This window comes from Halorubrum halophilum, from assembly GCF_000739595.1.
Classification (GTDB): Archaea; Halobacteriota; Halobacteria; order Halobacteriales; family Haloferacaceae; genus Halorubrum; species Halorubrum halophilum.
This window is the reverse complement of record NZ_BBJP01000057.1, coordinates 1-50,529: the sequence shown is the minus strand read 5'-3', so window position 1 is coordinate 50,529 and position 50,529 is coordinate 1. Positions and strand designations below refer to the sequence as shown.

Genomic DNA, 50,529 nt, shown 5'->3' with positions numbered 1-50,529 from the left:
GCGGATCGAGTTCGTAGCTCATCGTTAAATCACCTGTCAGTAACATGGCTCGGAAACCTGTTAAAGATAATGAGTCATGCGGTACCACGCGTCACCGGACGTGAGGAACCTCGAACGAGAGGGGTCGAGAGCGCTTGGCTCGCGGTTCAGGCCGGCACGGGAGCTTGACGACGATCCGATCGCTCTCGGCATCGAGCCCAGATGTGGCTGAAAGCGGTTTCCCAGCGTATACGAGACGCGCGCTGACGGTGGGACTGGGATTCGAACCGATGCGAGACGGTCGCCCTCGCGATGCTCGGGCGCTGCGACTCGCAGGCTTCGAATCCCTGCACGAGACGCGCGCGGCGCGGAGTGCGCCGCGCGCTGACGGTGGGACTGGGATTCGAACCCAGGAAGCCGTGAGGCTACCGGTTTTCAAGACCGGCGCAATGGGCCACTCTGCCATCCCACCGCACCCCGACTGTCGGGAGCGTCCGACTAAGGGGTGTCGGTGTCGGGCGGGTCGGTCGCGTTGGTCGTCTCGCTCCCCCGAAGCCGGTAGTGGATCGCGAAGACGACGAGGGCGGCGAGGATCGGGGGCGCGATGCCGGCGATCTGCGGGAGCCCGTAGAGGGCGCCGACGACGGCGGACTCGGTCGGCTCGCGGAGTTCCGCCGGTGCAGAGATGATTAGCCCGACGTACAGCGAGACGAGGAACAGGAACCCGCCGTACGCGAGGTTTCGGTCGTACCCCGGCTTCACGGGGTCGCCACGACGGTGCCGCCGTGCGACGAACAGCAGGGGCGCGAGCAGCGGCGCGACCGCAGCGAATCCGGCGATCACGTACAGCGACCGCGAGAACAGGAACGTCCCGCCCTGCACCTCCGCGGTCTCGGCCATCCAGACGACGAGCGCGAGGGCGACCACGGTCGAGATCAGCCCGGCCGCGAGCGCGCCGATCACGCCGTACACGCGCATGGTCCACGACTCCGTCTCGCGGATCGCGTAGGGGATCGCACCGAACACCCCGCGGTAGCTGTCTGCCATCGACCGTGCTAGGGCAGAGGGCGAATTAAACCCCTCGTCGACGGGCGCGACCGGCCGGAGTACTGCGGTCGGCGCTGCTTCTCTCAGGGTCATGACGTTCCGGGTGACGTGAACTTTTATACCACGCGCCGGGACCTTCCCACGTGGGCCTGTACGACACGTATCTCGCCGTCCGCCACCGCTTCCACGACGGCGACCCGCCCGAACACGTCGCGATCGTCATCACCGAGCGCGACCTCCTCGCCGACGGCGCGTTCGACACGCTGTCGGCAGCGCTCGGGTGGGCCTTCGAGTACGGCGCGGCGCGCGTCACCGTCTCGGTGTCCGTGCTCGACGAGGCCGTCGTCCCGACGCTCGTCCGCGAGCTCCGTCAGATCGACGCCCCCCGACGGTTCGTCGTTCGTGGGCCGGAGGACGCGACGCTGGGCGGGGACGCGATCGACTCCGGAGACGGCTCGGAAGGGCGACACCGAGACGGGCGACCGGGCGACGCCCCGATCCGAATCACGGTCGGGCTCGGCGGGAAAGCCGAGTTCGCGGCCGCGGTCCGAGAGATCGCGGTCGACGTGGACGACGGTGACCTCGATCCGGAGTCGATCGACGCCGACGACGTCTCGGACCGGCTGGTGTTCCCCGAAGAGCCGGACCTCGTGATCAAGACCGGCGCCGAGCGGCTCTCGGACTTCGCCATTTGGCAGTCGGTGTACGCGGAGCTCTACTTCACCGACGTGAACTGGCGGGACTTCAGGAAGCGGGATTACCTCAGGGCGGTCCTCGACTTCCAGGACCGCCAGCGCCGGTTCGGTCGGTAGGCGGGCGGGTGAGAGGAAGGCGTTCGCGCCTCACCAGACGAACCGGAACAGGAGCGTGAACGTGACGAGCGCCCCGACCGTCGAGAGGATCGGGACGACGTTCTGCATCAGCACGACGCGCGCGCTCGTGCTCGGATTGAACAGGTCCGACGCCGAGGGGATGTCCGACGGGTCGCCCTCGCCGATCGGTCCCGTCTCGTCGGCCTTCAGCGCGCCGACGGAGACTTTCGGCTCCTTCTCGCCGCTGATCCCCTGTTTGACCGTCACGGTCCGCGTCGCGCGTCCCCACCCGAGACCGACGATGGACATCGTCGCGATGATGACGAACGACGCCGGGATCCCCACCGCCGAGAGGCTGATGACGATCCCGGAGGAGACGCAGGCGACGACGATCGCCGCGGTCAGCGGGAGGTCGGTGATGTCGTTGCCGAGCGTGTCGAGCGTCCGGCGCGCGATCGTGAACGCCCCGACCGCGACGGCGGCGCTCCCGAGGAGGATCATCGGTGTCATCTCGACGTTGTCGAGCGCGACGAGCGGGGCGATCGCGTTCGCGATGTTCGACGTGCCCGAGGAGAAGGCCATCAGACACCCGATCGCGATGACGACGAACCCGCCGACCATCTCGCGGCGCGTCGTGTTCGGGCCCGGGACCGGCTTCGGGACGATCCCCGACCGGTCGAACTCGAACAGCGCGCCGTCGGTGCTCTCGATCGCCACCCAGCTGTCGATCGCGGGGTAGAAGTACCGGCCGACGACGCCGGAGACCCAGAACCCGATGATCGGCGCGACGATCCACCAGATGGCGATCTCGCCCATCACGGCCCGGTCGAGGGTGCCGGTCGCCAGCCCGAGCCCCGCGATGGCCCCCACTGCCGTCATCGACGTCGACGCCGGCACGCCCGCGAAGTTGCCGACGAACAGCGCGCCGCCGATGAAAAAGAGGACGACGATGCTCGTCTCCAGCGTGAACACGTTGCCGCCGGTGACGAGGTCCTCGCCGAGCGTCGTCACGACGCGCTGTCCCAGGGTCCCCGCGCCGATGAAAAAGAAGATCGACATCAGCGCCGCGGCGCCCGACTTCGAGATCACGTCCGCGCCGACCGCCGGTCCGAACGCCGGCCCCGTCGTCGCGCCGCCGATGTTGTATCCGACGAACGCCGCGACCACGAATCCGACGAGAAGTAAGACCTCAACCATATACAGACCACAACGACACACGACGGGTTAAACGAACAGGTTTGCGCATCCCGAAAGAACCGGGCGGGTGGTCGTTCGGAGAGTCACACCCGAGCGCGTCGCCGGCGAGTCGGATACCGGGAGTATTTGTCTCGCGGTGGCCTCCGATCGGCCATGCGAACGCTCGTCTTCGACGGCCGGACCGGCGCCGCCGGCGATATGATCTGCGCCGCGCTGATCGCGGCCGGCGCCGACCCCGGAGTCCTCTCCCCCGTGACCGATCGGCTCCCGGTCCGGTATGAGGTCGGCGAGACGACCAAAAACGGGATCCGGGCGACGACCGTCGACGTGCTCCTCGACGATGACGACGGAAGCGGTGGCAGCGATGGAAACGGTGACGGCAGCGATGGCGACGACGACGGCCACTCGCACGAGCACGACCACACCCACGAACGTTCCCACGACGGCTCCGAGCACACCCACACTCACGACGGCCTCGAACACGCCGAGGGGGCCGGTGTCCACCGGAGCTACCCCGAAGTCGTCGCGCTCGTCGAGTCGATGGACCTCCCCGATTCCGTCGAGTCGGTCGCGCTTGACGCCTTCGAGCGCCTCGGACGCGCCGAGGCCTCGATGCACGGAACCGACCTCGACGAGACCCACTTCCACGAAGTCGGCGCCGACGACGCGATCGCCGACGTGGTCGGCGCGGCGCTGTTGCTCGACGACCTCGATCCCGAGCGGGTCGTGACGACACCGGTGGCGACCGGCGGCGGCGAGGTCGAGATGAGCCACGGCGTCTACCCGGTCCCGGCGCCGGCGACGACCGAGATCGCGGCCGGCGCCGACTTCTCGGTGGTCGGCGGGCCGATCGACCGCGAACTGCTCACGCCCACTGGCGCCGCGATTCTCGCCGCGGTCGCCGAGGGAGCCGATTCGCTTCCCGACTTCGATGTCGACGCCGCCGGCTACGGGGCTGGCGACGCGACTTTCGAGAGCCATCCGAACGTGCTCCGGGTGCTGGTCGGCGAGGGGGGCGAGCTGGACGCCGAGGATCGCGCTCACCCTCACGACCACGCCCTCGTCCGCGACGACATCGCCGTCCTCGAAACGAACCTCGACGACGCCGACCCCGAGGTGCTCGGCGGGCTCCAAGAGACACTCAAGCGCGCCGGCGCCCGCGACGTGACGGTCGTGCCGACCACGATGAAGAAGTCGCGTCCGGGCCACCTGGTGAAGGTGATCTGCAAGCCCGACGACGCCGAGGCGGTCGCGGAGCGGCTCGCCCGCGAGACGGGGACGCTGGGGGTCCGCCAGTCCGGCGCGAGCCACCGGTGGATCGCCGAGCGCGACTTCGAGACGGCGGTTCTCTCGATCGACGGCGACGACTACGAGGTGGCGGTGAAGGTCGCGTCGACCGCCGAGGGAGACGCCTACGACGTGAGCGCCGAGTACGACGACGCGGCCGCGGTCGCCGAGGCGACCGGCCTCCCGATCCGGGACGTGCTCCGTCGGGCGGAGCGCGCGGTTCGCGATCGGATCGGAGAGGAGTAGACGCTAACTGGTGCGACCCCCGGTCACCCCGGCGGTTCGACCCGCTCGACCCGCTCCGGCTCGACGCCGAACCCGTCGGCCAGCCGGTCGGCAACGCGCTCGGTGACCCGCTCGGAAGGCCGGTCCGCGTCCGGGACCGAGAGGGTCGCGACCGCCTCGACCGTGGTGTCGTTGAGCCCGGGCTGGAGGCCGGCGATCGACAGATTCTGGACGTCGACGCCGTCGACTTGCTCCAGTTGCGCGCGGGCGCCGGCGGCGAGGTCGCCGGCGGCGGCCTGCGAGACGCGCACCGTCACGGTCGCTTCTACGGTCTGCGAGTGGATGGCTGCTGCCATATCCCCTCGCCGCGAGTCGAACGCGGCACGGACCGGTCCGCGGCCTCGAGGGCGAGTCCACCTTCGACGGCGGACCCGACGCTCGCGAGGGGTACGGTCGCGCCCGGTGGTCGGTAGTCGGCGGCCGACGAGCGACACAGCGACGGCTGGAGAAGTCGGGATGCGGCCCGTCCCGCGGGGAACTCCCCAGCCGACGCGCGTCACGCGGTCGGGCGGACGGACCGTGTCTCCGGAGTCCCGTAGCCGTTCCAGCCGAGGAGCGCGCCGCTGACGAGGGCGGCGGACGCCGAGGCGGTGGAACGGAAGCGGGTCATACGTGGACTCCGGCGGCGCAGAGCGCCGTTACCGCTTCGGTATGTCGGGTGGTTATTAAATCTATGGCGACCGTGTGAAATGCTACCGAACATTTTACAGATGGGAGGCGACTCGACAGGCGGCAACCGCGAATCCCGCGCAGATGACCCATATCGGCCGGTTCCGGCGAGGGTGAGACGACAGGCCTATGACGAACGCCCGACCAGTTGCGCGTAAGCAACCCCCGTCATGATCGATCGAATCCACACGTCGGACGTCGAACCGGACGCGGACGAGGTCGCCATCGCCGGCCACGTCCACGAAATCCGCGACCTGGGAGGCCTCGTCTTCCTCATCGTGCGCGACCGCGAGGGACTCATCCAGATCGTCTTCAAGGAGGAGCGCGAGCCGGAACTGTTCGAGGCCGTCCAAGACGTCGGCGCCGAGGACGTGGTCCGGGTCGTGGGGGAACCGCTGGAGAGCGATCAGGCGCCCGGCGGCGTCGAGATCGCGCCCACCGAGTACGAAGTCATCGACGAGGCCGGCTCCCCGCTCCCGCTGGAGATCTCGAAGGACATCGAGGTCGACCTCTCGACCCGGCTCGACAACCGCGCGCTCGACCTCCGCAAGCCGGAGACGCTCGCGGTGTTCACCCTGCGCTCGAAGCTGATGACGGCGATGGAGGAGTGGTTCGACGACGAGGGGTTCGTCGACATCAAGACGCCGCTCATCTCGAAGGGCGGCGCGGAGGGCGGCGCCGAGCTGTTCCCGATTCTCTACTACAACAAGGACGCGTTCCTGTCGCAGAGCCCCCAGCTGTACAAGCAGATGCTGATGGCGTCGGGCTACGAGGCCGTCTACGAGACGGGGACCGCGTTCCGCGCCGAGGACTTCGCGACCTCCCGCCACGTCTCCGAGATCTCGATGTTCGACGTGGAGCTCGCGTACATCGACGACCACGACGACGTGATGGACGTTCAGGAGGAGTCGCTGCGCCACGCGCTCCGCGAGGTCGCCGAGAACGCCGAGCGCGAGCTCGACCTGCTCGACGTCGACCTCGACGTACCCGAGGACGACTTCCCGCGGATCACCTTCGACGAGGCGCTCGACATCCTCGAGACCGAGTTCGGCCACTTCCCGGACGACCCGACCGATCTCGACACGAAGGGCGAGAAGCTGCTCGGCGAGCACTTCGAGGAGCAGGGACACCCCGCGTTCTTCGTCGTCGGCTACCCCGACGAGAAGTTCTACTACATGCAGGACGTCGAGGGCGACGACATCGCCTCGCGGAAGTTCGACCTCATTTATAAGGGTCAGGAGCTCTCCTCGGGCGGCCAGCGCGAACACGACGCCGACCGCATGGTCGAGGTCATGGAGGAGGAGGGCGTCGAAACGGCCAACTTCGAGTTCTACATCGAGGCGCTCAGCTTCGGCACGCCGCCCCACGGCGGCTACGGGCTCGGCATCGACCGGCTCGTCCAGAAGGTCGCCGACCTCGACAACATCAAGGAGGCGATCATGTTCCCGCGCGACCCGAACCGGCTGGAGCCCTGAGCGAGCGAGAACCCTAGCGAGATCGATCCCTTCGGAATCGATCCGGTCTGCCGCGCGCGCCGAAGCTCGTTGCTGGCGCGGTCTGCGCCAGCGATGTCGACCGCGACCGATCGGCTGCTTCTTTTATAAATAACCGCTCGTTTTGCCGGAACAGTCTCGTCAGGTCGCCTTCCGGCGATTAAACCGAGTTAAATCGGGCGTAATTCGGGTGAACGGCTTGGGGTATTAAAGGTGACAGCGGCCCGAGCCGGAGTCGTCATGAACGCGATCCGAACGACACTGATCGTGGCGCTCGCCACGGTGGTACTGATCGGGACCGGCGCGGCCGCCGGTGCCGTCGCGGCGACGCCCGGGCCGGACGGCGCGCCGGGTGACGCGGGGCCGCCGAGCGACCTGCCGGACCAGGTGCCGGACTTCGTCGGCGGCATCCTCGATAGCGTGAACGACTTCCTCTCCGGCGGCGTCGACGACCTCGGTGAGAACGTGAGCGACGTGGCCGGCGACGGTGCCGGTGAGGGCGACGGGGCCGACACGGACGAGGGGGAGGCATAACGTGACGGACCGCACGCCCGACCTCGATGCGCTCGACCGGCGGACGTACCTGCAGGCGACCGGCGCCGCCGCGCTCGGCGTGTCCGGGCTCGCCGGCTGCGTCGGTCGCGCGACCGGGACGCTCGCGACCGCCGTCACCGACCAGCCCGCCGACATCGGGGACTTCGAGTCGCTCGTGGTCACCGTCGAGGGGATCTGGCTCGGCCCCGAGGGCGCCGAGAGCGGCGCGGACGGGAACGAGACGGACGACGAGAACGCGACCGACGGCCAGAACGCGACCGACGGCGACACCAGTAGCACCGACGGCAACGAGACCGACGACGGAAGCGACGAGGAGGACGACGATGACGACGGCGAACCCGCCGGCCGCGAGTATCTCGAGTTCGACGAGCCCCAGGAGGCCGACCTCGTCCAGCTGCAGAACGGGGAGACGAAGCTGATCGACGAGCGAGAGCTGTCGGTCGGTACGTACCGGTTCCTCCAGTTGAACATCTCGAACGTCGAGGGTACCCTGGAGGGCGGCGACGACGCCGAGGTCGACCGTCCGGGGAACGCGCCGCTGACGTTCAACGCGGAGTTCGACATTCAGGAGAACACCCGGACGGTGTTCACCGCCGACTTCGCTCCGGTCCGGCGCGGGAACGGGCGGTACCTCCTGCGTCCGGTTCCGAGCGGGATCGAGGTCGACTACGAGGAGACAGGTGGCGACGACAGCGACGAGAGCGGCAACGAGACGGAGTAGCCGGCGGCGCGTCGCGTTCCCCTCGGTCCCCCGTTGAAGCCACGGTCCGAACGACCGCGCGCTTCGGGGTCAGGGCTGGGAGCGGTCCCGGGATTCGGGGACCAGGGGAATGCACGCTCGCATCGGTCCCCCTGTCAGAGGCACACGACCCGTTCGATCGTCCCGACGCGGTAAACCGCGACGGGACGGTCGGGTTTCGTTCAACGCGAGGGCGCGAGACGACCTGCGCCGTGGCCACACCGGTCACGCGGTCGACGACGCGCGATCTCTTATAAACGTGCGATACAGCGGTCCGGCGAGCAACAGCGCCCCGAAACCGGCCATCGCGACCAGTGTGGTCGGATCGATCGTGGCGGCACCGCCGTCGGCGAGCCGGGTGACTGAGACCCCGACCGCGACGCCGATAACCGCCCACGGGAGTTCTCCGAGGGCGGTACCGAGGAGCAGCGATCGGAGCCGGATCCCGGACCCGCCGGCGGCGACCGAGACGGCGTCCGAGGGGACCGGCAGCAGACGCGTCGCGGTGACGGCTCGAACGCCGCCAGTTGCCTCGGTCAGTCGCTCGCCGGCGCCGCAGAGCCGGTCGGCGACCCGGGAGCCCTCGCGGGCTCGAACGCGCCCGGCGCGTGCGAGCCAGTACGGCGGAAGTGCGGTCACCACCATCGCGACGACGCCGAGGGGGAGCCCGGCCCACCCGTATCCGAAGCCGGCGACGACGGCGAGCAGGGTGGTCGGCCACGCGAGGAGGGGCCTGATCGCCGTCAGCGCGACCAGCGCGGCGCCGAACCGGACCGGGTCGTCGGCGAGCCACGTCAGCGGCCCGAGCACGGCGTCGGGAGAGATGACCCACGCGAGCGCCGCGAACGCGGCTACCGCGACTCCCGCGAGCACGTATCCGACGACGCCGGTTCGGCGGTTCACGGACGGTCGTGCTCTCTCGGGCGATAAACGCTTTGTGGAGCGTCTCGTCTTTTTAACCAGATTACTCCTCGATGAACTCCCGGCGAAACTCCGCCGAGAGGTGCTCGCGCTGCCACGTCTCGATCGCGGACTCGTCGAGGCGGGTTGCCCAGATCGAGAGCAGGACGGCCGCGAGGGCGACGCCGGGGAGGACCAGCGCGGCGGCGTCGACGAACAGTCCCGGCCGGAAGAGGAAGAGAGCGATCCGGTCTCGGAACGCGTCCCACGCCGGCTCGAACGCCACCCACCTGAACGCGGTCGGGACGAGCGCCACGGTCGCGACCGGGTAGACGAACGCGTCCGTCACCGGTCCGCCCCTGCCGCGGACGAACGCGGCGGCGTAGAACCCCCAGCAGGCCATCGACGCGACCGCGGAGGCGACCCGTCGGGGGCCGTCCGGCGTCCCGTGATCGAGGGCGCCGAGTTCGAACAAGAGCGCGGCGGCGCCGACGTAGGCGAGCAGGCAGGCGACCGCGCCGCCGACGAGGACGCCGGCATGGGCGGCCCGCGACTGGTTCGCGAACGGGGCCAACCCGATCGGAAGCGACATGGACGGGAGATGTGGCCGACTGGCGGTTGAAGCTTGCGAGTCGGTCGAGGAGATCAAAGGCGGGACGCCGGGCGGCTTCGCGTCGACCCGCTCACGACAGCTTCCCGAGCGCCTCGAAGAAGTCGGAGGGCGGGCCGGCGATCCGCATCGGGGGAGTCGATCGCTCGACGGTCACCTCGGCCGGGGCGGGGAGGGTCGTCACGTTTCGCCCGTCGCTGGCGACGACGAGCTCGTCGACGCCTTCGACCGCCACGGTCACGGTCGCGTCGGCGTCGACCACGAGCGGTGGCATCCCCTCGTCGGCGGCCATCTCGTTGACGACGAGCCCGCTCACCGTCGGGTGGACGAGCGGTCCTCGCTCCGAGAGGTTGTACGCGGTCGAGCCGGTGGGCGTCGCGACGAGGACTCCGTCGGCGTGCCCGCCGCCGTACCGGCTCCCGTCCACGCGGACCTCGTAGTCGATCCCCGCGCCGGGGCCGCGTCGGTCGCCTTGGATCACGATCTCGTTGGCCGCGGGGACGGAGGTCCAGTCGCCGGTCCGGGCGGCGAGCCGGGGCGCCTCCCGCACGTCCATCTCCCCGCGGTCGAACGCCTCGACCTCCGAGACGACGGCCTCCGCGGCCGCCTCCGGGGGGACGGCGTTGAGGAAGCCGACCTCTCCGAGGTTGATGCCGACGATCGGGGTGTCGCCGGCGTTGCGCGCGACGAAGAGGAACGTTCCGTCGCCGCCGACCGCGACCGCGAGGTCGCAGTCGGCGAGCGCGGCGACCTCGCGCCCGACCGCCGGTTCGCCAAGCGCGTCGGCGGTCTCCGCGTCGAGCCAGACGGACGCCCCGGCGTCGGCGACCGCGTCGCGCAGCTCGTCGGCGACGGCGACCGCGCGCTCGCTCCCCTTCCGCGCCACGATTCCGACCTCCATGCGCCACCGATTCTCGCCGCCGGACAAAAGGATGCGGACATCGGACCGCGGTTCCGGAAAGTTTCAAGCCGCCCGCCCGCCTTGCGGGAACCATGTCGACTCCCCACGGCCGACTGGAACCATGAGCGAGGAGGACGACTGGTTCGAGCGCGCGTTGCGGGACGCCGACGCGGACAGCGACGCGGTCGACGACGGGGAGAACGGCGGGTCCGGCGGCGACCAAGCCGGAGCGGACGACGAGGCGGGTGGCGAGAACGCGGACGGTGAGGCGTCCGAACCCGAGGGAGGAGGCGAGCCCGACGACGAGCGCGGGAGCGACCCGTTCGGCGGGATCCGCGAGGGGGAGCGCGACCCGTCTCGAGACGTCGTTGGCAGCCTCGATGAGGGTGACCTCAGCGATGGTGACCTCGGCGACGACGGTCCCGGAGGCGGCGAGTCCGGGGACGGCGACCCGTTCGGAGACGGCGAGTTCGGAGACGATTCGTCCACCGACGACCCGTCGCAGTCCGCCGACGAGAACGGCGACGAGGCCGAGTCCGATCCGTTCGGCGGCGGCTCGTTCGGCGAGGACGATCCCTTCGGCGGTGGATCCGCGGGAAGCGACACTGCGGACCCGACCGACTCCGGAGGTGGGTTCGGCGGCGGCTCGTTCGGCGAGGACGATCCCTTCGGAGGCGGCGGGGGCGGCGAGGGTGGCGGGCCGACCGGCGGCGGACAGACCGGAAGTGGGCCGACCGGCGAGTCGACGGACCCCTTCGGCGGGTACCGGGGGAACGCCGCGGGCGACTCGGGAGGCTCGAACGATGTCGGATTCGGCGAGTTCGACGGGGCAGAGAGCGGCGAGGCGTCGCCGGGGTTCGACGTCGACCCCGACGAGTTCGAGTCGTCGATCGAGCGCACCGACATCGGAATCGAAGGGCTCGACGAGATGATCCTCGGCGGCGTCCCGCGTCGCTCGCTGCTGTCGGTCATCGGCGGCGCCGGGACCGGGAAGACGACGTTCGCGCTCCAGTTCCTCAACGAGGCGCTCGAGTCCGATCGGAAGGGGATCTACATCACCCTCGAACAGACCCGCGAGTCGATCCTCGCGACGGCCGAGGAGAAGGGGTGGTCGTTCCGCGAGCACGCCGACGAGGACCGGCTCGCGGTGGTCGCCATCGACCCGATCGAGATGGCGAACTCGCTGGCGTCGATCCGGAACGACCTCGTCCGGCTCATCGCCGAGTTCGACGCCGACCGGCTGGTGCTCGACTCCGTCTCCCTCCTCGAGATGATGTACGACCACCCGGCGAAGCGCCGCTCCGAGGTGTTCGGGTTCACCCGGTCGCTGAAGGAGGCGGGTGTCACGACCCTGCTCACCTCGGAGGCGAGCGAGAGGAACCCCTACGCCTCCCGCCACGGGATCGTCGAGTACCTCACCGACGCGGTGTTCGTGCTCCAGTACATCCGCGGCACCGACTTCCGCGAGACGCGCCTCGCCGTCGAGATCCAGAAGATCCGCGACGCGAACCACTCGCGGCAGTCGAAGCCGTACGAGATCACCGACACCGGCATCTCGGTGTACGGGCAGGCGAACATCTTCTGACGGGCATCCTCGCGCGCGGTGGGTTTTACAATCGGTATCGCGCAACGGATCGCCATGTCTCCCGCGAACGTCGCCCTCGCCCCCTCCCGTCGAGCGCTTGGAATCGGCTTGTTCGCCGGCCTCGCACACCTGATCGTCGGCGGAGCGCTCTCCGTGTGGTTCGGTTTCTCGTGGGCCGCGAATCCGTTTCTCGCGTACGTCGCCCTCGGCGGCCTCCTGCTCGGAGCCGTTCCGGTGGTGCTTCTGGTCGAGAACCGACTCGTCGCCCCGTCAATCGTCGTTGCCGTCGCGTTCGTCGCGTCGGCGTACGGGACGTGGTCCGTGTACGTCGCACCGGAGGTGATCCCCGCACCGGTCGGCCCGACGCCGTTCGGCTGGTACCTGATCGGGTGGGTCGTCGTCCTCGGGGCAGCACTGGTCACTGGCGGCGTCGAGTACGGTCTGCGCCGGGTGGTGAGCACGTAGCGCGAGTGAGCGGGTCCAATTCGCTCACGGATAACCCGACGGCTCGCGGTGTTGCTCGCCACAGAAATGCACCGTCCGGGACCCCCGCGAGCTTGCGAGCGGGGGTACGGACGGTGCACGAACGAAGTGAAGTGCACCGTCCGGGAATTGAACCCGGGCTATTAGCTTGGGAAGCTAATGTCCTACCACTGGACCAACGGTGCTCACTCGAATGTTCCGAACCTTCACACTTGAACGTAGCGTTTCCGGTGCCGCGAGCCACACCCTTAACCCGCCACCGGCGGACTCGTCCCCATGCACTCACAGCCGAACGCGACGGACGCGACGCCTGATCCGGCGGCCGTCGAGCGGGTCCTCGAGCGACGCGCCGAACTCGCGCCGGCGCTCGGCCGGGCATGGACCGACGGCGAACCGCGGCGCTTCCTCACCGACCTCACCGCGATCGGGAGCCGGATGGCCGGCAGCGAGGGCGAGCGCCGGGCCGCGGAAATCGTCGCCGACGCGTTCGAGCGCGCGGGGCTCTCCGAGGTCGAGACGAGGGCGTTCGAGATGGACGCGTGGGAGCGCGGGGACGCGACGCTCCGGGTGACTGCGCCCGGACGCGACGGCGCGGCGGCGACCCGCGAGTTCGAGGCGCTCGCGCTCCCCTACTCGCCCGAGGGGGGTGTTTCCGGGGAACTCGTGGACGTGGGATACGGCACGCCCGCCGAGATCGACGAGCGGGAGGTCGAGGGGCGGATCGCGGTCGCGTCGACGACGACCCCGGAGGGCGGGCGATTCGTCCACCGGATGGAGAAGTTCGGCTACGCGCTCGACGCGGGCGCGGTCGGCTTCGTCTTCGTCAACCACCTCGACGGCCAGCTACCCCCCACGGGAGCGCTGACCTTCGGCGAGGAGGCCGACGCGGTCGCCGTCGGCGTCTCGAAGGAGACGGGCGCGTGGCTCCGGGAGTACGCGGTCGGCGGGGGTAACGGGGGCGGCAGGGCCGTCGGGGGCGGCGGGGTCCCGAGCGAATCCGACCCCGCGGCGACCGCCGAGCTGTCAGTCGAGGCGTCGACGCTGCCGGGCGAGAGCCGGAACGTGGTCGGTCGCGCGGGTCCGGACACCGACGAGCGGCTGCTCCTGCTCGCGCACTACGACGCCCACGACATCGCGGAGGGCGCGCTCGACAACGGCTGCGGGATCGCGACCGTCGCGACCGCCGCGGAGATCCTGACGGAGGCGGCCCTCCCGATCGGCGTCGACGTGGTCGCGGTCGGCGCGGAGGAGGTCGGGTTACTCGGCGCGGAGCAGTTGGCCGAGCGGGTCGACCTCGACCGGGTCAAGGGCGTGGTCAACGTCGACGGCGCGGGGCGGTTCCGCGACCTCGTGGCGCTGGCGCATGCCTCCGAGACCGCGGCGTCGGTCGCCGAGGCGGTGTCGACCGGAACCGACCAGCCGATCGCGGTGGACGCGGAGCCGCACCCGTTCTCCGACCAGTGGCCCTTCGTCCGACGCGGGGTGCCGGCGCTCCAGCTCCACAGCGACTCCGGCGACCGGGGACGCGGCTGGGGACACACCCACGCGGACACCCGCGACAAGGTCGACGACCGGAACGTCCGGGAGCACGCGATACTCACCGCGCTGCTCGTCGCCGAGTTCGCGGCTCCCGAGCGCGACGCGCCGCGACTCGATCGCGACGACCTGATTGCGGCGCTCAGGGAGGCCGACTTCGAGACGGGGATGCGCGCGGCCGACCTCTGGCCGGCCGGCTGGGAGTGAATCAGTTCCCCCGTCCCGTCGGCATCGGCGGACTCGTGCGCTTGTGCGCTGAGGCGCGGTGACGCGCGAGTAGGTCCGCGACCGTCTCCTCGTCGGCGTCGTCGCCCAGCCGTTCCGCGATCGCCTCGGCGTCGAGTTCGCGGTCGACCCCGAGCCGCAACACCGCGTCGATCACGTCGTAGGGGGCGCCGAGGTCGTCAGCATCGCGCTGTCCGGGGAGAAAGCCTGCGGTGGGCGGCTTCTCGACGACGAACTCGGGCACGTCGAGCTCGTCGGCGAGCGCGCGAACGTCGGTCTTGTACAGGTGCCCGAGCGGCAGCAGGTCGGCGGCGCCGTCGCCGTGTTTCGTGACGTACCCGAGCAAGTGTTCGCTCCGGTTCGTCGTCCCGCAGACGAGCCGATTCGTCGTGTTGGCGGCGAGGTACGCCATCGCCATCCGGAGCCGGGCGATCGCGTTCCCTGAACGAATCGGCTCGTCGTGGAGGTCGAACCGGTCGGGTGCGACCGCGCCGAACTGCGCGAACAGCGGCTGGAGGTGGACCGTGTCGTGCTCGATCCCGAGCGCGTCCGCCAGCGCCTCGGCGTCGCGAGCGTGCGGCGCTCCGATCTTGTTACAGGGGAGGATCAACCCGTACACGCGGTCGGCGCCGAGCGCCTCGACCGCCAGCGCCGCCGTGACTGTGGAGTCGAGGCCGCCGCTCATGTTGACGACTAGTCCGTCCGCGTTCGCGGCCGCGACCGCGTCGTCGATGAACGTTCGGATCCGGTCGCGCTCCGCGGCCGGGTCAGGGGCGTCAAGCAGGTCGACGGCGTCGTCGGGGATATCGTCGGCCGGCGAATCGTCTCCGCTCGCCGTCGCAGCCGCGGACCGGTCGGGTATCGCCTCCGGCTCGAACGCGGTCGACTGCGAGTCACCCATCGGTGCGCCCCCCGGACGGCGGCTCCGAGAGCGGTCGGTTCGGGGGCGGTCCGCTCGAAGCACTCGATCCTCGGACGGTTCGAGCGGTTCCCGTGACCCGTGTGCGCCGTGAACACCTGCGGGCATCGATTCGAAAGCTCATGTTCGCCCGTCGCTTCCGAACGAACGGGTAAATACTCACGGTGTGAATTATTTAAGGACTTACCCATATCACGCAGTGTAAGATCTGTTTTTCTATGAATTCTATCCTGAACGTCTATTTAGTACGCAGAATATCCACGAAAGACAACTATATCTCTGTCAGAACTAGAAATTTGATATACACGAGTAGAAAAGGCAGATTTTGAGCTAGATAGGAATATATTTAGTCAGAACATTCTTTATAAACAATATAAGGGAGAAATAACCAAACATTTATACATCAAAATTTGTTCGATGCGACTATGTCGACGATACAGCTCACGAGCAGTCAGAGACGGGTGCTCACGGCGCTCGTAAACCTCGCGGAGAACGCGGATCGGCCGGTCTGCGGCCGAGCGATCGCCGAGTCGATCGACCGCAACGCCGGTACGGTTCGGAACCGGATGCAGAGCCTGCGCGACATCGGCTTGGTCGAGGGCGTCGCCGGGCCGCAGGGCGGGTACGTCCCGACCGACGCGGCCTACGAGACGCTCGGCGTCGAGCGCATGGACGACGCCGCCAGCACGCCCGTCGAACGCGAGGGCGATCCGGTAGAGGGAGTGAACGTCGAGGAGATCGACCTCTCCAGCGTCGCCAATCCCGAACTGTGTCGGGCGGAACTCGTGATCCGCGGCCCGGTCGGCTCCTTCGACACCGGCGACCGGGTGACTGTCGGCCCGACGCCAGGGAGCGGGCTCCGGCTCTCGGGAGTCGTCGACGCGACTCACGTCGACGGCAACACCCTGTTGGTCCGCGTCGAGGGTATGGAGACGCCGGGCGGGGAGCAGGCGGCGTAGCGCGGTCAGCCGCCTATTCGGTCGTGTCGGTTCCCGCGATTCGGTCCCGTATCGCGCCCGTCGCCGCCGCGGCGTGTCGAGCGTCCCGATAGCGCTCCCCGAAGGCGATACGCGCGCTTTCGGCCGCCTCGGGATCGGTCTCGAACGCGACGCCCTCGTAGTCCACGTCCCAGAGCACCAGCGGCTCCGGCGGCGCGGGGCCGACCCCGAGTTCGCCGGGAACAGGTTCGGCGGCGAGCAGGCGGTCGATCAGGGAACGGTCGGCCGTGCCGCGGCCGACCGCGCGGACCGCGGCGACGAGCCGGCGCACGAGCGCCCGCGGAAACCCCCCGGCGCTCACTTCGACGACGAGGAGGTCGCCCTCCCGGGTCGCGGTCGCGGTCAGGTCTCGGACGGTCCCGGTCTCGTCGCTCGTCAGGTTGTGGAAGTCGTGTTCGCCCGAAAACCGGGCGAGCGCGTCGCGGACGCGGTCGTCGTCGACTGCGTGGTCGCGATCCGTCCCGTAGCCGTGGCCCACGTCTTCGCCGCGGGCCGGCGCGTACAGGTGGTACCGATAGGTCCGCCGGACCGCGTCGTGAGTCGCGTGGATCCCCTCCGACACGTCTGCGGCCGCCCACACGCGGACCGAACCGGGGAGGTGCCCGTTGAACGCCCGCGGGGTGAGCCAGTCGGGCGCCGCGAACGCGACCGTCTGCGCGACCGCGGAGACGCCGGCATCGGTTCGCCCCGCGGCGGCGTACCCCGGCGGCGTCGCGTGCGTCGGCCCGTCACCGCGATCGAGAATTCCGTGCTCGGCGAGCGCCCGCAGAAGGGTTCCCTCGACGGTCGTCGCGTGGGGCTGCCGCTGGAAGCCGGCGTACGCGCGGCCGTCGTACGCGACTCGGAACGCGCGGGTCGCCCGCTTCGAGGCGTCGGTCACTCCGCGCCGGCGCCGTCGCCCGCGTTCCCGGCGTCCTTCGCACGCTCCGCGGCGTCCGCATCCTCCTCGCGGTCGGCCATCGGCACGGTAACAACCGGGACGGGAGAGACGCGGACCACCTTCTCCGTGACGCTGCCGAGCAGGACGCGCTGGAGACCGGAGCGGGTGTGGCTCGGCATCACGACGATGTCGGCGCCCACGTCCCCGATCGCGTTCTCGATGACGTCGACGGGCTCGCCGCGGATCACGTTCCCGACCACGTCGACGCCGGCAGACTCCAGCTCCGCCGTCACGGTCTCGACCCGTTCCTCGGCCGCGTCCTCGACGCGTTCGGCGAACGCGCCGGCCTGCGGACCGCGCAGCGTCTGCGCGATTGTGTCGATCGCGGAGACGACGTACACGGTCGCGTCGTACCGCTCCGCGAGGCTCTTCGCGTGCGGAATCGCGTCGTTTCCCTTCCCGCCCGGCGCCACGGGGAGGAGGATGTCGTCGTACATGCGTGAGCGTCCGCCCGCCGGGTGCAAAACGGTACCGGCCGCCGTATCGGGGGCCGACCGTGGCAACCCCGGCGCTACAGCCCGAGCGCGTCGAGCAGGTCGAAGCCGACGCCGGCGTAGCCGACCAGCTTGAAGCCGAGGTAGATCCCGACGATCGCCACCACCCCCGGCAGTTCGGGCGGGGCGGGGATCGGGACGCGGAGGAAGGCGAACAGCGCGCCGACCGTGAGGCCGACGATCAGGGCCGCGACCGTCACCACGGGCGTTGAACTCATGTCGGCGGTTCGGCGGTATCGACTCATAAGGGCGGCGTTCTCGGCCGGTGCGGTGTGATTAGGGGGACCGACGACTCTCCGCCCACGCCGCGGATGGGCAGGGTTTTCAGACGGGCGCCCCTCCACGGGGACATGGCACGAGAGGTTTCCAACCCCGACAATCCGCAGGTGACGCTTGAGACGAATCACGGCGACGTCGTCGTCGAGCTGTTCGCCGACCGCGCGCCGAAGACGGTCGAGAACTTCCTCGGACTGGCGCGCCACGACCCCGCCGCCGACGCCGATCCCGCCCGCGACACGAACACGTGGGAGGACCCCGAATCGGGCGAGGTCCGCGGCGACTCGCTGTACGAGGGCAACGTCTTCCACCGCGTCATCGAGGACTTCATGATCCAGGGCGGCGACCCGCAGGAGAGCGGCCGCGGCGGCCCCGGCTACCAGTTCGACGACGAGTTCCACGACGACCTGACCCACGACGGTCCGGGAATCCTCTCGATGGCGAACTCCGGCCCGAACACGAACGGCTCGCAGTTCTTCATCACGCTGGACGCCACGCCCCACCTCGACGGCAAGCACGCCGTCTTCGGGCAGGTCATCGACGGGATGGACGTCGTTGAAGAGATCGGCGCCGTTCCGACTGACCGCCAGGACGAGCCCCGCGACACGGTCGAGATCGAGCAGATCGCGGTCGACGAGTAAGACGGATATCCGCGGCGCTGTCGGTTCTTGGCCGATGAGACATCCGACGGGGCGCCATTCTAGTAGGCTGTTGTTCCGCCTCCAATAGTTAATTTAATGACAATAATCTAGCGATAGTGTTTCTGAGTAGTCTATAACTATCAAGCATACACACGAATGTGGAAACGCTGGGATCATCCCAGTTCAACAATGACTGGCATAAACGACCCGGAGGCGTACGCGGAGCGGATCGCGGAATCGGTGAAAGAACAGGCAGAGCAAAGCGGCGGTTCTCGACGGAATTTTTTGGGCCGCTCGGTTCTGGCCGGAGGGGCGTTACTCGCACTTGGTAGCGGTACGGGCCTCGCCTCGGAACACGAGGACGACGAGCTGGAGGCGGACTTCGACGACGTGGCGGGAACCGACATCGACGTGCTGAACTACGCGCTCACGCTGGAGAACCTCGAGAACGCGTTCTATCGCGAGGGGAGAGACATGTTCAGCGTGGACGACTTCGCGCGGGAGATGTACGACAAAAACCTCGACGGTCTCAGCTCGGAGACCGCCGAAGAGGTCCAGATGACGTACGACCGCGTCGAGGTTATCGGCGAACACGAGGCGACCCACGTCGAGGTCCTCGGCGAGGCGATCACGCTGCTCGGCGGCGAGCCCAACCCCGAAGCCTCCTACGACTTCGGAGTCGACACCGTGGACGGGTTCCTCGCGACCGCTCAGGTGTTCGAGAACACGGGGGTCGCGGCCTACGCCGGTGCGGCCCCGTTCATCGAGAGTCCGGACCTCTTGGGTGCCGCGCTGTCGATCCACAGCGTCGAGGCGCGTCACGCCGCGTTCCTCAACGATGTCAACGGCGAGTCTCTCTTCCCGGACGCGTTCGACTCGGCCCTCTCTCAGGAGGCCGTTCTCGACGCCGTCGGCCCGTTCATCGAGTCAGACGGCGGAGAGTGACTGCGACGACGACAGGGAGCGTCGGATCGAATACGCTCGGCGCCTCGGGGCGTCCGATCACACCACCAGATTCTCCAACTCCTCCCCGCTGTCGAGCCGGCCGACGTTCTCCGCGAGGATGTCAACGACGCGCTCGTAGTAGTGCGGAGTGTGACCGGCGTTGTGCGGGGTGATCGTGACGCTTCCGAGCCCCCACAGCGGGTGGTCCTCGGGGAGCGGCTCGGGGTCGGTCACGTCGAGCGCGGCCCCGCGGATGCGGTTGTTCCGGAGCGACGAGACGAGGGCGTCGGTGTCGACGACCGGTCCACGCGCAACGTTGACGAGGATCGCATCGGCTCGCATCGTTCGGAAGGCGTCGGCGTCGACGAGCCCGCGGGTCGTCTCGGTGAGCGGACACGCGAGCACCACGTACTCGGCGTCCGCGATCGCGTCGTGGAACTCGTCGAAGCCGTACACCTCGTCGGTCGGCCCGCCCTTCTCGGGTGTGTACCGAACCCCGACCGTCTCGACGTCGAAGGGCTCCAGCCGGTCGACGACCGCCCCGCCGAGCGCGCCGAGCCCGACGACGGCGACGGTCGAGCCGTACACCTCGGTCGTCTCGTAGCTCCGCCACTCTCGGCGCTCCTGCTGGCGGTGCGCGCGCGGCCACTGCCGGGCGTGGGTGATCATCGACCCGAGGACGTGCTCGGCGATGTTCGGCTTGTGGACCCCCGAGGCGTTCGTCAGGGCGACGCCGTGGTCCGCAAGCGCCTCGCGAGGGAGGTGGCCCGTCCCGGCGAACACGCACGCGAACAGCTCCAAGTTCTCGGCCGCGGCCAGCAGCTCCTCGTCGATGTCGGGACCGATCGCGATTCGGGCGGTTTCGAGCAGATCGCGCTCCTCAGCCGGCGTTCGGGCCAGCACGACCGACCGGTCGGGAAGCCGCTCGCGGAGCGCCGCGGCCAGCTCCGCGCCGCCCGAGCCGTGAATCGTCTGTCGCATCACGAGGATATCTGGGTCGCTCATGGCGGAGAGACTCGCCGCAACGGGTAAAAAGGATGGTCGTCCGGCGACCGGTGCCGGATCTACCCGCCGGGAGGGCGGTCTCTACTCCAACGCCGCGTCGAACGCCCGCTGGAGGTCGGCCGTCATGTCGTCGACGTGCTCGATCCCCACCGAGACGCGGATGAGCCCGTCGGTGAGCCCGGCCGCGAGCCGTTCCTCGCGCGGGATCGCGGCGTGGGTCATCGCGGCGGGCTGCTCGATCAGGCTCTCGACGCCGCCGAGCGACTCCGCAAGCGTGAACACCTCGGTCTCGCTGACGACCGTCGACGCCTGATCGAGGGTGCCATCGAACTCGAACGAGAGCATCCCCCCGAACGCGTCCATCTGCTCGGCTGCGAGATCGTGGTCCGGGTGGCTCTCCAGCCCGGGGTAGTAGACGCGGCTCACGTCGTCGTGGCCCTCTAACCACTCGGCGAGTTCCATGGCGTTCTCGCAGTGGCGGTCCATCCGGACGGAGAGCGTCTTGGTCCCGCGCAACACGAGGAAGGAGTCGAACGGGCCGGGCGTCGCGCCCACCGAGTTCTGGTAGAAGCCGAGTCGCTCGTCGAGTTCGGCGTCGTCGACGATCAGCGCGCCGCCGATGGTGTCGGAGTGCCCGCCGAGGTACTTCGTCAGCGACTGGGAGACGATGTCGGCGCCGTGTTCGAGCGGGCGCTGGAGGTACGGCGTCGCGAACGTGTTGTCGACCGCGCAGAGCGCGTCCGCCTCGTGAGCGATCTCGGCGAGCGCGCCGATGTCGTTGACGTTCAGCAGGGGGTTCGTCGGCGTCTCGACCCAGACGAGCTCCGTCTCCTCGCGCATCGCGTCCCGGACCGCCTCGTGGTCGGTCGTGTCGATGAAGGAGGTCTCGATGTCGTACTGCTCGTACACCTGCGTGAGAATGCGGTGGGTCCCGCCGTACACGTCGTCGCCGGCGACGACGTGGTCGCCCGCCTCCAGCAGGTTCAACACGGTGTTTATCGCAGCCATCCCCGAGGAGAAGCAGCGCGCGTGGCTCCCCGACTCCAGCGAGGCGAGGTTCGCCTCTAAGTCGGTCCGGGTCGGGTTCCCGGTCCGGCTATACTCGTAGCCGCGGTGTTCGCCCGGCGCGTCCTGTTTATACGTGGAGTTCGCGTGGATCGGCGTCATCAGCGCGCCGGTCTCCGGGTCCGGCTCCTGTCCGGCGTGGATCGCGCGGGTCTCGAAGCGGCGGTCGTCGGCGTCGCCCTCACGGGGAGCGTCGCCCTCGTGTTGGGTTTTGTCCCCGCCGGCGTCGGATCGGTCGCTCATACAGAACGGTCGTCGCCGGGGGAAGTGATTCTTCCCCTTCAGAGGCGGGTCTGGAGAGCGGGAGACGCCGAGCGCGACCGCTGACCGCGTGGGACTGAGAGAAGTGCTCGGTCAGGGATTTGAACCCTGGTCGTCGGCTGTCTTCCAAACCGGCGCGTTTTCGCGCCGCGTCTGTCGAAAGGCCAACATGATTGGCCGGACTACACCAACCGAGCGCAATTTCGGATTGTGCCGCACCCAATTTAACTCTTCTCAAGTCGCGGCACCGTGAGGGTAGTCCCCGTGGTCGACGACCGGTCGACGCTCGTAACGCGGAGTCACGTCTCCCTCCCACGTCGTGCGGTTCGGGGTTTCAGCGCCGATCGATACGTGGGTCCCTGCTTTGAGACCGTCATCTACCCGATCTCGATCGTTTCGATGTAGCGAAGGAACGATTCCAACCCCTGGTTCGTCGTGTAGTGGACCGTATCGGCGTCGGCGTCGTACTGGATGATTCCGGCTTCTTCGAGCCTTGGGAGGTGGGTATGAATACACTCGATCCGGATCTGTTCGCGTGACGGCGCATCGCGGATCGGCAGTGATCGATCGATATTGTAGACCTCCTCGACCAGTTGATCAAGCGGGATCTCATCGATCGGCTGGCTCTTCAGGTTGTACAGCAGGGAACGTCGGCGTGGAGACGACAGCAGACCCAAGACCGTATCGAAGGAGTGCCGCATCGGTACCGTTTCGGGGTGGTCCGGATCCGTCTTCGCGCTTCCGCCCGGCGGTGGCGTCGTCGAACGGAACGTCGGCGTCGTCGTCCGCTTCTCACGCTCTGTCGGGATCCAGCCGTCCGGAGTGTACTCGATCACCGCATCGTACAGCGGCCGAAGCGTCGCGACCGTCTCCTCGTCGTGTTTACTCGGGTCGACGTGGTGATGAGCGATCACGCCGAGGTGTTCACAGAGAGTGTTGAGAGCGGTGACGAGACTGATGACTTGATCGGTGTCGTAGGCGGCGAGCAGTGACGTTACCGAGTGAAGGCACATGACCGTCGTTTCGTCGGTGTCCTTCCACGCACCAAGTTGGCTGGCGATAGCGAGGCCGATGTCGTAGAGGTCCGCATCTTCGGGAACTCCACGCACCGGGATCGACCCCGCTTCGGAGGTCGGGAGCTGCCCGTTGGTCATCTCTCGTCGTGCGTCGACGATCGCGGCTCGTGTTGGTAGCCCGCCGTCAGCTTCGCGTTGCCAGATCGACAGCCGCTCTGTCGGAGACGTTGAAAGAGTAACGCACAGCACATTTGTCTCATCGGGCGGATCGCGGGTTAACAGGTCGATACAGGCGCTGTCATCCGGAGATTCGAGTAACGGAGCGAGAAGAAGAATGGAGGACGACCTGCTAAAATAAGTAGTGAGTGTCTGTGACGGATCTGTCACTGCCGCCTAATTGGAAACTAATTACAAAAAATTTACTAATTATTTCACAAATTTGATAAACAAGGGATCGACGCGCTTCCGCAAGCCGCGATCATCTCGTGTCCGACCCGACGGTCAAGCAGATCGATCACTAACGGTTACATGTCGATTGTTGCCCTCTGAAACCGGTGTTTTGGCAACAGTTTCGAAAATATATAGTACTATATAAACTACTTATTTTTGAACGGAGAAAACGCTGTTTGCGACGGATGATATCTGTATATCCGTTTGAGTGCTAGTATATGGGCGGCAAGAGGCCTTCATAAGCGGATATATATTTCAGATAGGTTTAAGGGAGACGGGGAGTCATACCGAGACATGGAGACGAGGAAGGTGCAAGTCACCGGCGGGTCGACGTACACGGTTTCGATTCCGAAGACGTGGGCGACCGATAACGACGTCGAGGCGGGGACGGAGATCGAGTTCCACCCGGACGGTGATTCGCTGTTTCTCACGCCGCACTCCGAGGAGGAGCGCACCCGCGGAACGCTCGACATCTCGGATCTGTCGGGACAGGCCCTAACACGCGCGGTAACGACGATGTACGTCAGCGGATTCGACGTGATCGAACTCGAGGGCTCCGAGATCACGACGGAGCAGCGGTCGACGGTCCGCGAGGCGGTCCAGAGCCTCGTCGGGTTAGAGGTGTTAGAGGAGACTCGCGACCGAGTGGTCGTGCAGGACTTACTCGACTCCTCGGAGCTTTCGATCCACAACGCGGTCACGCGAATGCGACTGATCTCGCTCTCGATGTTGGAGGACGCGATCACCGCACTCGCCGAGCGCGACCACGACCTCGCGCGCGACGTGATCGGGCGGGACGACGACCTCGACCGACTGTGGCTCGTCGTCTCGCGGATCTTCCGGGCGACCCTCCGAACGCCGAAGGCGGCCGAGGAGCTGGGGCTCCCGCGCGAGGAGTGTTTCGATTACCACTCCAGCGCCCGCCAGCTGGAGCGGATCGGCGACCACGCGACGAAGATCGCCCACCTGACGCTCAACATCGACGAGCCGCTTCCCGACGAGGTCGTCGACGCGGTCAACGAGCTCTACGGCGACGCGGTCGAGGTGATCGACACCGCGATGGACGCGCTGTTCGCGGACGGCAGCGAGGAGGCGACCGCCCTCGCGAACGAGGCGCGTACCGGCGTCCGGGCGATCGATGAGCGGGTGCGCGCGATCGACGAACTGCTCCGCGATCTGGATCCGACCCGCGCGCAGTTGCTCGGGCTGGTCGTCGACTCCGTGCTCCGGTCGGCCGATTACGGCGGGAACGTCGCGGAGACGGCGCTGCAGAAGGCCGCGCCGACGCCGTGACCTGACGCCTCTGGGCCGACGACGACCGTCGGTCGGATCGCCGGGGAAGCGGGTTTTTTGAACGTCGCCGTCGGATCGATCGGTATGCCAGAGATCGAACTCGGCGTACCGAAAGGCGTCGTCGAGTCGCTGCCCGAGGAGGACGGCACCGCCGAACAGGACATGCGGCGCGCGATCGCCGGGATCCAGTCGCGACTGAACGACGAGATCGCGGACGCGGAGCCCGCGGAGGCGGCCGAAATCGTCGCCGACGCCGTCGAGCGCATGGAGTCGCAGGCGAGCACGTACCACGAGTTTGTCCCGGAACTGCGAGCGTGGGGGCAGTCGCCGATCTACGCCATCGCGTGGCGGAACCTCTACGTGGAGCTCATCGGTCAGCTGTACGAACACGAGTGGCTCGGCGACGACCTCGGCCGCGAGCGCAACTTCCGGCTCGTCGAGGACGGGATCCGGCTGTCCGACCTCTAGGCGCCGCCGGGGGTCCCCGATGTCGCCCGTTTTTAAGCCGCCGCGGCCCGATGTACCCGTATGGAGCTCGAACTGCGGTTCTTCGCGACGTTCCGCGAGGCCGCCGGCGGGAAAGTCGTCGAGGCGGAGTTCGCCGACGGCTCGACCGTCGGCGACGTGTTGCGAGAGTTGGAGGCGGAGTACGAGGGGATGAACGGCCGCCTGATCGTCGACGGCGACCTCGCCCCGCAGATCAACGTGCTGAAGAACGGCCGCGAGGTGCTTCACCTCAACGGGCTCGACACCTCCCTCGACGACGGCGACCGAGTCTCGGTGTTTCCGCCGGTGGCGGGCGGAGCATGACCGATTCGAACGCCGATTCGGACACGGAGACTCTCCCGCCGACGGAAGAGGGATGGACGCGCAAGACGATCGCCTACCGCGGAATCTCACGGCGACTCGCCGCCCACTACCTCGTCAATCTCGGCGGGCGGCTCGTGGGGACGGACGACCCGGCGGAGGCGACTCGCGTCGACGGCGACGGGTGGCGCGTCGCGCTCAGCGCCGAGAAGGTGACAGCCGCGGCCTCGATACGTATCACGGAGGTGACCGCGGAGTTCGTCGGTGACCCCGAGGCCCTCGACGAGCTGCTCCCGAAGTACAAACAGAAAGCGATGCGCGCGGGCGGGTGATGTCCGACGGCGACGCTCCCGACGGCAACTCCCCCGACAGCGACTCCCGGTCGCCCGGCCCGTATCCGATCGAGGGGACGGCCCTCGTGAAGACGGCCGCGCTCGCGAGCGTCCCCGCCGAGCGGCTCCCCGAACTACTCGCGCGGGTGCAGGACGACCTCGGGCCGCGGATCGACGAGTACCGTCGGCGATACGAACGGGTCGCGGCGGAGCCGGAGCGCGAGACGTTCCTCGTCGAACCCGACCACTGGGGGGGAGTCGCCGACCGGCTCGACCTCTCGGACCGCGAGCGCGACGCGGTCGCCCGGGCCCACGAGGCCGCGGTCGAGCGCGCCGGCGACGGTGACCGACGGGCGGAGTTCGAGACGGCGCTGGAGATACGGTCCGGGGTCGTGATCGGCGTCCCCGGTGACCCGGGGAACCGCGACGAGGAGTGACCGCCTGGTTGCGGCCACCGACGCCTTTTCGTCGCCCCGCGAAGACGTGCCGGCATGCGACTCGCTCGTCTGCTCACGCCGGACGGACCGGTTTCGGGGCGCTACGAGGACGGAACCGTGGTGGCCGACGACGGCCGGTACGAGGTCGGCCGCGACGGTCGCCTCCTCCCGCCCTGCGACCCGAGCGCGCTCTACTGCGTCGGCCGGAACTACGCGGAGACGCTCGACCAGATGGAGTACGAACGGCCCGAGGAGCCGGACTTCTTCATCAAACCCCCCGCGAGTCTGCTCGCGCACGGCGAGCCGATTCGGTACCCCGAGTGGACCGACGAGCTGACCTACGCGGGCGAATTGGTCGCCGTCATCGACGAGCGGTGCCGCGACGTGGACCCCGAGGACGTACCGGAGGTCGTCCGCGGGTACACGATCCTGAACGACGTGGACGCCTTGGACCAGCAGGGCCGGACCGCGCGCAAGGCGTTCGACGGATCCGCCCCGCTCGGGCCGTGGATCGAGACCGACGTGGACCCGAGGAACCTCGACATCTCGACGACCGTCGGCGGGGAACAGCGGCAGGACGCCAACACCGAGCTGATGCTGTTCGGGCCGCACGAGATCGTCTCGTACCTCTCGAAGCGGTTCACCTTCGAGCCCGGCGACTGCATCGCCTTCGGGAGCCCGGCGAATCCGGGGCTCGTCGAGCCCGGCGAGCGCGTCGAGATCACTTACGAGGGCGTCGGGACGCTGTCGAACACGGTCGTCGACGGAGAGTAACCGCGAACACTTTTAAACGAGGTGCGGTGGCGCGCGCCTCCGAGCGCCCAACGGGCGCGAGGAGCACGCGCGAGGGAGTCGGTCGCCCGAGCGAAGCGACGGGCGACCGACGAGGCTGGGGAGGTGTGAGGTGCGGGACGGTTGCAGTTGGGTGGGACTCAAAGGGGCAGCCGTGAGGACGGCGCAGGCGACGTAAGCACTGGAGGGAGCGAGCAACGCGAGCGACCGAAGCGCGTGGTTCGAGACGCCGGAGGCGTCTCGTCATCACGAAAGGCGCGAAGCGCCTTTCGAACGACAGCGAGCGTGCGCCGTCCTCACGGCTGGGGCTTTGGAGGTCTTTACCGCCTCGCTCACAGCAACCATTTATAAACGACTGACTGAGGTTCGCCGGAAAGCAATGACAGAGTTCCGATCGAATCCGTCAACACGTCCGCAGTCCACTCATTCCGGATTTCGCATCGGCTGTGTCTCCCCGTACGTGAGCGTCCGCCACACCCACTCGACGGGACCGAACCGGAAGCGCCGCAGCCACAGCACCGACAGGACGATCTGCACCGCCCAGACGGCGACGACGAACCCGAGCTGTTCGACGCGGCTGACGGAACCGAACAGCCCGAGGCCGTGCCCGTAGAAGACGGTGGTGGCGATGGCCGTCTGGAGCAGGTAGTTCGTGAACGCGGTCCGGCCGACCGCGGCGAGTCCGCGAGTCACGGGGCCGTCCGGTCGCCGACGGGCGTACAACATCACGAGCCCGAGGTAGCCGCCGGCGAGCGGGAAGCTGCCGACGTAGATGAACTGTCGCCAGTACAGCGCGGCGCCGGCGCTCCAGTCGTTGGCCTCGATGTAGACGACGCCGGCGACGGTGATCGCGAGGCCGACGACGCCGAGCGCGACGAGCCGGCGGTACAGGGCCGCCGACCGCTCGCCGGTCAACACGCCCCAGCGGTACAGCGCCATGCCGAGGAGCATGGTGCCGCCGACCTGCCAGAAGCTCCCGCCGATGTAGCCGGTCGTCTGCCGACCGATTGACGAGGAGACGCGGTGATCGAGCTGTTCGACCCACCCGCCGCGGTACGCCGCGACCTGCTGGCGGATCGCGGCCTCCGACGGCGCCCACTGGGAAGCGATCGCGTCGCCGCCGAGGCTGACCGCGGCGAGGAGCTCCGTCACGGGGAGGAACAGCAGGAAGACGGCGCTCAGTCCGGCGAGCTGTCGGGCTTCGAGGTTCCGGAACGCGACGACCACCAGCGCGGTCAGCCCGTACGCGACGAGGATGTCGCCGTACCACAGCAGGTACGCGTGCATGAGGCCGATCGCGATGAGGATCGCGGTCCGCCGGTAGTGGAGCCGCACCGCGTCTTGTCCCTTCTCCTTCTTGCTGTCGACGAACAGCAGGATCCCCGCGCCGAACAGCGCCGAGAACAGGGTGATGAACTTGTTCTGTCCGAACACGTGGCTGACGGCCCACGCCCAGTAGTTCGCGCCCGTGAAGTCGCCGTAGACGTTCGGGTTCAGGAGCGTCTGCTCGGGCATCGAGAACGACCAGACGTTGATCAGGAGGATGCCGAGCAGGGCGAGCCCCCGGAGCGCGTCGAGGCTGACGATGCGTTCGGAGGGCGGTGTCGGGCCGGCGTCGCGGGTCACGGGTTGGCTTCGAGAACGGACCGCAGGACCGAATAGGTTCGGATAGCGGGCGAACGCTCGGACCGCCCAGACCGTTTCGCCGCGGACCGATCAGTCCAGCCGAACGGCCTCGCCGCGCTCCGAAGACCGGTAGATCGCGTCGATCACGCGCTGGACGGACAGCGCCTCCTCGATCGTGTTGATGGCTGGCGCCTCGCCGGAGGCGACCGCGTCGAGGAACGTCGCCTGCTCGGCGGCGTGGCTGTCGCCCGCTCGCGTCTCGATCTCGGCGTCGGAGAAGTGGTGGTGGTCGCCGTCGGAGGCGGTCGCCTCGTGGATCGTGAGCTCGTCGCTCCCGCGGTCGAACGTCGCGCCCGCCTCCGTGCCCCGGATCACGAACTCGTCGTTGGTCGGGCGGTTCGTCGCCCACGCGACCTCCAGCGAGACGGTGTTGCCGTCGGCGTCGCGGATGAACGCCGACGCGGAGTCGTCGACGTCGAACCCCTCGGGACCGTCGTCGTCGCCCCACATGTGGACGAACGCGTAGTCGTCGCGGCCGCCGAACTCCGAGCGCGTCTCGCCGGACACCTCGACGACCTCGGGGTGGTCGAGGAAGTAGAGCGCGAGGTCGATCGCGTGGACGCCGATGTCGATGAGCGCGCCGCCGCCGGCGACGTTCTCGGACGTGAACCACGAGCCGCGACCGGGAACGCCGCGACGGCGGACGTAGTTGGCCTCAACGTGGGTGGTTTCACCGAATCGGCCTTCTTCTTGGTACCTTTTCAGCACCTGTACCGGCTCCGCGAAGCGGTTGTTGAATCCGACCATGCAGAACCCCTCGGCGGCGCGAGCGGCCTCGGCGATGCGTTCCGCGCTCTCGACCGTGTGCGCCAGCGGTTTCTCCAGGAGCACGTCGAGTCCCGCGTCGAGCGCCGAGACCGCGTACTCCTCGTGGAACCGGTTCGGCGTCGTAATCAGGACGGCGTCGCAGTCCCCGTAGAGTTCTTCTTCGCTCTCGTAGGCGTGAACGTCGAACTCCTCGTGGAACCGCTGACGCGCGTCCGCGTCAATGTCCATCCCACCGACGAGGTTCGCGCCGCGCTCGGTCAGCTTCGTCGCGTGGTGGTGTCCGATCCCGCCGAGACCAACGATGCCGACGGCCACGTCGTTCGCGTGAGTCATGGGTCGAATTCACAACGAGTATTGTTAACATTCACGCTCCAGATGGGGGTAGGGGGGGCAACCGAAAACGCGGGATCCGGAAGCGCGTCACGGAGCCGCCGCGAACGCGGCGAGAAGCACGTCGAGCAGTTCGAGCAACTGATCGACCGATTCCGCTCCCACCCCGAGACGTTCACTGTCGGTCAGGAACCGCTCGATCCGATCCGACTCCCGGGCCCACATGAACCGGCCGAGGACCCAGCCGCTCCCGAGAAACGCGATCGTCGCCAGGAGCCGCGAGATGAGGAGCAGTCGCAGGAGCAACGGAAGCAGCAGCACCGCGGCCAGCGCGGCGACCACGTACGTGACGACCGACGCGGCCGATTCACCGATCCCCGGATCCACGATCCCCGTTCCCGAGAGGAGCACGAATCCGCCGACAACGACGGCGAGCGCGCCCCAGACGAGCGTCGAGAGGAGGCGCACGTGGCCGTCGTACCCGGAACCGGCGTCCGCCGGCACGTCGTCGTGGATCCAAGGGTTACGCATGGTCGAAATTGCGCTCCTACCGGCATATATCTCGCTTCAGATACCTGAAACGCCGCCGGTGAGATGAAGCGCAGCCGATACGGAGCCGCGCGATCGGACTCACCGCTCCCGCGTCATCCACTCGCTCGCCTGCGGCTCGTCCGGATCGGTGACGACTTCGATCAGGGATGGTCCGTCACGGTCCAGCGCGGACGCGACCGCCTCGCGGACCGCGTCGCGTTCGGTCACTCGCTCGGCGCGGACCCCCATTCCGGACGCGACGGCGACGAGGTCCAGTCCCGCCTCCGCCCAGCCGTACGCGCCCGCCGGGAGATCGTACGAGCGCTCGGCCGCCTCGCTGATGATCGCGTAGTCGTCGTTGTTGAACGCGACGACGGTCACGTCGATCCCTTCCGCGGCCAGTGTGTGCAGCTCGTGAACACACATCATGAGCCCGCCGTCGCCGACGACCGCCACCGCGTCGCGGTCGGGGTTCGCGAGCTTCGCGCCGATCGCCGACGGAAGGCCGGTCCCCATCGTCGCCCACGACCCCGGGTTCACGTACCGCGAGGGACCGGCCGCAGGGAACGAGACGAGCGTCCACAGCCGGGATCCGCCGGCGTCAGCGGTGACGACGGCCTCTGCCGGAAGCGCCTCACGGACCTCGCGGAGGGCCTCGACGGAACTGAGAGGGTCGTCGGGAGCGCGCTCGTCGGCGACCGCCGCGAACCGCTCCCGGTCCGCGGAGCGGACCGCCTCGGTCCGGGCGGCGCCGGGCGACTCAGGACGGGAAGCCGAGCCCGCCGACCCGTCCGTCGACGCCTCCTCTTCCTCCTCCCCCAGCCGGTCTCCGAGAGCACGGAGGAACCGGTCCGCGTCCGCGACGACGCCGAGATCGGCCTCGTAGCCGAACCCGATGTCGTCGCCGTCGAGCGTGACGTGGATCAGCGTCTCGGGCAGCGACACCGACCACGAGGCGGTCGCGACCGCGTCGAGGTCGGAGCCGACGACGAGTCCGCGGTCCGCGTCGGCGAGGAGATCGCGGAGTTCCACGCTCGACCCCCCGCAGAGCACGCCCGCGGAGAGGGGGTGCGTCTCGGGCAGTGTTCCCTTCCCCTTGTACGTCGTGACGACCGGGGCGTCGAGGCGCTCGGCGACCGCGCGGAGCGAGTCGCTCGCGCCCGCGCGCCTGACGCCGCCGCCCGCGAGAATTACGGGTGCATCGGCCGCTTCGAGCAGGTCGGCCGCGCGATCGACCGCGTCCGCGGGGGGCTCCGGTGGCGCGGCCGGCTCGCGCTCTCCGACCGCCGGCTGCGGCGTCCGGCTCGCGAGCACGTCCTTCGGGATCCCGACGCGGACGGGGCCCTGCGGGTGCTCGCGGGCGACCCGGATCGCCTCGGAGACGGCGGGAACCGCGCCGGCAGGCGAGTCGACGAGGACGTTCTCCTTGACGACCGCGTCGTACGTCTCGGGGGGCGTCTCGTGGATGCCGTCGCCGCCGCGGACCTCGCGCTCGGTCTCGACGGCGATGTGGAGGAGCGGGACGCAGTCGTTCAGGGCGTTCTTCAGCCCGTTCATCGCGTTCATGTCGCCGGGGCCCGGGACGACGATGGACGCCGCCATCTCTCCGGGATCGCTCGTCTCCGCGTACCCCCACGCCTGATGGGTCACGGCCGTCTCGTGGCGCGCGACGACGAATCGGGCGTCGCGCTCGCCGAGCGCCCGGTTCAGCGGGAGGGTCTGCTTGCCGGGGATCCCGAAGGCGACGTCGATCCCGCGGTCGAGCATGCAGTCGACGACCGCCTCGGCGACGGTCGGAGCGTCACCCGCGTCCGGTTCCGTACCTACCGGGTCCGTGCCGCTTGGGGACTCGTCCGTGTCCATACGGCGAGGGCGACGGCACGGGTGTTGAAACCTTCGACGGCGTGGAATTCGGGGCGGGCGTTGCCGAGGAGGTCGCTGTCTCCGAGCCCGTGAGACACCCGAACCGATACGTCGTTGGGCGAGAGACGGCGGGTATGTTCGACATCGCGGTCCTGCTGTACACGTTGCGCTCGCTCGAGGCGCCGCTCCCGGAGCTCCTCGACCGGGTGGGTGCGGCGGGCTACGACGGGGTGGAGTTCGCCTACCGGGTGCGCGAGTCGCCGGTCGAGGAGGTGATCGCCGCCCTCGATCGGAACGGTCTGGACGCCGCGTCCGCGCACGTCCCGATCGAGGCGTTGGAAGACGCTCCGAGCGAGGCGTTGGAGGACGGGTTCGACGAGACCGTCGACTTCTACGACCGGCTCGGCGTCGACACCCTCGTTGTTCCGTGGCTCGATCCGGAACACTTCGAGAGCGCTGCCGCGGTCGACGCGGTCGCGACGCGGCTTGACGGCCTCGCAGCGGCCCTCGGCGCTGAAGACGTTCGCCTCGCGTACCACAACCACGATCAGGAGTTCGCGACGGTCGACGGCGCGCCCGCGATCGAGCGCCTGATCGACCGAACCGATGACCGCGTCGGGTTCGAGATCGACGTGGGGTGGGCGCTCGTGGGCGGGTCGGACCCCGCCGCGCTGATCGACCGACACGCGGATCGGATCACCCACGTTCACGCCGCCGACGCCGACGCCGCCCGCGGTGAGTCGGTCGCGCTCGGTGAGGGCGACGTGGACCTCGGCGCGGTCGTCGCGAGCGCGCAGCGTGCAGATGCCGAGTGGCTCGTCTACGAACACGACGATCCCGAAGATCCGATCGCATCGATCGAGCAGGGGGCGAAGGCGCTGCGGGACGCGCTGGAGTGATTCAGCGCCGGCCGACCCCCTACTCCGCCACGTTCGTTTCCCGCACCCGAATCCCCTTGCGCGCGAGGTGGCGCATCTGCCGTTGCGCGAACTCCTCCTCGCTCGACCCGCGGGTCGCGAGGACGTACACGAGCGCGGAGCCGGCCGGCCGCATGGTGCGGCCCGCGCGCTGAGACCCCTGTCGCCGCGAGCCGCCGAGCCCGCTGGCGACGACCGCGAGTTCGGCGTTCGGGAGGTCGATTCCCTCGTCGCCGACCCGGGAGACGACGAGGGCGTCGACGCCGTCGCGGTCGGAGTCGGACGACTCCCCGTCGTCGCGGAACCGCCGGAACAGCTCCGCGCGCTCGTAGTGGGGCGTCTCGCCGCTGATGAAGGGGACGCCGAGCGCGTCGGCGATCGCCTCGCCCTGATCGAGGTACTCGATGAACACGAGCGCCTTCTTGTCGCGATGGGCGGCCAGCAGGTATCGGATCTCCTCGATCTTCGCCGGGTTCTCGGCCGCGAGCCGGCGTCGCTCTCGGCCGTCGGCGCTGGCGTACTCGTTGCGCGCCATCTCGTCGCGCCACGGGACGTACCGTATCTCCACCTCCGGCTCCTGGACGAAGCCGGCCTCGAACAGCTCGTCCCAGTCCGCGCCGATCGGCCGACCGATCAGGGTGTATATCTCCTCCTCGCTGCCTGTCTCGCGGACCGGCGTGGCCGAGAGGCCGAGGCGGTGTTTGGTCTGGAGTTCGGCGGACCGGGAGAACACCGGCGCCGTGATATGGTGGCAGTTGTGCGTTAGATAGCCATTTGCGACGAACGTGTGATCCTGTGTCTCGAAGTCATACACCGTCTCAACCCCTTGTTCCGTGACCGATGTGACTTCGACGATCTGTAAATCTACGAGCTGATCCAACCGATCTGCATGCTTGGATGCCTTTATACGGGTCATTTGGTCACATTCACCGATCACTTTCTCTGTTTGTTCATCTCCTTGGCCAACCAGAGTGTACGCATGACCGGTTGAGACATCTATTTTGTCGCCGATTTCCGCGTATGTGACGTTATTATCTTCACGCATCAAATTGGTTGAAATTGGATCCGTTTGTGCGTATTTTCGAAGCCCCTCAGCGAGGGAACTCAGATGCCGTTGCCCCAGACGGTTGTTTCCACGAATGACATCTCCGATCGTTTGTCGGGAGACGTCGGTCATATCTGCAATCTGTTCGTTCGAGAGTTCCACGTCGTCTTTGATCCGTTTTAGATATGTTCCAACAGGAACCCCCGTTGCAGGTGTCTTGCCAACTGAGATCCGCTCCGATTTATGTTGTAATCTAAATCCGACTTTCTCAGAGAACAACACGCCGTACCGCGAGGCGATCAGTATTCGATACAGATCGCTGTGAGGAGCATCTCGGTCTATCTTGAGATATCTCGACGGGATTCCTAGGTGCTGTAGAAGCAAGACGACGTCTTTCGCGAGTCGTTCTGAGACCGTGTTGAACTGTATTCGTCCCTTCTTATCAACAGAGCCCTCAGCATCGAATAGTCCCCTCAACAGCGCACCGACTTGGTCTGGGTACCATCCGTATGCTTCCGACGGAACAGTCACTCTCCCCGCCTTACTCCCGGACGGGATATCCCACGGAAGTTTGTCTGCAAAGCGTTTCGACCACAGCGTGAGGTCACCCCTACTGTTCTCGAACACCGAGTATTCGAGCCCGAGACGGTCACACAGATCTTCGAGTATACCTATCTGTTCCCGCTTATTCCGTGCGAACGAGAACTTTGCATGTCCGTGGCGATCTCGGTGACCGTCTCCGAGGAACCAGCCAAGCAGTTCGGCAGATGCGGTGCTGGACGCGTTCGTCTCCGTATAATTCTTCGACTCTGTTTGCGGTCTAACAATGAAATCACCCTCAGAGACACCCTTTTGCTTCGAAATACGTGCAGACTCGGGGTCGAAGACGAAGTGAGTGTGTCCCGCAGTCGCCGTTATCGGGTATCCCTGGCGTGTTTCGATCCGTTCGACCGGTGCCGTCGATTTATAGATACCCGTGACGGGAGTGAACCGATACGTGCCCCGCTCTCGACTAAAAGTGCGGACCGAGAGATCGATATCTGTCGTCCACCCATTCTCCAACTCATATCTCTCATCGAGTTCATCGAACGTCGTTCTCCCAGACGGTGTTTCAACGATGGTATCTCCGGTCAGACACTCGTCGAAGCAGATCAACCCCCACTTTCGGGAGTCGAACAGGGCCCGGTGGCGGTCCATCCCGGCGATCTGGTAGGTCGCGATCGTGACCGGCCGGATCTCCTTCTGTCCGCCGTGGTACAGTCCGATGTCGGCCGGATCGATCGTGGAGTGCTCGAGCAGCTCCTCGCGCCACTGCCCGGCGAGCTCGCGGGAGGGAACCAGAATCAGGGTCTCGCCGCCGACCGCGGCGATGGTCGCGATGGCCGCGACGGTCTTGCCGGAGCCGGGCGGGCCGACGTACACCCCCGAGCGCGCGTCGAGGAAGGTCTCGACCCACGTCTCCTGATACTCTCGGAGGTCGGTCGTCAGGTCGATGTCGACGGGGTCGCCCACGTCGAGGTCGCGGTCGTCCTCGACCGGGTAGCCGGCGTCGTAGAGGGCGCGTTTCACCGCGGCGACGGCGTCCTCGTTGACCCACGCCTCCGTCTCGGAGATGGGCGCGCGGAGGTGGTCGTCGTCGAGGTGCTGGTCCGCGACGTTCCCCATCAGGCTCTCGGAGGCGGCCTGTAAGACGACGTATCCGTCCTCGTGGGTATATAGGCGAAAGCGGTGCGCGCGGCGCCACTGGTCGCGGACCCACTCCTCGAGGTGGTCGAATCGGCGGGGAAGCACCGAGCGGAGGCTTGCGATCAGGCCGTCGGCGTCGTCGAACGGCGCGGCCCACACGTCCTCCTGGCGGATCCGGTAGAGGTAGCCGCGCGTGCCGGGCTCGGTGCCGGTGGTGTCGACGAGGTGAGCGAACTGCGAGAGCCGCGCGCGGGTGAACTGCGTCGGGCGGTCGACCACGATCTCTCGGCGGTCGGGGAACGCGACGACGCGCTCGCGGGTCGCCAGTCGGCCCCAGTCGGTCGGGTAGAAAACAACGGGATCGCTCTCGACGTCGAGCCGGTCCACGTCGCCGCGGTCAACCAGCGCCGCGAGGGCGTCGCGCGCGGTCGCCTGCGAGGTGCCGAGCCGTCTCGCGACCTCGCTCGCGGTCGCGACCGGGCGCTCCTCGGCCTCCAACGCCTCATGGAAGCGGTCGAGCGAGAGTTCTTCTACGGCGCCGTCGTCCGGAGAATCGGGGTCCGAATCGGACGCATCGCCGGCGTCGGGATCGGGCACGTCGGGGGCGTCGCCGGCGTCGGGGTCAGGGTCGCCGGAGTCGTCGGTCATTACGTCGGGTTCGGTCGCGAGGGGGAAATGGATAGCGTCCGCGGGCGGGGAAGTGTCAGAGCTTCAGCGACCGGAGCGACCGTGACAGCCGCGGCCGGTGATCGCGTCCTTCGACCGGAACCGGCAGCCGCAGGCCGTACAGCGGACGAACGGCTCGCCCGGATCCGTTTCGAGCCGGTGGTCGCCGACGACGAAGGGGCGCGTCACGGTCCGGGGGCGGATCCGGTCGGGGATCGGCGTCGAGGCGGACTCGCTCAGCGCCGCCCGCACGGCGATTGTGTCGACGTCGACGGGGTCCCACCGGGGGGCGTCGAGGGCCGCCTCGCGGTCTGCCACCTCGGTCCAGCCGGTGACGACGACCGGGGAGTTCGTCTCCGTGTCGCTCACGACGACGACGAACCGGATCCCGCCGTCGACGAGGGCGAACCGCCAGCCGTCGGTCCGGTTCCAGCGGAGTTGGCCCTGCCGGATCGCGTCGCTGACGGTCCGTGTCGAGACGTACCGACCGGGCTGTTCCAACCGCTCGCGGAAGTGATCGGTGAGGGCGTATCGCCCGGGGTCGCGGACCGGCGGGTCCTCGGGCGTTCTGCCGGCCGAGGGGCGTTTCTCCGCTGTCGGGTTCCGGCTTCGGGGGACCTCCGGGTCGGTCCCGTGCGGGAGGGAATCCGATCTCGTCGCCGCCCGCCGGCGAGACCCCGCCGGCGCGGTCGTGGACGCGGTCCGACGCTCCGTCGATCCGGGACGGGATGACTCCGCGTCTCCCGGCCCGCCCTGTCGGGATGCCACTGGGTACTGGTACAGAGTGTGCTCTTAAGTGTGTTACGGCGACACAGGGACACGGTCGCTCGCGTGTCCCCCAGCGTCGTGTGATCCATCCGGGTCGGGCGGCCTCGGGGGTTGAAAAATCACAGCGCGGACGGGTCAGCAAGAGCGAGGCGAGTGGCGCGCCGATCACGACGCTGGTCGCGCGCCGATCACAGCGCGGGCGGCTCGTCCCGGCCGATGACGATCTCCTGTCCCTCGATGTCTTCCAAAGAGGCGACGCGACCACCGATGTCGACTCGACCCGTCTCGGTCTCGACGGTGAGCGACGCCACCTCCTCGGTGTCCTCGAACGCGAGGTCGACGACGCGACCCCGCACGGTCACCGAGTCGCCCGTCTCGATGTCGCGCCCCTCGACGGTCGCGTAGAACGTTTCGCCCTCGAACTCGCGGACGTCCTTGACCGCGCGGCGGATCGAGGCGTAGCGACGCGGGAACGGGCGGGCGGCCCCGTCGGCGGCGAGCGTCTCGGCGGTCGTCCACAGGACCGTGCCGAAGAAGCCGGAGACGAGGAACCCGAGCGCGGAGCGGTTGAAGATGACGCCGTAGCGCTCGCGGTCGTCGCGAAGCGCGTCCTGCGTGGCGTACACGGAGTACTCGCCGTCGCCGACGGCGAGGATGGGCGTGGTGATCCCGCGGCGCGCGCGGGCGATGGTCGCGACCTCCAGGTAGTCGAACTCCTCCGGGTCGGGCGCCCGCGACGCGGGCGTGACGAGGAGTTCGACGCTGACGCCCGCCTGGACCTTCGCCGCGAGTTCGTCGCGGAAGCGGCGGAGCAGCCCCGGCGTCAGCGAGAGCGCCAGCTCGTACTCGGCGCCGGCGATCACCTCTTCGAGATACCGGAGGATCGTCGACCGCGACTTCACCAGCGAGACCGCCTCGGTCTCGCGGGTCGGTGCGGTGTAGCGCGCCTCCAGTTCGTCCACCATCTCCGCGAACGACGACCGGAGGTCGCCGAACGCGTCGTCCGGATCGACGGCGACGATCTTCATCGGCCGCGACTCGCGGAGCTCGACGAGCCCCCGGTCAGAGAGGCTCCGGACCGTGTCGTACACGCGCGGCTGCGGGATGTCGGTCCGGTCGGCGATGTCGCTCGCGGTCAGCTCGCCGTGTTCGAGCACGGCGAGGTACGCGTCGATCTCGTACTCGCCGAGGTTGAAGCGGTCCCCGACGCGGTCGAGGGTGCCGCGGAGATCGTCGGTCATAGGCGTGTCGAGGCGGTCCTCCGGTATAGGTTTTTACTATGAGCCGAGTAGCACGCGTTTTCAGAGTCGCGTTTTACATGTACATTCGATCATACGTTCCGTCCGGCTCGCGCTCCTCGATCCGCTCGGCCAGGTCCTCGTAGTGGCGGCGCACGTCGGCCGCGAACGACGCCAGCGGCCCCGAGTCGACGCCCAGCTCGTACGTCTCGTCGATCGTGTCCACGAGCCGCACCGCGGCGTCGGCGTCCGGCGCCTGCGCGTGGACCGGCGTGATGAACACGCCGACGCCGAGCGGCGAGTCGATCCCCCGTTCGAGCAGTGAGGCGCTCGTTCCGTCGAGGAACCCCGATTCCATCGGCGGGACCCGGTCGTCGTCGAGGCGCCGCTCGTGATAGTCCTCCGTCGCGACGTGGAAGGTACGGTGCGCGTCCGGGCCGTGGGGGAGGGGAACCCCGGAGAGCACGGCAATCTCCGAGACGCCCGCCGACTCCGTCCAGTCGAGGACCGCCGCCGCGAGCCGCTCACCGAGCGCGGGCGGGACGAACTGCTCGGCCACGAGCACGGTGACGTCTAGGTTTTCCGCCGAGTACAGGCGGATCGGGTGACGCGGGCGCCCCTTCTCGAAGGGCGTGATCGAGGGGAGCCCCTCGGCGCGGACGAATCCCGACTGTTCGAGTTCGAGGTTCTCGACGAGGTAGTCGACGGCGGTCAGCCCGGCGAGTCCGAACGACGAGAATCCGGCGACGAGCACGTCGCTCGGCGCGGAGTCGTGTGTGACGCTGAAAGACGGGCCGCCGGGTGCGGAGTTCGGCATAAGCCCGCTTCGCGGGGGAACGTGTTAGTGGTTGGCCAACGGGTGCGCGACGCCGCGGCGGGCGACACCCGGCAGTCGTCGGGAGAAACGGTCGGCGTCCGGCGGTCGTCGGGAGAAACGCTTTTTCGGGTGGGCGACGGCGGGTTCGCTATGGCACAGTCCGGAGGAATCGCGTCGATCGCGAACTGGATCACGCGGTTCGCGGACGTGCTCCGCGGCGTCTTCGGGTCCGCAGGCGGGCGGCTGCTGCTCGTGATCCTGTCGGTCGCGGTCGGCGTCCTCGTCTCCAAGTTCCTCGTGCGGCTCATCGGCCGCCCCGTCGCGCGTCGCGTCTCGAGACAGAGCGTCGCGCAGACGATCGTCAGGGGCGTCCGCGTCGGAACGATCACGTTCTCGCTGCTCGTCGGCCTCTGGGCCGGCGGGTTCCGCTTCACCGACCTCCTCGTGGGGACCGCCGTCTTCTCCGCCGTGATCGGGATCATCCTCGCGCCGCTCGTCGGGAACTTCATCAACGGCGTGTTCATCCTCGCGGACCAACCCTTCGAGATCGGCGACATGATCGAGTTGGAGAACGGGACGACCGGGTTCGTCGAGGACATCACGATCCGGTACACCAAGATATTCACGCTCGACAACACGTTCATCGTCGTGCCGAACGGGACGATGCGCGAGCGCGACGTGACAAACTACTCCGCCGAGGACGAGCGGACCCGGCGGACGACCGAGGTACTCGTCACCTACGAGAGCGACGTCTCGGAGGCCCGGCGGCTCATCGAGCGCGCGGCGCGAGACTGCGACGCGGTGATCGACGGCGGTCCCGACATCCGGATCGGCGTCGCGCGCTACATGGCCGGCCCGGACTGCCGGATCCACGAGTTCGGGGATGACGGCGTCCTCCTTCGCCTCCGGTACTGGGTGAAGAAGCCGTACAAGCTCGCGAAGGTCCAGTCCGACGTGAACATCCGGATTCGCGAGCGGCTCAGGGACGCCGACGTGGAGATGGCGTACCCACACCGCCACCTCGTCTTCGACGACACCTCCGGGGTCGCTCGGGTCGGCGGCCCGGAGAACGGTCGTCCGGAGGGCGAGCGCGCCGGCGACAAGCCCGATCCGGAGGGTCGAGGCGCCGGTGAGGCGCGAGGGGACGAGACCGGGGCGCGAGAAGACGAGACCGAGGCGGACGACCGCGCGGACGCGACGCCGACTCGAGAAGAGCCACCGTCGAGACCTGACGCCGGCGGCGACGGTAGCTCCGGCGGCGATCGGTAACCCCGCTGGCGGCGCCGACTCCGGCGGCTATCGGTGGTGTTCACGCCTGACACGCGCTGTGACGGTCGCTTCCGAGGAACCGGAAGCCTGATAGACCGAGGCACCTATTTATAAGTCAGTGAGCGACGAGCCCTCCGAAGACCAGTCTGAGTCGCCTTCGGAGTTTGGCGGTTCAGGTCCAGATTCCGCCGATGACGCCGGCGACGACGGAACGATCGACGAAACGATCGACGAGACGAACAGTAACGACGCGGCCGGCGGCGGTCCCGCCGACCCCTCCGACGACCGCGTGTCGGAGGAGTCGATCACCGAGGGGAGCCTGATCCGGCCGCTGTTCCACCTCGCGTGGCCGATCGTGGTTATCCAGCTGCTGCAGGTGATGTACAACGTCGTCGACACGCTGTACCTCGGGCGACTGTCGGCCGAGGCGGTCGGCGCGATCAGCCTCGCGTTCCCCCTGATCTTCCTGCTCATCGCGGTCGCCGGCGGCTTCACGACGGCGGGAGCGATCCTCGTCGCGCAGTACACCGGCGCCGACGGGGACCGGTCCGCCGGGCTCGTCGCGGGTCAGACCATCTTCAGCGTCGCCGTGTTGTCGGTGCTCATCGGAATCGGCGGGTACTTCTACACCCGCCCGGCGCTCGAAATTCTGCCGAGCGACCCCGACACGGCGGCGACCGTGATCCCCCTCGCGGCCGACTACATGGAAGTCATCTTTGCCGGTATCCCGCTGATGTTCGGGTTCTTCGTGTTCTCCGCGCTGATGCGGGGATACGGCGACACTCGGACGCCGATGGCGGTGATGCTCGTCTCGGTCATCTTAAACGTCCTCCTTGACCCGTTCCTCATCTTCGGGTTCTCGGCGAACCCGCTGTTCGAGTGGCTGGCGGCGGTGCCGCTCGTCGCGGCGCTCGATCCGGTGGGGATTCAGGAGACCCTGTTCGCAGCCACCGGATTCACCGGATACGGGATCGAGGGGGCCGCGATAGCGACGATCTTTTCGCGGGGAGTCGCCACCGCGATCGGGATCTGGCTGCTGTTCGCCACGGGGCTGGGACCGGCGGTCTCCCTGAGCCACCTTCGTCCGGACCTCGGGTTCATCGAGGACATCTTCCGGCTGGGGCTTCCCTCCAGCGTCGAACAGACGACCAGCGCGCTCGCGATGATCACGCTCACCGCGATGGTGGTCACGTTCTCCCCGCCGGTGGTGGCGGCCTACGGGCTCGGGAACCGGCTCATCTCGCTCGTGTTCCTCCCCGCGATGGGGCTCGGGCGCGCGATCGACACGATGGTCGGGCAGAATCTCGGCGCGAACCGGGCGGACCGCGCGACGCGGTCGGTCAAGCTCGCCGCCGCGACCGGCGCCGGAGTGATGTTCCTCGTCGCGGTCGTCGCCGTGACGTTCACGGAGCCGATCGTCGGCGCCTTCCTCGGAGACGTGCCCGACGCGCCCGCGACCGTCGCGTCCGCGGTCGAGTACGTGCGGATCCGGTCGGTGGAGTTCGCCTTCATCGGCGTCTCGCAGGTGATCCTCGGCGCGTTCCGCGGGGCCGGCAACACGAAGACTGCGATGGTGATCTCGATCCTCACCCTCTGGGTCGGGCGGGTCGCCAGCGTGGCCTACCTCGTCTTCGTCGCCGGCTGGGGCGAGACGGGGATCTGGGTGGGAATGGCGCTCGGGAACATCCTCGGCGCGGCCGTCGCCGTCGCGTGGTTCGCGCGCGGGACGTGGACGGAACGGTACATCGACGACCCGGCGCCGGGCGTCGACCCCGCGGGCGACGACTGAGGGCGGGAGCAGGGAGCGGAGAGCGAAGTGACAGAGAATCAGTGCCGGAACAGGTGGATCGCGTCCTCGTCGCGGAGGAGGCAGAAGCGCGCGCCGTCGTTCTCTGGGAAGGTCGTCCCGGTATCTCGGGTGGTGAACAGCCGGTCGAACGGGTCGCCGCACACCGGACACGCCACGTCCTTCCGGTTCTCCCAGAGGCTCGTCGCGCCCGTGTCCTTGAGCTGTTTCAGCGCGTGGCGGTGGTCGTGCACGTCGAAGCGCGGCATGTGCCGAGAATCCTCGGGCCGGTAGTTGAACGTGACTCCGCGAGTATCAGTCCTGATTACATTTCGGCGTCGGGAGCGATCACGTCTCGGTGGCGATACCGGTCACGTCTCGGCGTCCGCGAGCCGATCGCGAGCCCGGTCGAGGGGAGTCTCGTCGCCGGTCCTGACGTACTCGCCGAGCGCGTTCGCTGCGTCGACGAGGGCGTCGGCGTCGCCCGGCGGCACGTCACCCGTGAGCGCCTCGGCGCGCTTCGTCCGGTCTCGGAGGCGTTCGAGGAGCGCTCGCGCGCGATCAATCCGGGCGAGCGGGTCGTCGCCCGCGACGGAGACCGTGGGAGCGGAAGAGTCGTCACTGCTATCGGCTCCGCTTCCGTCGGCTCCGTTGGTGTCTGCCCGCTCGATCCCGGCGAGTTCGTCGAGAAACGCGAGGAGATCGGTCCGATACTCGTCGACCGCGCGGACCGCCGCCATCCCCCGCGCCTCGCGGAGGGAGTCGGGGACCGCCTCGGTCTCCGGTCGGTCGCCGTTGTCGGCGCCGGCGAGCAGGCTGAGGAGGTACTCCCTGTCGCGGTCGGTTGGATCGCGGAGTCGATCGTACAGGTCGACCGCCTCTAGCAGTTCGCGGGCGGCGAGGTAGGTGTCATCGAGCGGGAGCAGTTCTCCGCCGCGGATGAACCCCCGCTTGCGGACGTACTCGCGGAGGTCGGCCTTGAGGTCGTCGACGCCCTCCTCGGGGAGCGTCCCGCGGGCGTCACCGAACCGGGCGCGGTGGGGGGTCAGATCGAGGGTCGCCGGCGCGTCGGTGTGGGCGGTCCTGTCGTCGACGCCGACGCTCCGGAGGGCCCCGCAGTCGGGACACTCGACGGACCCCGTCTCGTAGTACGACCAGCGCGCGCCGCACTTCCGGCACTCCCGTTCGCCGCGGACCTTCATGCGAGCCACTTCGTCTCGTTCGGCGTAAAGGGCTGTGGGTCGCGATGGGTGGAGAGCGTGACGGGTGGACGATCCGGTCGGGCTGCAGGGACCGATCTTCCGCCCGTCACATTATATATGCGTCCCCGGTGAATCGAGGCCCATGGGTTGGCACGCCGTCGAAGCCGTAGACGACGCCGTCGAGGCCACTCGTCGGTTCCTGTTCCCGTTTAGCCTCGTTCGCTGGGCGAAACTCGCTCTCCTCGTCCTCCTGATGGGCGGCGGTGCGAACGCCGGCGTGTCGGTTCCCGCGGCTCCCGACACCGCGGGGTTCGACACCATGGAGCTCGACACCGTTGTTTCGGACCTCCTCGCCGGTACGGCGGACGATCAGCTGATCGTCGCCGTCGCGGTCGTCGCGGTGGTCGCGATCGTCGGCGTGGTCGCGCTCTCGGTGGCCTCGCTGTCCCTTCGGCTGGTCTTCTACGACGCGCTCCAGACGAACGAGGTGCGGCTATGGCGGCCGTTTCTCGGTCGGCTCCGACAGGCGGTCGGACTGTTCGTCGTCTCCGCCCTCCTGTGGTTGATCGCTGTCTTACCCGTCGCCGTAGCGGTGCTCGTCGGCGTTGCGGGCGAGATGTCGATCGGGTGGGCGCCCGTCGACTCGTTCGCGGCGGCGGCAGGATCGCTCTCGATCGGCCCTGCGGTTGTTCTCGGACTCCTCGGGAGTGTCGTTGTCCTAATCGCGACGCTCGCGCTCCGACTCACCTACGAGTTCGCCGTCCCCGCGATGGTCGTCGAGGGGATCGGTGTGATAGACGGATGGCGGCGGGTTTGGCGCGCGATCAGCGGGGAGTGGGCAGAACTGCTCGTCTACCTCGCGGTCCATTTCTTCGTCCGGCTCGGAACCGCGATCGTTGAGGGGATCGCATTCGTGATCGCCGGCTCGGCGGTTCTTGTGGTCGCCGGGAGTACGCTCCTGCTTGCGGCCGTCCCCCTCGGCGGTCTCGGCGCCTTGGTGAGTACGACGGCCGGGATAGCGACCGTCGTGATCGTCGGAATCGTCGCCGTGGCGTCGCTGGTGGCGCTGACGCTCCCGGTCAGCGTCGTTACCCAGTCGTACGTAATTGCGTACGAGGTCGACACGCTCGGCGGAATCGACCCGGAACTGATGGTACTTCACCGAGACATCGATCCGGATTCGACTGTCCGCGACTGACTGCGATCCGGATTCGATTGAGTCGCTTTCGAGGCTCGCCGCTGAGGATCGTCGAATGTCGAATCAGTATTCGACGGGTTCACATACCTTTTTACTCCGTTACCGAATTGGAGGAGACATGGGACTAGACGACGACGCGAGAGAGTATCACCGACAGGAGCCGCCGGGGAAGATCGCGATCGAGACCACGAAGCCGACGAACACGCAGCGAGACCTCTCGCTCGCGTACTCGCCGGGCGTCGCGGCGCCCTGCCGCGACATCGCCGCGGACCCTGAATCGGTGTTCGAGTACACGGCGAAGGGGAACCTCGTCGCGGTCGTCTCGAACGGGTCGGCCGTGCTCGGGCTGGGTAATATCGGGGCGTCCGCGTCGAAGCCCGTCATGGAGGGGAAGGGCGTGCTGTTCAAGCGCTTCGCCGACATCGACGTGTTCGACATCGAACTCGACATCGACGAGGTCGCCCCGTTCTGCGAGGCCGTGAAAGCGATGGAGCCGACGTTCGGCGGGGTGAACTTAGAGGACATCAAGGCGCCCGAGTGCTTCAAGATCGAGGAGCGGCTCCGTGATGAGATGGACGTTCCCGTGTTCCACGACGACCAGCACGGGACCGCGATCATCTCCGGAGCGGCGCTGATGAACGCGACGGAGATCTCCGGGAAGGACCTCTCCGAGATCAACATCGTGTTCTCGGGCGCGGGCGCGTCCGCGATCGCGACGGCCCGGTTCTACGTCGAGCTCGGTGCGAAGAAGGAGAACATCACGATGTGCGACTCCTCCGGTATCATCACCGAGGAGCGCGTCGCGGACGGCGATGTCAACGAGTACAAGAGCCAGTTCGCCAGCGAAGGGGAGGGTGGAGACCTCGCTGACGCGATGGAGGGCGCGGACGTGTTCGTCGGCCTCTCCGTCGGCGGGATCGTCTCGCAGGAGATGGTCCGGTCCATGGCGTCGGACCCGATCATCTTCGCGATGGCGAACCCCGATCCCGAGATCACCTACGAGGACGCGAAAGACGCGCGCGACGATACGGTGATCATGGCGACCGGCCGGTCCGACTACCCGAACATGGTGAACAACGTGCTGGGGTTCCCGTTCCTGTTCCGCGGCGCGCTCGACGTGCGCGCGACCGAAATCAACGAAGAAATGAAGCGGGCGGCCGCGGAGGCACTCGCGGAGTTGGCTCGCAAGGACGTACCGGACGCCGTCGTGAAGGCGTACGGTGACGACCCACTCCAGTTCGGACCCGATTACGTGATCCCGAAGCCCCTCGACCCCCGCGTGCTCTTCGAGGTCGCACCGAGCGTCGCGAAGGCGGCGATGGACTCCGGGTCGGCGCGGACCGAGATCGACCTCGAACAGTACCGAGAACGGCTGGAAGCGCGGCTCGGAAAATCCCGCGAGATGATGCGGGTCGTGTTGAACAAGGCGAAAAGCGATCCGAAGCGCATCGCGCTCGCGGAGGGGACCGACGAGAAGATGATCCGCGCGGCCTACCAGCTCTCCGAGCAGGGAATCGCTGAGCCGGTGCTGCTCGGCGACGCCGACGAGATCGCCCGAACCGCCGACCGCCTCGGACTCTCGTTCCGTCCGGAGATCGTCGATCCCGACGACCGCGACGTGTCCGCGTACGGAGATCAACTCTACCAACTGCGCAAGCGGAAGGGAATCACGAGTCGGGAGGCGAACGAGCTGGTCCGGCGAGACACGAACTACCTCGGAAGCGTCATGGTGAAGTCGGGAGACGTCGACGCGATGCTCACGGGACTGACGCATCACTACCCGTCGGCGCTCAGGCCGCCGCTGCAGGTCGTCGGCTCCGCGGACGACACCGATACCGTCGCCGGCGTGTACATGCTCACGTTCAAAAACCGAGTCATCTTCTGTGCCGACACCACGGTCAACCAGGACCCCGACGCGGAGACGCTCGCGGAGATCACCCGTCACACCGCCGATCTCGCCCGTCGGTTCAACGTCGAGCCGCGCGCGGCGATGCTCTCGTACTCCAACTTCGGGAGCGTCGACAATGAGGGGACTCAGAAGCCCCGCGAGGCGGTCGATATCCTCCACGAGGATGGGGAGGTTGACTTCCCCGTCGACGGTGAGATGCAGGCCGACACCGCGGTCGTCGACGATATCCTCAACGACACCTACGAGTTCTCGGAGCTCGACGAGGCCGCGAACGTCCTCGTGTTCCCGAACCTCGAAGCCGGGAACATCGGCTACAAACTGCTCCAGCGACTCGGCGGAGCGGAAGCGATCGGCCCGATGCTGGTCGGGATGGACGAGCCCGTCCACGTCCTCCAGCGAGGGGACGAGGTCAAAGACATCGTTAACTTAGCCAGCGTGGCGGTCGTCGACGCACAGGAGTAAAGAACCCGACTTCGGTTCGGTACTTGCGGGTATTCGCAGCTAAGGTACCCGCAACAATCATGGTTATACCTGCAGCACCACGTTACGTTCGGGTTCTCGTTGTTTCTCTCGTTGTTCATCGTCGTTTCTCGTTCTATATGACAAAACTCGGGACGAAGCCCGTGACCAACCTCGGTGACGGGCGTATTGTCTACTGGGGACTTGACTGACCTGGGGACTTGACTGACTACGATCGTTTGAGAGACACACCGTATTTCCGGTGAAACGGGGCTGGTTGGAGATGGGAGGTTTGTGGGGGCGGCTTCGAGCGGTTAACTCGCGTTTCGCATCCCGAATAAACCGTCAAACATCCTCGGATGAAATAGGAAAAAACTATAAGTGATTTTTGAGTATAGTTCGTCAAGCCAAAAGTAAAATAAGATATAGAGCCGAAGGCGATGTCTTCACTGGAAACTGAATTTGATCGACGATCGACGATCGGGTCTTATCGAAAAGTGGAGTCTCATCGGAGACCGATGTTTATGAGGGAAGGATCCCGTTGGAAGTCGGGTTTCATCGGAAATCCGGTCTGTCGTTCCCACCGTAGCTTGTGTCCACTCACGTTCACTATCTCTCATATTTACTATCACTCATATCCATTTTGTGCCCGTGTTTCTGCCTGTGTTCTCGCATTTCTCGGCGAGGTAGACCCCATTGATGACACCGGGTTTCCGGTGAACCTGACTGCCGTAATCTCGACACCCGTTCTATGCCCTCCTCCTGTCTCCCCCGCCGACCCACCGGTCCCCACCCCTAACCGCCCCATTTCACCGGAAACACGGTGTGTGTCTCAAATCCCATCTCGTCACGTCCGAAGCGGAACGCATTTCACCGGAAACACGGTGTCGATCCCATGGACGCAGCGGACGACCTCTTCACTAGGGAGGACCCGATCTTCGCGAACAAGGAACTCCTCGAGATCAGCCATCTCCCCGGAGAGGGTCGGATCGTCGGGCGCGACGACGAGATCGCCGATCTCGCCACGGCGGTCAATCCCGCGATTTTCGGCCAGAGTCCGAGCAACGTTCTGATCTACGGGAAGACGGGGACCGGGAAGTCGCTCTGTGCGAAGTACGTCTCCAAGCGCCTCGTCTCGACGGCCGGAGAAGAAGGCGTCAACGCGACGTTTGCATACGTCGACTGCGCGCAGGACACGACCGAGACGCAGGCGGTTCAGACCATTGCCGACGCGGTCAACGATCCGGACGCAACCGGGATCAACGTCCCGGACAAGGGTCTCTCGACGTCGACGTACTACAAGCGGCTCTGGCGGATCCTCGACCAGCGGTACGACGTCGTTCTCATCATCCTCGACGAGATCGACAAACTCGATGACGACGCCATCCTGATGCAGCTGTCGCGGGCCGGCGAGGCCGGCAAGATCACCGACTGCAAGCTCGGGGTCGTCGGGATCAGCAACAAGATCCAGTACAAGGACCGCATGGACGAGCGCGTCAAATCGAGCCTCTGTGAACGGGAGTTCGTGTTCCCCCCGTACGACGCCAACCAGCTCCGCGAGATCATGCAGGCACGCGCGGACGCGTTTCACGACGACGTCCTCGAACCGTCGACGGTCCCGCGCGCCGCCGCGCTCGCCGCGCGCGAACACGGGGACGCGCGCAAAGCCATCGATATTCTCCGATACGCGGGCGAGATCGCACAGAGCAACGGTGAGCCGACTGTTAGGGAGGAGTTTGTCACACAGGCACGCGAGCGCGCGGAGACAGACCGATTCCGCGAACTGATCCGGGGATCGACGCCGCACTCTCGGTATGTCCTTCAGGCGCTCGCACTGCTCTCGCTTTCCAACAGCCGTCAGGATGGATTCCGCACCAGCCGTGTGTACGAGATCTATGAGAACATCTGCCGTCAGGAGGGATCTGACAGCCTGTCGCTCCGTCGCGTTCGTGACCTCCTCAAGGAACACGCGTTCCTCGACATTATCGAACAGTCGAAACACAGCGGCGGGAGCGCGGAAGGGAGCTACACAAAACACCAGCTCTTGGAGGACCCGAGCGTGGTCAAAGAGGTGCTGACGGAAGACTCCTCACAGTAATCTGCACGAAAGGCAACACCGATTCGTACTGAACCAGTCCGACCCGGTCGATCCGACTACCTGTCGTCCGTCGTCTTTCGTTCCACCGCAATTCGATCGCGATCCGAGCGCCCTCTGAGGGCGTCCCGCTACCCTAGTAGGCCAAGCCCTTCGATCCGTTCAACGATCTCCTCGACGGCTTCCTCCGCGTCGTCGGTCCGCTTCCCGCCCGTGATGACGATCTTTCCGCTCCCGAACAGGAGGATCACGACCTCCGGTTCGTCCATCCGGTACACGAGACCGGGGAACTGCTCCGGCTCGTACTCGACGTCTTCGAGCCCGAGTCCGATCGCGAGCGCGTTGAGGTTGAGGTTGTGCCCGAGGTCCGCGCTCGACACGATGTTCTGCACGGTGATGTCCGGATCGTCCTCGACCGGGATCTGTAGTCCGCGGAGCTTCTCGAAGATGATCCCGAGTGCCTCGTGCACGTCGTCGATACTTTTCGCACCCGTACAGACGATCTTCCCCGACCGGAAGATAAGCGCGGCCGCCTTCGGTTCTTGAGTCCGGTAGACGAGCCCCGGGAAGTTATCCGGATTGAAGTCCGCGCCCGGTAGGTCCTCTGCCAGCGCCTCCAAATCGAGCTCTTGGCCGATCCCCGTCGATGCAACTACGTTCTGGATCTCGATCGAATCTGCAGGGTTCGTCATCGTTCGCTTTTATATGTGTCCCCCTCCCTTATAAACGCCCGTGGTATAAACGACCGCTCGGTCGTCGATGGTTGTGCCTTGGTTGCTTGCGTACGTACGCGTCCGCCGGCGAGCGGATACTCGTTTCACAGCACGATCGACGACCGACTTCACCCCCGGTTTGACGCGTGCGTCGTTACCGGGAAACTATGATAAAATACTGATAACTCTGGGCGTATCCCGATCGTTGATCGAGCTGTCCGGATCGAAATTCCACCGGTTTCGGAGGCAGCGATCTGTCCGTCTCGTGCGAACTGCTCTCAATGAAAACGCATGACGTGGCGCCGATAGTTCGACGGGGTTAAGTATAACCCGGCATTCGTGTTAGATGCGAAGGTCCCCCGACGTGGGGGCAACGGTCGGCCGCACCGCGGCCGGTCGAAGCGTTCCGACGTGCTTAAGTGTATAAGCCCGTTCGGTTGAAACGCGAAGAACGCACCGCGGACTCGGGACGTTCAATTCGTCCCGGTTTCGCAGAGTCGGTTCATCCGACTCACCCGAATGAGGATTTCGCCCCCTGCGCTCCGGCGTAAGAGGAAATCTGATGTGAGCCGTGGTAGTTCGGTGTCATCCAGGATGGCAGGTGGTGGG

Annotated in this window: 47 protein-coding genes and 3 tRNA genes; 23 read left to right on the top strand and 27 right to left on the bottom strand. The window is 67.4% G+C overall.

The annotated features are described in order from the left end of the window. Nucleotides 1-367 precede the first annotated feature (367 nt). Both ACP96_RS14480 and ACP96_RS14475 read right to left on the bottom strand, forming a co-directional pair. Nucleotides 368-451 (bottom strand) — tRNA-Ser (locus tag ACP96_RS14480). Nucleotides 452-477: 26 nt separating this feature from the next. Continuing rightward, complete coding sequence (locus ACP96_RS14475) at nt 478-1,026, bottom strand: hypothetical protein (protein WP_050025860.1); 549 nt, start codon at nt 1,024-1,026, stop codon at nt 478-480. 143 nt (nt 1,027-1,169) lie between these two features. On the opposite strand from ACP96_RS14475, the gene ACP96_RS14470 reads away from it, so the two are divergent. Continuing rightward, on the top strand, nt 1,170-1,838 hold the full coding sequence (locus ACP96_RS14470) for an undecaprenyl diphosphate synthase family protein (RefSeq protein ID WP_050025862.1): 669 nt from the start codon (nt 1,170-1,172) through the stop codon (nt 1,836-1,838). 30 nt (nt 1,839-1,868) lie between these two features. Here ACP96_RS14470 and ACP96_RS14465 read toward each other — a convergent pair whose 3' ends face one another. Continuing rightward, nucleotides 1,869-3,035, bottom strand: coding sequence for an inorganic phosphate transporter (locus tag ACP96_RS14465; protein ID WP_050033844.1), 1,167 nt, complete (start codon nt 3,033-3,035; stop codon nt 1,869-1,871). 153 nt (nt 3,036-3,188) lie between these two features. Here ACP96_RS14465 and larC point away from each other — a divergent pair, with 153 nt between their 5' ends. After that, a complete protein-coding gene (larC, locus tag ACP96_RS14460; protein ID WP_050033843.1) occupies nt 3,189-4,568 on the top strand; it encodes a nickel pincer cofactor biosynthesis protein LarC in 1,380 nt (459 codons plus the stop codon). 23 nt (nt 4,569-4,591) lie between these two features. Here the strand turns inward: larC and ACP96_RS14455 are convergent, their stop codons facing one another. Beyond that, nucleotides 4,592-4,903 (bottom strand): hypothetical protein, encoded by a 312-nt coding sequence (locus ACP96_RS14455; RefSeq protein WP_050033842.1) that lies wholly within the window; start codon nt 4,901-4,903, stop codon nt 4,592-4,594. A 543-nt stretch (nt 4,904-5,446) separates the two neighbouring features. Between ACP96_RS14455 and aspS the strand changes: the two genes are divergently transcribed. The 3 genes from aspS (at nt 5,447) to ACP96_RS14440 (ending at nt 8,045) form a co-directional block, all read left to right on the top strand. Beyond that, on the top strand, nt 5,447-6,751 hold the full coding sequence (gene aspS / locus ACP96_RS14450; RefSeq protein WP_050033841.1) for an aspartate--tRNA(Asn) ligase: 1,305 nt from the start codon (nt 5,447-5,449) through the stop codon (nt 6,749-6,751). A gap of 258 nt (nt 6,752-7,009) precedes the next feature. Next, nucleotides 7,010-7,303 carry a hypothetical protein gene (locus ACP96_RS14445; RefSeq protein WP_050033840.1) on the top strand — a complete coding sequence of 98 codons (294 nt, stop codon included), beginning with the start codon at nt 7,010-7,012 and terminating at the stop codon, nt 7,301-7,303. Nucleotide 7,304: 1 nt separating this feature from the next. Further along, nucleotides 7,305-8,045: a DUF4382 domain-containing protein gene (locus tag ACP96_RS14440; RefSeq protein ID WP_050033839.1), complete on the top strand. Its 741-nt coding sequence runs from the start codon at nt 7,305-7,307 to the stop codon at nt 8,043-8,045. Nucleotides 8,046-8,288: 243 nt separating this feature from the next. On the opposite strand, the gene ACP96_RS14435 is transcribed toward ACP96_RS14440, so the two are convergent. The 3 genes from ACP96_RS14435 to ACP96_RS14425 form a co-directional block, all read right to left on the bottom strand. Further along, nucleotides 8,289-8,966: a TVP38/TMEM64 family protein gene (locus ACP96_RS14435; RefSeq protein WP_050033838.1), complete on the bottom strand. Its 678-nt coding sequence runs from the start codon at nt 8,964-8,966 to the stop codon at nt 8,289-8,291. A gap of 61 nt (nt 8,967-9,027) precedes the next feature. Continuing rightward, nucleotides 9,028-9,555: a hypothetical protein gene (locus ACP96_RS14430; RefSeq protein ID WP_050033837.1), complete on the bottom strand. Its 528-nt coding sequence runs from the start codon at nt 9,553-9,555 to the stop codon at nt 9,028-9,030. A gap of 91 nt (nt 9,556-9,646) precedes the next feature. Then, complete coding sequence (locus ACP96_RS14425) at nt 9,647-10,474, bottom strand: NAD(+)/NADH kinase (RefSeq protein ID WP_050033836.1); 828 nt, start codon at nt 10,472-10,474, stop codon at nt 9,647-9,649. 121 nt (nt 10,475-10,595) lie between these two features. Between ACP96_RS14425 and ACP96_RS14420 the strand changes: the two genes are divergently transcribed. Together ACP96_RS14420 and ACP96_RS14415 are read left to right on the top strand one after the other, a co-directional pair. Beyond that, nucleotides 10,596-12,059: a KaiC domain-containing protein gene (locus tag ACP96_RS14420; RefSeq protein ID WP_050033835.1), complete on the top strand. Its 1,464-nt coding sequence runs from the start codon at nt 10,596-10,598 to the stop codon at nt 12,057-12,059. A gap of 54 nt (nt 12,060-12,113) precedes the next feature. Further along, nucleotides 12,114-12,524: a hypothetical protein gene (locus ACP96_RS14415; protein ID WP_050027188.1), complete on the top strand. Its 411-nt coding sequence runs from the start codon at nt 12,114-12,116 to the stop codon at nt 12,522-12,524. A 132-nt stretch (nt 12,525-12,656) separates the two neighbouring features. On the opposite strand, the gene ACP96_RS14410 is transcribed toward ACP96_RS14415, so the two are convergent. Then, nucleotides 12,657-12,727: transfer RNA gene (locus ACP96_RS14410), tRNA-Gly, on the bottom strand. 91 nt (nt 12,728-12,818) lie between these two features. On the opposite strand from ACP96_RS14410, the gene ACP96_RS14405 reads away from it, so the two are divergent. After that, nucleotides 12,819-14,285 (top strand): M28 family metallopeptidase, encoded by a 1,467-nt coding sequence (locus ACP96_RS14405; protein ID WP_050033834.1) that lies wholly within the window; start codon nt 12,819-12,821, stop codon nt 14,283-14,285. Between the two features lies 1 nt (nt 14,286). Here ACP96_RS14405 and ACP96_RS14400 read toward each other — a convergent pair whose 3' ends face one another. Beyond that, nucleotides 14,287-15,204 carry an NAD+ synthase gene (locus tag ACP96_RS14400; protein ID WP_050033833.1) on the bottom strand — a complete coding sequence of 306 codons (918 nt, stop codon included), beginning with the start codon at nt 15,202-15,204 and terminating at the stop codon, nt 14,287-14,289. Nucleotides 15,205-15,647: 443 nt separating this feature from the next. Here ACP96_RS14400 and ACP96_RS14395 point away from each other — a divergent pair, with 443 nt between their 5' ends. Further along, nucleotides 15,648-16,181 carry an Rrf2 family transcriptional regulator gene (locus ACP96_RS14395; RefSeq protein ID WP_050027144.1) on the top strand — a complete coding sequence of 178 codons (534 nt, stop codon included), beginning with the start codon at nt 15,648-15,650 and terminating at the stop codon, nt 16,179-16,181. 13 nt (nt 16,182-16,194) lie between these two features. Here the strand turns inward: ACP96_RS14395 and truA are convergent, their stop codons facing one another. The 3 genes from truA to ACP96_RS14380 all read right to left on the bottom strand — a co-directional run bounded on the left by truA (nt 16,195) and on the right by ACP96_RS14380 (nt 17,872). Continuing rightward, nucleotides 16,195-17,100, bottom strand: coding sequence for a tRNA pseudouridine(38-40) synthase TruA (truA, locus tag ACP96_RS14390; protein WP_050033832.1), 906 nt, complete (start codon nt 17,098-17,100; stop codon nt 16,195-16,197). Next, complete coding sequence (locus tag ACP96_RS14385) at nt 17,097-17,597, bottom strand: universal stress protein (RefSeq protein WP_050033831.1); 501 nt, start codon at nt 17,595-17,597, stop codon at nt 17,097-17,099. Before ACP96_RS14385 ends, truA begins: the two co-directional genes overlap by 4 nt. 74 nt (nt 17,598-17,671) lie before the next feature. Further along, nucleotides 17,672-17,872, bottom strand: a complete 201-nt coding sequence (locus ACP96_RS14380; protein ID WP_050033830.1) for a XapX domain-containing protein — start codon at nt 17,870-17,872, stop codon at nt 17,672-17,674. A 132-nt stretch (nt 17,873-18,004) separates the two neighbouring features. Here ACP96_RS14380 and ACP96_RS14375 point away from each other — a divergent pair, with 132 nt between their 5' ends. Both ACP96_RS14375 and ACP96_RS14370 read left to right on the top strand, forming a co-directional pair. Then, nucleotides 18,005-18,571, top strand: a complete 567-nt coding sequence (locus tag ACP96_RS14375; RefSeq protein ID WP_050025832.1) for a peptidylprolyl isomerase — start codon at nt 18,005-18,007, stop codon at nt 18,569-18,571. A gap of 189 nt (nt 18,572-18,760) precedes the next feature. Then, nucleotides 18,761-19,516, top strand: coding sequence for a ferritin-like domain-containing protein (locus ACP96_RS14370; RefSeq protein WP_050033829.1), 756 nt, complete (start codon nt 18,761-18,763; stop codon nt 19,514-19,516). Nucleotides 19,517-19,573: 57 nt separating this feature from the next. On the opposite strand, the gene ACP96_RS14365 is transcribed toward ACP96_RS14370, so the two are convergent. The 4 genes from ACP96_RS14365 to ACP96_RS14350 form a co-directional block, all read right to left on the bottom strand. Further along, nucleotides 19,574-20,521 (bottom strand): D-2-hydroxyacid dehydrogenase, encoded by a 948-nt coding sequence (locus ACP96_RS14365; RefSeq protein ID WP_050033828.1) that lies wholly within the window; start codon nt 20,519-20,521, stop codon nt 19,574-19,576. 81 nt (nt 20,522-20,602) lie between these two features. After that, entirely contained in the window at nt 20,603-21,829 is a 1,227-nt protein-coding gene (locus ACP96_RS14360) for a cystathionine gamma-synthase (protein ID WP_050033827.1), read from the bottom strand. A gap of 104 nt (nt 21,830-21,933) precedes the next feature. Next, nucleotides 21,934-22,044: transfer RNA gene (locus tag ACP96_RS14355), tRNA-Glu, on the bottom strand. A gap of 180 nt (nt 22,045-22,224) precedes the next feature. Then, nucleotides 22,225-23,250 (bottom strand): DUF7504 family protein, encoded by a 1,026-nt coding sequence (locus ACP96_RS14350; protein WP_449272144.1) that lies wholly within the window; start codon nt 23,248-23,250, stop codon nt 22,225-22,227. A gap of 357 nt (nt 23,251-23,607) precedes the next feature. On the opposite strand from ACP96_RS14350, the gene ACP96_RS14345 reads away from it, so the two are divergent. From ACP96_RS14345 to ACP96_RS14320, 6 genes are all read left to right on the top strand, one after another. Beyond that, the gene (locus ACP96_RS14345) at nt 23,608-24,606 is read left to right on the top strand and encodes a phosphate signaling complex PhoU family protein (RefSeq protein WP_050025823.1); all 999 of its coding nucleotides are present in this window, start codon (nt 23,608-23,610) and stop codon (nt 24,604-24,606) included. A gap of 84 nt (nt 24,607-24,690) precedes the next feature. Further along, nucleotides 24,691-25,074, top strand: coding sequence for a hypothetical protein (locus ACP96_RS14340; protein WP_050025838.1), 384 nt, complete (start codon nt 24,691-24,693; stop codon nt 25,072-25,074). Between the two features lie 60 nt (nt 25,075-25,134). Further along, on the top strand, nt 25,135-25,416 hold the full coding sequence (locus ACP96_RS14335) for a ubiquitin-like small modifier protein 1 (RefSeq protein ID WP_050033825.1): 282 nt from the start codon (nt 25,135-25,137) through the stop codon (nt 25,414-25,416). After that, entirely contained in the window at nt 25,413-25,745 is a 333-nt protein-coding gene (locus ACP96_RS14330) for a hypothetical protein (RefSeq protein WP_050025820.1), read from the top strand. The genes ACP96_RS14335 and ACP96_RS14330 overlap by 4 nt, the downstream gene beginning before the upstream one ends. Further along, nucleotides 25,745-26,182 (top strand): hypothetical protein, encoded by a 438-nt coding sequence (locus tag ACP96_RS14325; RefSeq protein WP_050033824.1) that lies wholly within the window; start codon nt 25,745-25,747, stop codon nt 26,180-26,182. Before ACP96_RS14330 ends, ACP96_RS14325 begins: the two co-directional genes overlap by 1 nt. Before the next feature lie 54 nt (nt 26,183-26,236). Then, the gene (locus tag ACP96_RS14320) at nt 26,237-26,956 is read left to right on the top strand and encodes a fumarylacetoacetate hydrolase family protein (RefSeq protein WP_050033823.1); all 720 of its coding nucleotides are present in this window, start codon (nt 26,237-26,239) and stop codon (nt 26,954-26,956) included. A gap of 441 nt (nt 26,957-27,397) precedes the next feature. Here the strand turns inward: ACP96_RS14320 and ACP96_RS14315 are convergent, their stop codons facing one another. The 4 genes from ACP96_RS14315 to ACP96_RS14300 form a co-directional block, all read right to left on the bottom strand. Further along, nucleotides 27,398-28,600 (bottom strand): DUF418 domain-containing protein, encoded by a 1,203-nt coding sequence (locus ACP96_RS14315; protein ID WP_050033822.1) that lies wholly within the window; start codon nt 28,598-28,600, stop codon nt 27,398-27,400. A gap of 90 nt (nt 28,601-28,690) precedes the next feature. Then, entirely contained in the window at nt 28,691-29,761 is a 1,071-nt protein-coding gene (locus tag ACP96_RS14310) for a Gfo/Idh/MocA family protein (protein WP_050025815.1), read from the bottom strand. An 87-nt stretch (nt 29,762-29,848) separates the two neighbouring features. Then, nucleotides 29,849-30,289: a hypothetical protein gene (locus ACP96_RS14305; RefSeq protein WP_154020489.1), complete on the bottom strand. Its 441-nt coding sequence runs from the start codon at nt 30,287-30,289 to the stop codon at nt 29,849-29,851. A gap of 99 nt (nt 30,290-30,388) precedes the next feature. Beyond that, entirely contained in the window at nt 30,389-32,152 is a 1,764-nt protein-coding gene (locus tag ACP96_RS14300; protein WP_050033821.1) for a thiamine pyrophosphate-binding protein, read from the bottom strand. Nucleotides 32,153-32,286: 134 nt separating this feature from the next. On the opposite strand from ACP96_RS14300, the gene ACP96_RS14295 reads away from it, so the two are divergent. Next, nucleotides 32,287-33,051: a sugar phosphate isomerase/epimerase family protein gene (locus ACP96_RS14295; RefSeq protein WP_050033820.1), complete on the top strand. Its 765-nt coding sequence runs from the start codon at nt 32,287-32,289 to the stop codon at nt 33,049-33,051. 19 nt (nt 33,052-33,070) lie between these two features. Here ACP96_RS14295 and ACP96_RS18145 read toward each other — a convergent pair whose 3' ends face one another. From ACP96_RS18145 to ACP96_RS14270, 4 genes are all read right to left on the bottom strand, one after another. Further along, nucleotides 33,071-36,448, bottom strand: coding sequence for an LAGLIDADG family homing endonuclease (locus tag ACP96_RS18145; RefSeq protein WP_082222580.1), 3,378 nt, complete (start codon nt 36,446-36,448; stop codon nt 33,071-33,073). A 63-nt stretch (nt 36,449-36,511) separates the two neighbouring features. After that, entirely contained in the window at nt 36,512-37,234 is a 723-nt protein-coding gene (locus tag ACP96_RS14280; protein ID WP_050025813.1) for a hypothetical protein, read from the bottom strand. 188 nt (nt 37,235-37,422) lie between these two features. Then, nucleotides 37,423-38,475, bottom strand: a complete 1,053-nt coding sequence (gene trmB, locus ACP96_RS14275) for an HTH-type sugar sensing transcriptional regulator TrmB (protein ID WP_050033819.1) — start codon at nt 38,473-38,475, stop codon at nt 37,423-37,425. Nucleotides 38,476-38,548: 73 nt separating this feature from the next. After that, entirely contained in the window at nt 38,549-39,289 is a 741-nt protein-coding gene (locus ACP96_RS14270; RefSeq protein ID WP_050033818.1) for a proteasome assembly chaperone family protein, read from the bottom strand. 129 nt (nt 39,290-39,418) lie between these two features. Here ACP96_RS14270 and ACP96_RS14265 point away from each other — a divergent pair, with 129 nt between their 5' ends. Together ACP96_RS14265 and ACP96_RS14260 are read left to right on the top strand one after the other, a co-directional pair. After that, on the top strand, nt 39,419-40,558 hold the full coding sequence (locus ACP96_RS14265) for a mechanosensitive ion channel family protein (protein WP_050033817.1): 1,140 nt from the start codon (nt 39,419-39,421) through the stop codon (nt 40,556-40,558). Between the two features lie 118 nt (nt 40,559-40,676). Next, nucleotides 40,677-42,347 (top strand): MATE family efflux transporter, encoded by a 1,671-nt coding sequence (locus ACP96_RS14260; RefSeq protein WP_050033816.1) that lies wholly within the window; start codon nt 40,677-40,679, stop codon nt 42,345-42,347. A gap of 38 nt (nt 42,348-42,385) precedes the next feature. Here the strand turns inward: ACP96_RS14260 and ACP96_RS14255 are convergent, their stop codons facing one another. Both ACP96_RS14255 and ACP96_RS14250 read right to left on the bottom strand, forming a co-directional pair. After that, entirely contained in the window at nt 42,386-42,613 is a 228-nt protein-coding gene (locus ACP96_RS14255; RefSeq protein ID WP_050026425.1) for a DUF7385 family protein, read from the bottom strand. Nucleotides 42,614-42,715: 102 nt separating this feature from the next. Beyond that, complete coding sequence (locus ACP96_RS14250) at nt 42,716-43,546, bottom strand: DUF7117 family protein (RefSeq protein WP_050026426.1); 831 nt, start codon at nt 43,544-43,546, stop codon at nt 42,716-42,718. Nucleotides 43,547-43,688: 142 nt separating this feature from the next. Here ACP96_RS14250 and ACP96_RS14245 point away from each other — a divergent pair, with 142 nt between their 5' ends. From ACP96_RS14245 to ACP96_RS14235, 3 genes are all read left to right on the top strand, one after another. Beyond that, nucleotides 43,689-44,744, top strand: coding sequence for a DUF7544 domain-containing protein (locus ACP96_RS14245; RefSeq protein WP_050026427.1), 1,056 nt, complete (start codon nt 43,689-43,691; stop codon nt 44,742-44,744). Between the two features lie 118 nt (nt 44,745-44,862). Further along, nucleotides 44,863-47,115: an NADP-dependent malic enzyme gene (locus tag ACP96_RS14240; RefSeq protein ID WP_050033815.1), complete on the top strand. Its 2,253-nt coding sequence runs from the start codon at nt 44,863-44,865 to the stop codon at nt 47,113-47,115. Between the two features lie 892 nt (nt 47,116-48,007). Further along, nucleotides 48,008-49,210 (top strand): Cdc6/Cdc18 family protein, encoded by a 1,203-nt coding sequence (locus ACP96_RS14235; RefSeq protein WP_050033814.1) that lies wholly within the window; start codon nt 48,008-48,010, stop codon nt 49,208-49,210. A gap of 128 nt (nt 49,211-49,338) precedes the next feature. Here ACP96_RS14235 and ACP96_RS14230 read toward each other — a convergent pair whose 3' ends face one another. Then, nucleotides 49,339-49,899, bottom strand: a complete 561-nt coding sequence (locus ACP96_RS14230; RefSeq protein WP_008848611.1) for a TATA-box-binding protein — start codon at nt 49,897-49,899, stop codon at nt 49,339-49,341. Between the last annotated feature and the right edge of the window lie 630 nt (nt 49,900-50,529).

What these genes read in the sequence shown, in the direction of transcription:
- ACP96_RS14475 (WP_050025860.1), bottom strand. Translation starts at nt 1,026, where the DNA reads ATGGCAGACAGCTACCGCGGGGTGTTCGGTGCGATCCCCTACGCGATC.
- ACP96_RS14465 (WP_050033844.1), bottom strand. Translation starts at nt 3,035, where the DNA reads ATGGTTGAGGTCTTACTTCTCGTCGGATTCGTGGTCGCGGCGTTCGTC.
- larC (WP_050033843.1), top strand. Translation starts at nt 3,189, where the DNA reads ATGCGAACGCTCGTCTTCGACGGCCGGACCGGCGCCGCCGGCGATATG.
- ACP96_RS14455 (WP_050033842.1), bottom strand. Translation starts at nt 4,903, where the DNA reads ATGGCAGCAGCCATCCACTCGCAGACCGTAGAAGCGACCGTGACGGTG.
- aspS (WP_050033841.1), top strand. Translation starts at nt 5,447, where the DNA reads ATGATCGATCGAATCCACACGTCGGACGTCGAACCGGACGCGGACGAG.
- ACP96_RS14445 (WP_050033840.1), top strand. Translation starts at nt 7,010, where the DNA reads ATGAACGCGATCCGAACGACACTGATCGTGGCGCTCGCCACGGTGGTA.
- ACP96_RS14430 (WP_050033837.1), bottom strand. Translation starts at nt 9,555, where the DNA reads ATGTCGCTTCCGATCGGGTTGGCCCCGTTCGCGAACCAGTCGCGGGCC.
- ACP96_RS14425 (WP_050033836.1), bottom strand. Translation starts at nt 10,474, where the DNA reads ATGGAGGTCGGAATCGTGGCGCGGAAGGGGAGCGAGCGCGCGGTCGCC.
- ACP96_RS14420 (WP_050033835.1), top strand. Translation starts at nt 10,596, where the DNA reads ATGAGCGAGGAGGACGACTGGTTCGAGCGCGCGTTGCGGGACGCCGAC.
- ACP96_RS14415 (WP_050027188.1), top strand. Translation starts at nt 12,114, where the DNA reads ATGTCTCCCGCGAACGTCGCCCTCGCCCCCTCCCGTCGAGCGCTTGGA.
- ACP96_RS14405 (WP_050033834.1), top strand. Translation starts at nt 12,819, where the DNA reads ATGCACTCACAGCCGAACGCGACGGACGCGACGCCTGATCCGGCGGCC.
- ACP96_RS14400 (WP_050033833.1), bottom strand. Translation starts at nt 15,204, where the DNA reads ATGGGTGACTCGCAGTCGACCGCGTTCGAGCCGGAGGCGATACCCGAC.
- ACP96_RS14395 (WP_050027144.1), top strand. Translation starts at nt 15,648, where the DNA reads ATGTCGACGATACAGCTCACGAGCAGTCAGAGACGGGTGCTCACGGCG.
- ACP96_RS14385 (WP_050033831.1), bottom strand. Translation starts at nt 17,597, where the DNA reads ATGTACGACGACATCCTCCTCCCCGTGGCGCCGGGCGGGAAGGGAAAC.
- ACP96_RS14380 (WP_050033830.1), bottom strand. Translation starts at nt 17,872, where the DNA reads ATGAGTTCAACGCCCGTGGTGACGGTCGCGGCCCTGATCGTCGGCCTC.
- ACP96_RS14375 (WP_050025832.1), top strand. Translation starts at nt 18,005, where the DNA reads ATGGCACGAGAGGTTTCCAACCCCGACAATCCGCAGGTGACGCTTGAG.
- ACP96_RS14370 (WP_050033829.1), top strand. Translation starts at nt 18,761, where the DNA reads ATGACTGGCATAAACGACCCGGAGGCGTACGCGGAGCGGATCGCGGAA.
- ACP96_RS14365 (WP_050033828.1), bottom strand. Translation starts at nt 20,521, where the DNA reads ATGAGCGACCCAGATATCCTCGTGATGCGACAGACGATTCACGGCTCG.
- ACP96_RS14360 (WP_050033827.1), bottom strand. Translation starts at nt 21,829, where the DNA reads ATGAGCGACCGATCCGACGCCGGCGGGGACAAAACCCAACACGAGGGC.
- ACP96_RS14345 (WP_050025823.1), top strand. Translation starts at nt 23,608, where the DNA reads ATGGAGACGAGGAAGGTGCAAGTCACCGGCGGGTCGACGTACACGGTT.
- ACP96_RS14340 (WP_050025838.1), top strand. Translation starts at nt 24,691, where the DNA reads ATGCCAGAGATCGAACTCGGCGTACCGAAAGGCGTCGTCGAGTCGCTG.
- ACP96_RS14335 (WP_050033825.1), top strand. Translation starts at nt 25,135, where the DNA reads ATGGAGCTCGAACTGCGGTTCTTCGCGACGTTCCGCGAGGCCGCCGGC.
- ACP96_RS14330 (WP_050025820.1), top strand. Translation starts at nt 25,413, where the DNA reads ATGACCGATTCGAACGCCGATTCGGACACGGAGACTCTCCCGCCGACG.
- ACP96_RS14325 (WP_050033824.1), top strand. Translation starts at nt 25,745, where the DNA reads ATGTCCGACGGCGACGCTCCCGACGGCAACTCCCCCGACAGCGACTCC.
- ACP96_RS14320 (WP_050033823.1), top strand. Translation starts at nt 26,237, where the DNA reads ATGCGACTCGCTCGTCTGCTCACGCCGGACGGACCGGTTTCGGGGCGC.
- ACP96_RS14310 (WP_050025815.1), bottom strand. Translation starts at nt 29,761, where the DNA reads ATGACTCACGCGAACGACGTGGCCGTCGGCATCGTTGGTCTCGGCGGG.
- ACP96_RS14305 (WP_154020489.1), bottom strand. Translation starts at nt 30,289, where the DNA reads ATGCGTAACCCTTGGATCCACGACGACGTGCCGGCGGACGCCGGTTCC.
- ACP96_RS14300 (WP_050033821.1), bottom strand. Translation starts at nt 32,152, where the DNA reads ATGGACACGGACGAGTCCCCAAGCGGCACGGACCCGGTAGGTACGGAA.
- ACP96_RS14295 (WP_050033820.1), top strand. Translation starts at nt 32,287, where the DNA reads ATGTTCGACATCGCGGTCCTGCTGTACACGTTGCGCTCGCTCGAGGCG.
- ACP96_RS18145 (WP_082222580.1), bottom strand. Translation starts at nt 36,448, where the DNA reads ATGACCGACGACTCCGGCGACCCTGACCCCGACGCCGGCGACGCCCCC.
- trmB (WP_050033819.1), bottom strand. Translation starts at nt 38,475, where the DNA reads ATGACCGACGATCTCCGCGGCACCCTCGACCGCGTCGGGGACCGCTTC.
- ACP96_RS14270 (WP_050033818.1), bottom strand. Translation starts at nt 39,289, where the DNA reads ATGCCGAACTCCGCACCCGGCGGCCCGTCTTTCAGCGTCACACACGAC.
- ACP96_RS14255 (WP_050026425.1), bottom strand. Translation starts at nt 42,613, where the DNA reads ATGCCGCGCTTCGACGTGCACGACCACCGCCACGCGCTGAAACAGCTC.
- ACP96_RS14250 (WP_050026426.1), bottom strand. Translation starts at nt 43,546, where the DNA reads ATGAAGGTCCGCGGCGAACGGGAGTGCCGGAAGTGCGGCGCGCGCTGG.
- ACP96_RS14245 (WP_050026427.1), top strand. Translation starts at nt 43,689, where the DNA reads ATGGGTTGGCACGCCGTCGAAGCCGTAGACGACGCCGTCGAGGCCACT.
- ACP96_RS14240 (WP_050033815.1), top strand. Translation starts at nt 44,863, where the DNA reads ATGGGACTAGACGACGACGCGAGAGAGTATCACCGACAGGAGCCGCCG.
- ACP96_RS14235 (WP_050033814.1), top strand. Translation starts at nt 48,008, where the DNA reads ATGGACGCAGCGGACGACCTCTTCACTAGGGAGGACCCGATCTTCGCG.
- ACP96_RS14230 (WP_008848611.1), bottom strand. Translation starts at nt 49,899, where the DNA reads ATGACGAACCCTGCAGATTCGATCGAGATCCAGAACGTAGTTGCATCG.